We start from the raw sequence: 57671 nt of genomic DNA on the forward strand, positions 1-57671 counted from the left end.
GGGATGTTCTCCAGGAAGCGGGCCGCCTGGTTGGCGGTCATGTCGAGGACCTCGGCGATGTTCTTCCCCTTGTAGCGCACCTCGAGGGTCTCCCGGTTGTAGCGCGAGCCCTTGCACACCTCGCAGGTGACGAAGACGTCGGGGAGGAAGTGCATCTCGATCTTCAAAATGCCGTCGCCCTGGCAGGCTTCGCAGCGCCCCCCCTTGACGTTGAAGGAGAAGCGCCCCGGCTTGAAGCCGCGCACCTTGGCGTCGGGCAGGCCGGCGAAGAGGTCGCGGACGTCGGTGAAGACCCCGGTGTAGGTGGCCGGGTTGGAGCGGGGGGTGCGGCCGATGGGGGACTGGTCGATGTCGATGACCTTGTCGAGCATGTCCAGGCCGAGGATGTCGTCGACCCGGCCGGCCTTATTGCGGGAGCGGTAGAGTCTTTGGGAGAGCGCCTTGTACAGGGTGTCGAGAACGAGGGTGGACTTGCCCGAGCCGGAGACCCCGGTGACGCAGGTCATCACCCCGAGGGGGATCTTCACGTCGATCCCCCGGAGGTTGTTCTCCCGGGCCCCCCGCACCTCCAGGAAGCGTTCGCTGCGGCGCCGCTCCTGCGGGACCTCGATCGACAGCTCTCCGGTGAGGTAGCGGCCGGTGAGGGAGGCGGGGTCTTCCATGATCTGCTTCGGGGTGCCCTGGGCCACCACCCTGCCGCCCTTCAGGCCCGCCCCGGGGCCCATGTCGAGCACGTAGTCCGCCTCGAGGATCGTCTCCTCGTCGTGCTCCACCACGAGCACGGTGTTGCCAATATCCCGCAGCCGCTTCAGGGTCTCCAGCAGGCGCCGGTTGTCCCGCTGGTGCAGGCCGATGGAGGGCTCGTCGAGGATGTACAGCACCCCGACCAGCGAGGAGCCGACCTGGGTGGCGAGGCGGATGCGCTGGCCCTCCCCGCCCGAGAGGGTCCCCGCCGAGCGGCTCAGGCTCAGGTAGTCGAGCCCCACGTGGACGAGGAAAGAGAGGCGCTGGCGGATCTCCTTGAGCACCCGCCGGCCGATCTCCGCCTCCCGCTCGGCCAGCTCGAGGCCGGCGAAGAAGCCCTCGGCCTCGGTCACCGACAGAGCGCAGACCTCGCTGATGCTCTTCTCCCCGACCCGCACGCAGAGGGACTCCCGGCGCAGCCGGGCCCCGTCGCAGCTCGGGCAGGGCATCACGTTCATGAAGCGCTCGAGGTTCTCCCGCACGTTCTCCGAGTCGGTCTCCCGGTAGCGCCGCTCCAGGTTCGGGATCACCCCCTCGAAGGGCTTGGTGTAGAAATGGCGGCGCCCCCCCTGGTCGAACCAGAAGCGCACCGGCTCTTTTCCCGAGCCGTGCAGCAGGACCTTCTGCGCCTTTTCGGGCAGCTCGGCGAAGGGGGTGTTGATGTCGAACTCGTAGTGGTCCGCCAGGATCTCCAGCAGCTGGTGGTAGTAGACCCCGGTGCGCGTCTCCCAGGGGACGACGGCCCCCTCGCGCAGGGAGAGGCCGGGGTTGGGGACGACCTGGTCGGGGTCGAAGTACATGCGGGTCCCGAGCCCGGAGCAGTCCGCGCAGGCGCCGTAGGGGCTGTTGAAGGAAAACATGCGCGGCGCGATCTCCGGGTAGGAGACCCCGCACTCGATGCAGGCGTGCTGCTCTGAAAAGAGCCGGCTCTCGCCGCCGACCTCCTCCACCCGGACGAGGCCCTCGGCCAGGCCCAGGGCGGTCTCCAGGGAGTCGGCGAGGCGGCCCGCGATCCCCTCCTTGACCACGACCCGGTCGACCACCACCTCGACCGTGTGCTTCTTCTTCTTGTCCAGCGCGATCGGCTCGGACAACTCGCGCATCTCGCCGTCGATGCGCACCCGCACATAGCCGTCGGCCTGCAGCTGCTTCAGCTCCTTGCGGTACTCCCCCTTGCGCCCGCGCACGACCGGCGCGAGGATAAGCAGGCGGGTCTTCTCGGGCATCTCCAGGATGCGGTCGGTCATCTGCTCAACGGTCTGGGAGGAGATCTCCTTGCCGCACTTGTGGCAGTGGACCCGGCCGACCCGGGCGAAGAGCAGGCGCAGGTAATCGTAGATTTCGGTGACCGTGCCGACGGTGGAGCGGGGGTTCTTGCTGGTGGTCTTCTGCTCGATGGAGATGGCCGGGGAGAGGCCCTCGATTGAGTCCACGTCGGGCTTTTCCATCTGCGACAGGAACTGGCGGGCGTAGGCGGAGAGGCTCTCCACGTAGCGCCGCTGGCCCTCGGCGTAGATCGTGTCGAAGGCCAGGGTGCTCTTGCCCGAACCGGAGACCCCGGTGATCACCACCAGCTTCTCCCGGGGGATCTCGACGTCGATCCCCTTCAGGTTGTGCTCGCGGGCGCCCTTGATGACGATTTTATCGGCCATTGGCAAATCCGTGACTCGTGAACCGTGATCGGTTATCCGGGGAAAGGAAAAAAAGACTCAAAAGATTCCAAAGGCGCCTCACGCAAAGGCCGCATAGGACGCGAAGGCCCCCCCGTGTCTCCGCGCCCCTGTGGCTAGAGGTTCTCCGCCATCCGCTCCGCGGTGCGGACCGCCGCCACCAGGCTCTTCTCGCTGGCCTCGCCGCTGCCGGCGATGTCGTAGGCGGTGCCGTGGTCGACGGAGGTGCGCACGATGGGCAGGCCGAGGGTGACGTTGACCCCGTCCTCGAAGTGGAGGAGCTTGAGGGGGATCAGCCCCTGGTCGTGGTACATGCAGACGACGGCGTCGTAGGCGCCGGCGGCGGCGAAGTGGAACAGGGTGTCGGCGCTGTGCGGCCCGCCGGCGTCGATCCCCTCGGCCCGGGCGGCCTCGATGGCCGGGACGATGAGGCGCTCCTCCTCGTCGCCAAAGTGCCCCCCCTCGCCGGCGTGGGGATTGAGGGCCAGCACCGCGATGCGCGGCCGTTCCAGGCCGTAGAAGCGCCGGAAAGAGGCGTCGGTGATACGGACCGTCTCCAGGATCTCCGCCGTGCTCAGCGCCTCCGGAACGTCCCGCAGGCCGATGTGGGTCGTCACCAGGCAGACCTTGAGGCGCTCGCCGCCGAGCATCATGACCACCTTCTCCACGCCGCAGCGGGCGGCGAGCAGCTCGGTGTGGCCGGGAAAGTCGCAGCCGGCCGCCTTGACCGCCGCCTTGTTGATCGGCGCGGTGACCATCGCCGCGGCCTCGCCGGAGAGGCAGCGGGCGCAGGCCCACTCGATGTAGTCGAGCATGGCCCGGCCGCAGGCATTATCGGGGCGGCCGTAACGCAGCTCCTGCGCGGGCAGGTCGGACAGAGCCCGCACGGCGAGGGTCCGCCCGCCGTGGTGCAGGCGATGGGTGGCCAGCCCCGCGGCGGGAAAGACCTCCGCGTCCGCCCCGAGAACCGCGGCCGCCCGAACCATCACGCCGACGTCGCCGGCCACCAGCAGCGGCCGGGAGAGGCCGTCCAGCTCACCGGAAAAAAGAGCCTTGAGGATGATCTCGGGGCCGACCCCGGTGGGGTCGCCCATGGTGATGATGAACGGATGATTCACGGTGTCTCCTCCCGAATCACACAATAGTTCAATATAGTTCATCGTGTCCGCCGGAGACAACGGAAAATGAAAGATCCCCCCTTGGCCTCTCGGCAGGGGTGAAAAGGGACGGGAGGTGTCGTGCCGTTCGGTGGAAGGGTGGGCCTAGAAGCGCCGGTCGAAGCCGTCCGCGGCCGCGGCCGCCGGGAGGGGGCGGCTGAAGAGGAAACCCTGGGCCATTGCGCAGCCCCGCTCCTGAAGAAAGCGCTTCTGCTCCTCCGTTTCCACCCCCTCGGCGACGACCTCCAGATTCATGCTCTGGGCCAGGGCGATGACCGAGGCGGCGATGGCGGCATCGTCGGGATCGGTGGTGATGTCGCGCACGAAGGAGCGGTCGATCTTGAGCTTGGAGATGGGAAAGCGCTTCAGGTAGCTGAGGGAGGAGTAGCCGGTGCCGAAGTCGTCGATGGCGAGGTGCACCCCTCGCCCCTTGAGGTCGTTCAGGGTGCCGATGGTCGCCGCGACGTCCTTCATGACAATGCTTTCGGTGATCTCCAGCTCCAGCCAGCGGGGGTCGAGTCCCGTCTCCTCCAGCACCCGGTCGACCAGGGCGACAAAACCGGGCTTTTTGAACTGGCGACCGGAAATGTTGACCGCCATCCGCAGGGGCGGGTTGCCCCCCTTCTGCCAGGCCCTGTTCTGGGTACAGGCCCTTTGCAGGACCCACTGGCCGATGGGGACGATCAGCCCGGTCTCCTCGGCCAGGGGGATGAAGTCGGCGGGAGAGACCATGCCCCGTTCCGGGTGGTGCCAGCGCAGCAGGGCCTCCATGCCGACGATCCGGCCGGTCTCCAGGTCGACCTGGGGCTGGTAGTAGAGTTCGAACTGCTCCTGCTCCAGGGCCCGGCGCAGGTCGCCTTCGAGAAGAAGCAGCTCCTGGGATCGGGCGTTCATGTCGGGCGAGTAGAATTTGAAATTGTCACGCCCCTGATCCTTGGCCTGGTACATGGCGACGTCGGCGCACTTCATGAGGCTTTCCACGTCCTGGCCGTGGTCGGGAAAGAGGCTGATGCCGATGCTGGTGGTGACGTAGAGCTGGTAATTGCCGACCGGGATATCCTGTTCCAGGCTGCGGAGGATTCTCCGGGCCACCGCTGCCACCGGGCAGAGGCCCTCGAACTCCTCCAGGACCACCAGGAACTCGTCCCCCCCCAGCCTGGCCACGGTATCGGTCTCGCGCACGCACTCCTGCAGCCGCCTGGCCACCTGCTGCAGCAACCGGTCGCCGATCTCGTGCCCCAGGGAGTCGTTGATATTCTTGAAGCGGTCGAGGTCGAGAAAGAGGAGCGCCACCTGGTTTGTCGAGCGGCGCGCCTTGGCCATCGCCTGGCCGAGACGGTCCTGGAAGAGGAGGCGGTTGGGGAGGTCGGTCAGGGGATCGTGGTAGGCGAGGTACTCGAGCCGCTTTTCGTTCTCGCTCAGTTTCTCCTCGACCTGGAGCCGATCGGTGATCTCCCGGGAAGCTTCGATGATCCCTTTCAGGGTGCCGTCCTCGTTCCACAGGGGCGAGGCGGAGAGCTCGAAGATGCGTCTTTCGCCGTCGCCGACGTGGTGCTGATGGAGCGCCCTGGCCGGCTCCCCTGTCCTGCGCACTTCGTCGAGGAGGCAGGGATGCTCGGAGCGATGGGAAACCTGGTGGCACTTCAACCCTTCGCCCGGTCCCACCGAGGCGGAAGCCATGGCCCGGGCCGCCCGGTTCATCATCAGGACGTCATGGTCCAGCCCGATGACCATGATCGGGTCGACCACCCCGTCGATGACCGACTGCAGAAAGGCACGCTCCCGGCGGAGTTCCGAAAAGAGCTGGGCGTTCAGCAGCGCCTGGGCCAGGCGCGGAACCATGAGAACCAGGAGCTGGCGGACGTCTTCGGGGATCCCGTCCACCTCCGTGGAACCGCAGTTGAGGGTGCCGAGACACCGGTTCTCGACGTTCAGGGGGAGCAGAAAATCCGATTTCAGCCCCGCCTCGAGCAGCTTGCGGTCAACGGCGAAGATCTTCTCCTCTCTGGCGATATCGGGCCGGTAACGAAGGGCCCGTTCCCGAATCACCTCCCAGAGGACCGTATCCCCTGCCGGGATCAGGTGCCCCTTCGGCATCTCCCCCAGGTCGGAACTGGCGTCGTAAATCCGCAATGCCTGGCGGGTTCCGTCCTGCAGGGCGATGGACACCCTCGGAATCCGCAGCCGCTCGGCAACAAAAACGATGGCCTGAGAGGCAACGCGACCCAGGTCCAGGTGGGAGATCTCGTTTTCAAAGTCGGCCAGGTTCTGCAAAACCCGTGCTTTGCCGCTCAGCTGCCGCTCGGCCTCGTTGCGGGCGGTGACGTCGCGGCTTATGGCGACCGCCCCTTCGGTTTTTCCGTCGGAGCCCTGCAGGGGAGAGTACGTCACCTGGAGATGCCGCTCCCCGAGACCGGGAAAGGCCCGGGCGATCTCGAACTGCACCGTCTCCCCCCCCAGGCACCGTTCGAGCCGGGGCCCGATGTCGGCCGCATAGAGTTCCTCGCCGAGGATTTCCTCAACCGGGCGGCCGAGAACCTCGCTCCGCTTCTGGCCGTAGTATTCGAGATAGGCACTGTTGACGACCTGGTAGGTGTGCCGGGGGCTGACCACCGCGATCAGATCCCGGGAACTCTCGACCGCCTTCTGGTAGTCGCGCAGAAAATCGGTCTTCTCGGCCACCTGCGCCTCGAGCAGGGCGTTGCTGGAGCGCAAGCGGTCCTCGGCCCGCTTGATCCGCAGCATGGTCTTGAGCCGGGCGGCCAGTTCGACGTTGTCGATCGGCCGGGAGATGAAGTCGTCGGCACCCGCCTCGAGCCCCTGGGCCCGGAGCTCGGAGGTGGAGCGGTGGGCGGTGAGGAGGATCACCGGCACCGTGGACGTTTCCGCGCCCCCCTTGAGCCGCCGGCACAGCTCGATGCCGTCCATCTCCGGCATCTGCATGTCGAGCAGGGCGCCGTCGAGGGGATGGCGGCCAGCCAGGCTCAAACCTTCCCGGGCGCCGCTGGCGGTCAACACCCGGCACGCGGGCAGCTCCTGGCCGATCACCTGCTGCAGAACGAACAGGTTGTCCGGGTTGTCATCGACCAGCAGCAGGGTGGGGGAATATTCAGCCGTCATGGTAATTGCCGGTCATGGGGTGGAGAGGCGCATCGAAACGGCGGTTCCCGGCGTCCGGGGCCTCAGGCAGCCTCTCGAGGGGCAGGGAGAAGATCGCCCGGGTTCCCTCCCCCGGCCCGCTCTCCAGCCAGATCCTCCCCCCGTGGGCCTCGACGATGCTCCTGGCGACGGTCAGCCCGAGGCCGAGCCCCCCGACCGCGGTGCTCGAGGCGTCGGCCCGGTAGAACTTGTCAAAGGCCCGATCGGCCTGCTCCGGGCTCATCCCGATCCCCTCGTCCTCGATCGAAACGCGGTACGCATCGCCCGCCGCCGCCCCCACGATCCGGACCTGGCCGGCGCCGGGGGAGTACTTGACCGCGTTGTCCAGGAGACTCTCCAGGACCTGCACCATCTTTTGCCGGTCCACCTCGAGCCTCCGATCCGCCTCCGGAAGGGAGATTTCCAGCTTTTTGCCGCAGAGCTGCGGGCGGAAACCTTCGACCGCTGCGGCAATAGTCTCGCCAATGGAACAGGGGGCCTTCTCGAGTGGGATCTGGCGGCCGGTTTCGATGCGCCCCACGTCGAGAAGTTCATCGACGATCCTCTCCAGGGCCTCGGTCTTCTCGAAAATGACCTCCAGAAATTCCCGCTGCTGTTGAGCGTCGAAGTCTTCGCCGCTCAGCAGCAGCTCGGCAAAGCCCATGACGGCGGTCAGGGGGGTGCGCAGCTCGTGGGCGGCGGTGGAGAGAAACTCTCGCTTGATCCGCTCGATCTCCCGCTCCCGGGTCATGTCCCGGAGGATGGTGATCGTCCCCCCCCGCTCCCCCGGCCCTTCGGCTGAAACAAAGGTCCGCACCTGGATGGTCCGAAGCGTCCCGGAACCGGGATCGGCCCATTCCATGTCCTCGGAGACCCGGCTTTTTGCATCGGCCAGAACGACGGAGAAATGATCCCGAAGGGGCCGAAAAAAGATGGCCTTGTCAACGGGCTGCATGAAGGCCGCCTCCAGGCGCAGGTCGAGGAGATCTTCCGCAAATCGGTTCATGAGGATAATGCGGTTGTCCCCGTCGGTGACGATAATGCCGTCCGCCACCGATTTGAGGAGGGCGTCGATGCGGCCCCTGGCCGCCTCGGTCTCGAGCAGGGCTTTCGTCTTCCCCTCTTCGGCCTCCCTTCGGGCGGTGATGTCCTGGCCGATGGAAACGACGCCCATGGGGCCCCCGGTGTCATCGAGGAGAACCCGGCAGTTCCAGGCGATTATCTTGATCGCCCCGTCTTTGCATCTTATGGGGGTTTCGAACCCTTCCACAGTGCCACCGTTGCGGAGGAGAGCGCCCAGCTTTTCCTGGAGTTCGCTTCGATAGGTCTCATCGGGATAGAGCAGGCCCCAGATGTGGGATCCGCCGACGACCTCCTCCGAGAGGTAACCACTGATATTCTCGGCGGCCTTGTTCCAGATCGCCACATGACCGTCCTCGTCCAGAACGTCCATCCAGATATGGGCATTGTCGACAATACCCTTCTGGAACTGACTCAAGCGATGGATCTTCTTCTCGGCGGCCCGGTGCTCGGTCACGTCCCGGATCACCGCGACGACGCCCTCGACCCGCCCCCCTTCGCCCCGCATGGGGGTGGAACGGACCTGCTGCTGCCTGGTCCCCCGCTGCGGGTAGTCGAGGAGCAGGTCGAACTCGACCGTTTCCCCGGCCAGGGTGCGGTCGAGGCGGGGGCGAAGGGTCGCTTCGAAGGCCTCCGCGCCCAGCACTTCCGAAACCGGCCGCCCCAGGACCTGCTCCCTTTGAAGGCCGTTGTAGTCGAGGGCCGCCTGGTTGAAAAGGAGGAATTCGTAGCGGGGGCTAACAACCGTAACCAGGTCATTGGTGCTCTCGACCGCCTTCTCGTAGAGACGCAGGGCGGCCGTCTTCTCGGCCACCCGCCTCTCCAGGCCGGCATTGGCCCTGCGCAGCTGCTCCTCGGCCCGCCTGACCCGGAGCATGACCTTGATCCGGGCGACCAGTTCGAGGTTGTCGATGGGGCGGGAGATGAAGTCGTCGGCCCCCGCCTCCAGCCCCCTGGCCTTGAGCTCGGAGCTGGCGCGGTTGGCGGTGATGAGGACCACGGGCATGCTCGCCGTCGCCGGCTCGGCCTTGAGCCGGCGACACATCTCGATGCCGTCCATCCCCGGCATCTGCACGTCGAGCAGGGCCCCGTCGAGGGAGACCGATGCGGCCAGGGCCAGCCCCTCGCCGCCGGAAGCGGCCGTGATCACCCGGCAGCCCGGAAGGTGCCGCGCGATCACCTGCTCCAGGACAAAGAGGTTGTCCGGGGTGTCATCCACCACCAGGAGGGTCTGTTCGTCGCCGATGATAGCCATCTACCCTCCTTCCGCCGGCAGGGGCGCCCATCTGTCAAGGATGCTCTCCAGGGCGTCCCGCTCCAGGGGCTTGGAAAGGTAGTCATCACAGCCGGCGGCCAGCAGAGTTTCCCGGTCGCCGCGCATCGCCCGGGCGGTCAACGCAACGACGGGGATTCCCTTCAGGGCCGGGTCGGACTTGATTCTCCGGGTGGCATCGATGCCGTTGAGCCCGGGGAGGTGAATGTCCATGAGGATCAGGGACGGGGCGACCTCCCTCGCCATCTCGAGGGCCCGGGCGCCATCGGGGGTGGAGGTGCAGACCCGGCCCATCTCCCGGAGAATCGCCTCCACGGTCAAGCGGTTGTCCGGGTTGTCCTCCACCACCAGGACCGGTCCCCGCCCCCCTCCTGCGGGCCGGGACGGGTCGACGGCCGGCGGCTCGGCCGGGGTCTGCTCCCTCGATTCTCTCAGGGTCTCCTTCACACGCGCGATGAGCTGCTCCCGGTCGAGGCTTCCCTTCTGGATGAGCTGCTGGACATTGTTGTGACTCAGGCGGGCCCGGTCCTCCGCGGTGAGTTCCTTGGCGGTGAGGACCAGCACCGGCAGGGTGGCGGTCCGCGGGGTGGAGCGGACCCGCTCCAGCACCTCGAACCCGTCCACGCCGGGCATCATCAGGTCGAGGACGATCAGGTCGGGCACGTCCGTGCGGACCAGCGCCAGGCCCTCCTCTCCCCCGGCGGCGGCCTTGACCGCATACCCCGCCTCCTCAAGGACCGAGCGGATCTGCAGGGTCGCCACGGGGTTGTCCTCCACCACAAGGACCAGGGGCTTCTCCCTGCCGGGCCCTGACGGCCCGGGAGAAAGAAGCCCGGCTGCGGGGATCTTTTCCTGTGCAGGGGAGAGCGCCCGGGCCGGTTCCGGGCGGACCGATCCTTCGGACCTGACAGAGGATGCTTCGGGGATCGGAAGCGAGAGAGTGAAGAGGCTCCCCTGCCCCACCTCGCTCCGGACCGCGATGTCCCCCCCGAGCAGCCGGGCCAGCTTGCGGCAGATGGCCAGGCCCAGCCCCGTCCCCTCGTGCCTGCGGGTGGTCGAGCCGTCCACCTGCCGGAACTCGTCGAAGATGTGCTCCAGGTCGGCCGGGGAGATTCCCGTCCCGGTATCCCGCACCAGGAAGGAAACCCGGCCGGCGGCGGCCGAAACCCGGACGCTCACCTCGCCCCGCTCGGTGAACTTCACCGCGTTGGACAACAGGTTCAACAGGATCTGCCGCACCCGGTCCTGGTCCGAGCGAATCAGGGAGAGGTCGCCCGTTTCCAGCGTCAGCTCCAGGCCCTTTTTCGCGCAGAGGGGGCGCACCGTTTCGGCCACATCGAGAACGACCTGGCGGGGTTCGAACTCGGACAGGAGAAGGTCCATCCGGCCGGCTTCGATTTTGGAGAGGTCGAGGATATCGTTGATCAGGTTCAGCAGGTGGCGGCCGTTGCGCTCGATGACCTGCAGGAACTCGGTCTCCTGCTCGGGGGAGGTCCCCACCCCGCGGCTTAGCATCAGCTGCGAGAGGGCCAGGACGCTGTTGAGCGGGGTGCGCAACTCGTGGCTCATGTTGGAGAGGAATTCGGTCTTGAGCCGGTCGGCCTCCTCGACCCGGGCGCGCTGGGCCTCCATTTCGACCGCCTGACTCGTCAGCTCTTCGGCCTGGCCCTGAAGCTCTTCGGCCTGGCTCTGCAACTCCTCGTTCATGGTGGCCAGTTCCTCGTTCTTCTCCTGCAGGTCACTGGCCAGCTTCTCCGTCTCGGCGTGAACAAGGGCGTTGCTGACGGCGGTGGCCAGCTGGGGCCGGGTCATCTCCACGACCTCCAGCTGCTCGGCGGTCACCGGGTAGAGGCTGGCCAGGGCCACCACCCCGATGGACCGGCCCTGGAAAACGAGGGGGATGTTGACGATGCAGTTGGGCAGACCCTCGCCCGCCACGGTGGTGACGGTAAAACGGGTCCCCGGGGGGATCTCCCGCAGCACTTCGACCGTCTGGCGCTGCGCGGCGAGCCCCGGGCCCTGGCCCATGGCGATCTCGGCGGGCAGGCCGGTGCCAGGGGCCAGCCCCTTGGCCTTCGCCAGCCGCAGGGTGTCGGGGGTCCCGGCGTCGCGGAGGTATACGGCCCCGACCTGGCTGCGGGTCGCGTCCATGACCTTGTCCAGCCCCTGTTCCAGAAGCGCGTCGAGGGTGGCGACCGAGGCGAGGACCGAGGCCACAGTCAGGGCGCCCTGCTGCACCCTTTGCCGGGCCTCCAGGGACTCGGCGGCCTCCTGCAGCTGCCCGCTCCGCTGCTCCAGGCCGCCCATGGTCTCCTGAAGGGTGCCGGCCATGGCGTCGAAGGCTTCGGAGAGGACCCCGATCTCGTCCCTGCGTTTCAGTCCGCAGCGGATGGAGAGGTCCCCTTTCGCCAGCCCCCCCGCCGCATTGGCCAGGACCTCGAGAGGCAGAACAAGGTTCCCCGCCATGAAGATGGTGACGATGACGACCAGGATGATGCCGAGCAGGACCAGGGTCATCGAGTGGATGATGTCTTCCTGCAGGGGTGCGAAAAGCTCTTCCCGGTCGATCTTGACGACCATCCCCCAGCCCCAGTCGGTACCGACCGGGATATGGCGGTATGCGGCCAGCACCTCGACTCCCCGGTAGTCCTTGGCCTCGATGACCCCGTCCTCCCCCCGGGCCGCCCGCACCGCCGGCTCGGCATCGATACGATGGGCCAGGGGCCTGGCGGAACTTCCGTCGGGCAGGTGGTACTTGAGAGCGGTGACGACACGGCGCTTCCCGTCGACCAGCAGGGCCTCGCCGCTCTCACCCAGCCCGTCGCCGGTGTGGAGCATGGCGGTCAGGCTGGCGTCGATTTCAGCCTCCAGCACGACCACGGCCCCGGCCGTCCCCCCCGGGGCCGTGACCACGTGGCTGAAACAGAGGTCGGAGCAAAGGTCGTCGCCGCCGGGATCGAGGTGGGGGGCCCCCAGGTAATCGTCCCCGGAGCGAAGGGCCCCGGCAAACTCGGCCGAGGAGGCGATGTTCTCCCCGAGCCGGGCGGGATCGGTGGAGAAAAGAAGGGTTCCGCTTTGCGCGTCGGCGATCTCGATGGAGGCGTAGTCGCCCCGCTCCGTCTTGACGCTCTGCAGATACCTGTCGAGAAACGCGTAGCCCGTCGACCCGGTCGCCTGGCGCCACAGCTCCGCTCCCGTCTCTCCGGCCGCCCGCAGCGCCTTCACCCTTTCCTGCAGACGGGCGACATGCTCTTCGACCAGTTCGTTCTTGGCGATGATGTGCGTGTCGGCCCTGCGCGCCTTGATCCACTGCTGCAGGCGCCCCTTCTTGGTGTCCGCGATCAGCTCGAGCTTTTTGGCGGCTTCGGCCTTGCGGCTGCCCATCCTTCCCTGGTAGTCGGCAAAAGGGATTCCGAAGATCGATGCATACTGGACGCCGCAGAAGATCAGGACAAAAAGGAGGGAAAAGCCGGCGATCATCCTTGTCTGCAGGCTGTGGGCCAGCCCAAGGCTCTCTCCTGCCCTGCGTGGGTCTTTTTTTACCGCCATGAACCGTCTCCCTTTCACCGCTCAGTCCGATCCTTCTGAGGATACCGGCAAACCCCTCAGCCTACCTTGCGCCAGATCCGGTTCGGCCTGTCCACCGGCACGAACCCCTCGGCAAGCTGCCCCGAGAGGTCTTCGGAGGAGCCGAGGACGAGGAAACCGCCCGGGCCGAGGGAGCGGCGCAGCCTGCACAGAATCCCGGCCTGCGGCTCCGGCTGGAAGTAGATCAGCACGTTGCGGCACAGAACCAGGTCGAACGTTCCAAAGATGCTTTCCGAAGGCGCGGTCCTCTCGGCGGAGGTCAAATCATCGCGGCAGAACTGGACCATTTCCCGGACAAAGGGCTTGACCCTGAAGCCCGTCGCCGTCGGGTCGAAATAGCGGTCGAGAACCCCCAGCTTGGTTTCCTCGAACTTCTCCCTCGAAAAGTCCCCCCGCTCGGCCTGCCGCAGGGCTTCCCCGTTCATGTCGGAGGCGAAGATGAAGACCCGCCAGTCGCCCGCCTCCTTCTGCAGGGCCTGGTGGATCAGGATCGCCACCGAATAGGCCTCTTCCCCCGAGGCGCATCCGGCGCTCCACACCCGGATCTCCCTCGGCCCCCCACGCCCCCTGCGTTCGATGAGCCGAGGCAGGACGCTGCCGGCCAGGTTTTCGAATACGATCGCATCCCGGAAAAAATGGCTCACCCTGACCCCGACCGCGTCGACCAGTCGGTCCGGTTCCGCGGGGTCGGTGCGCAGCTTGTGCAGGTAGGCCGCCGAATCCCGAATGCCGAGCTGCCCCATGCGGAAGCTCAGCCGCCGCTGCAGGGTCCCCGGGCGATATCCATGGAAAGCGATGCCCCTTGCCTGCTCAAGCTCGGCAAAGATGTCCTCTAGGTCAGGGTTCATCATAGGGAAACATCAATCAAGGGAACGCCTAAAGCGTGATCAAAGATCACGCAATTCGAATAATTTATGTAATAAATAACCAAATACGTTTTAAGGCCTTGATCTTATATCTGTTTTCCTCAGGAGCCGACAACATACAATCAACGATTTATAGACCAGTGGTTAAATTTATCCACATAATTATTTCTAACTTACCAGTTAGGGTATTGATTTGGCCCAAATGTGCCGGTTGCATATTCCGAATGCCTGCAAACTAAGCAAAAAGCCCTGCCGGCATGCCGGCAGGGCTTTTTGCTTCGATGTCCCATCACTCCCTAGAGCTACAGCCGTCTGTCGATATAAGCCCCCTTCTTGAGCTCCTCCGACCACGCCTGCAGGCGCTCCTGGGTCTTGCGCTCCTTGAGGACGGCGGTGATCTCGTCCTCAACGCTGTCGTAAGGACGGATGCTGCCGGGGCTGCGCTCAGCGACCTGGAGCAGGTGGAAACCCTCGGCGGCTTCAACCACCGGGCTGACGTCCCCCTCCCCCAGCCCCTCGACGGCCCGTTCGAAGGCAGCAGTCAACTCCCCCTCGACAAAGGTCCCCATATCACCGCCGTCCACCCCCGGATCGGAGGCGTAGCCGAGCAGGACCGTGTAGAGGTCCTCCCCGGCAGACAGCCGGGCAGCGGCCTTTTCGGCCTCGGCCCGCAGGGCCTCGACCTGCTCGCCGGAGGCCCGCGGCGGAAGAGCGAAGGTCATGCGGTTGAGGCGCAGAAAGGGCGCCTCCCGGAATTCGTCGATGTGTTCGCGAAAGTAGGCCCGGATCTCCTGGTTGGTCACCTCGACTTTGGCCTGCACCTCCCTGCCGATCAGCTTGTACCTCTCGATCTGCTTGCGCAGATTCTTCCGGTACTCGGCGAAGGACATCCCCTGCAGGCGAAGGGCCTCCTCCAGCTGCTCGCCGGAGAGGTTGTTCTGCTTCAGGATGTCGTCCACCGCCTCGTCGACCTCGCCGTCACTGACCTCGATGCCCAGTTCGGCGACCCGCTGGCGAATCAACACCTGCTCGATAAGCTCGGAGAGGACCGTCTGCCGCCGGGCCTCGACCGCGGCGGAGGAGAGCGTCTCCCCCCGGGCTTCGGTGGCCATGCGCGCGGCGAGCTCGAGGTCGAGCTGACGGGTGGTGATGACCTCCTCGTTGACCACTGCGGCGATCCGGCTGACGACCTCGGCCCCGACCGGGACGGCCCAGAGCAGGGCCAGAACGGCTATCGTCGATAGTAAGCGTTTCATCTTTTCAATCCTTGCCTGCGAAGCTAAAGAAGAGACCAGTCGACCTCGATGGAGGCCCTCCCGCGAAGTTCCTGAAGCCAGTCCCGATGAAGCTGCTCCTCCCGGTCGGCCTCGAGCCGGGAACGGATCTCCTCCCGAACCTCCTCCAGGGGAAGGCGCACCGCCTTCCTCTTCTCCTCCACGAGGAAGATGTGGAAGCCGTAATCGCTCCGGACGAGCTCGCTCAGCCGGCCCACGGGAAGGGAAAAGACCGCTGCGTCGAACTCGGGGGGCATCTCCCCCCGGGAGAAGAAACCAAGGTCGCCGCCCTGCTCCGCGTCGGGGGAGAGGGAGTGCTGGCGGGCCAACCCGCCGAACTCCTCCCCCTGCCGCAACAGGCCGAGGATCTGCTGCCCCTCCTCTTCGGTCGCGACCACGATCTGCCGGGCGCGCACCTGATCGGGGCGGTCGAACTGATCGCGATGTTCCTCGAAATACGCGGAGACCTCTTCCTCCCCCACGTCCACCCGGGAGAGTACGGCCTGCCGCACCACCTTTTCAACGAGGAGCCCCTCGTTCACCCGGCGCTTCCAGCGCTCGGCGGTAAGGCCCCGCTCACCCAGCATCTCCTCGAAGGCTCCGTCCGGATAGTCCCGACGGTAACCCTCCATGGCCGCAGCGAGTTCCGCCGGGGAAACCGCGGCTCCGAGCCGCTCGGCCTCGCCCAGGATCAGCTCCCGGTCGATGACCTGAACCAGGAAGGAGCGCTGCAGCTCCTCCTTCTCCTCATCGGAAAAAACCCGCTCGGAGGGCAGGGTCTCCGCGAAATGCCGATGGAACTGCTCCACGGAAACCGCCCGGCCGTTCACCCGTAGAAGGGCGGGTTCTTCGCCGGGGGCCTTGTCCCGGCAGGCCGGGAGCGCCAGCAGGGAAAGGAGCAGGAGCAGCGGCAGTCGAATTTTGGCGATATGGAAAAACATGGCGGCGGGGCTGACTTTCGGGATTCTGCGCAGGACCAGGCGGCGCCGGGCTTTGCGCTGTCAGTCCGGAAACCTAGCACAGCTAGAGAAAACGGCGCAATTCTTTTTTGGCCGCCGCGAGGACCTCCTCCCCCTCCTGCTTGCCGAGGCGCACCGAGAGCCGGTAGTCGGGGGAGAAGCGGTACGTGCCGCTCCCCTCCTGGAGCAGGGCGAGGATCTTCTCCGGCGGCACGGGGGTGGTGGCGTGAAAGGCGAAAACCAGCTGCCGGCCGTCGTACTCGGCCAGCTCGACCTTGAGCCGTTTCATCATCACCCGCAGCTTCATCACCTCCAGGAGCAATGCGGCCGGCGCAGGGGGCTCGCCGTAGCGGTCGCGCAGTTCGTCGGCCACCGTGTACAGGGCCTGATCGTCGTCCGCCGAGGCCAGCTTTTTGTAAAAGACCAGGCGCTGGTTGGGGTCGGGCAGGTACTTCTCGGGCAGAAAGGCCGAAAGGCCGAGGCGGACCTCCGGGTCGACCTTCTCCTCCCGCTCCAGACCCTGCAGCTCCCGCACCGTCTCCTCAAGCAGTTCGGCGTACATCTCGAAGCCGATGGCTGCGATCTGACCGGCCTGGCGCCCGCCGAGCAGCTCCCCGGCGCCGCGCAGCTCCAGGTCGTGGCTGGCGATGCGGAAGCCGGCCCCCAGCTCGGTGAGCTCCTGCAGCACCCGCAGCCTCTCCCGGGCGTCCCGGGTGAGGGTCCCCTCTCCGGGAATCAGCAGATAGGCGTAGGCCCGCTCCTTGGAGCGCCCGACCCGGCCGCGCAGCTGGTAGAGCTGAGCGAGGCCGAAGCAGTCGGCGCGGTTGACGATGATGGTGTTGGCCCGGGGAATGTCCAGGCCGCTCTCGATGATGGTGCTGCAGACCAGGACGTTGCTGCGCCCCTCGACAAAGCCGAGCATCACCTCCTCGAGGGCCTTCTCCCCCATCTGCCCGTGGCCGACGGCGACCTTCGCCTCGGGCACCAGGGTCCGCAGGAAGCCGGCCATGGCGTCGATGGACTGCACCCTGTTGTGGACGAAGAAGACCTGGCCGCCGCGGCGCAGCTCGCGAAGGACCGCCTCGCGGATCAGGTCGTCGTCGAAGCGGGTCACGTAGGTGCGGATGGCGAGGCGGTCCACCGGCGGGGTGTCGATGACCGAGAGGCTGCGCAGGCCCATCAGCCCCATGTGGAGGGTGCGGGGGATGGGGGTAGCGGTCAGGGTCAGCACGTCCACCTCGGCGCGCAGACTCTTCAGCCGCTCCTTGTGGCTGACCCCGAAGCGCTGCTCCTCGTCGATGATGATCAGGCCCAGGTCGGCGAAGCTCACGTCGCGCTGCAGCAGGCGGTGGGTTCCGATGAGGATGTCGACCTTCCCCTCGCCCGCCTTCGCGAGGACCCTCTTCTGCTCGGCCGGACTGCGGAATCGCGAGACCATTTCGACCTCCACCGGGCAGTCCTTCAAGCGCTCGGTGAAAGTCTCCCAGTGCTGCTGGGCGAGGACCGTGGTCGGCACCAGCACCGCCACCTGGCGGCCGTCGTGGACCGCCTTGAAGGCGGCGCGGACCGCCACCTCGGTCTTGCCGTAGCCGACGTCGCCGCAGATCAGGCGGTCCATGGGGCGCTCGGACTGCATGTCCTCGAGCACCTCGCCGATGGCGGCGAGCTGGTCGGGGGTCTCCTCGTAGGGAAAGGCCGCCTCGAACTCCCGGAACATCCGGTCGGGCGGCGAGTAGCGGAATCCCTCGCTCATGTCGCGCCGGGCGTAGATCTTGAGCAGCTCCCGGGCCAGCTCCTCGACCGCGGCGCGGGCCTTGAAGCGGGCCTTCTCCCAGGCGCTGCCCCCCATCTTGTCGAGGCGCGGAACATGCCCGTCGCCGCCGACGTACTTCTGAACCTTCTCGATGCGGTCGACCGGAAGGTAGAGCTTGTCGGCCCCGGAATACTCCAGGTGGAGGAAATCCCCCTCGACCTGGCCGAGCTCCAGGTGCAGCAGCCCCCGGTAGATGCCGATGCCGTGGTCGGCGTGGACCACGAAATCGCCCTCCTTGAGCTGGGCCAGGGAGGAAAGGAGGACCTTGGCCCGGGCCTCGGCCGGCCCCCGGCGCCGCACCCGCGGACCGAAGATCTCCTCCTCGGTGACCACCGCCAGCTTCTCGTCGAGCAGGCGGAATCCCGCCGAGAGGTCCCCCAGCACCACCCGCTGCTGACCGGGGCGGAGCTGTTTCGGCCCCGCCGACGGGTCGAAGCTCAACTCCAGGCCGTAAGGCTGCAACAGGTCGAGGAGGCGCTCGGCCTGGCCCCGCTGGTGGCAGACCAGGCAGGTCCGCCAGCCGTCGCTGCGCCACTGCTTCAGACGGTCGGCCAGGTTCTTCATCCCGTCGCCGTCCCGGTCGATCCCGGCCCGGATGTCGCCGTTGCCCTCGGCGTTGACCCGGAAGAGCTGACGATCCTCCCGAAGCCGGAAGACCTGAAGGGAGGCGAACTCAACGCGCCGCGGCCCCAGCCCCTGCTCCAGTTCGGCCGAGGTCAGGAAGAGTTCCTCGGGCGCAACGTGGGGCTCGCCCTTGCGGGCGATCCGCTCCCGGCCGTCCTTGACCTCGGCGGCGAAGCGGTCGGCCTCCCCCTCCAACGCCGGCGAGTCGAGAATCACCCGCCGGCACCCGTCGGCGTAATCGAAGACGGTGTCCAGGGCCGGGTAGTTGAGGGGCAGCAGAAAAGCGCGCCCCGGGGCCAGCAGGCCCTCCCGGGCCTCCTCGAGGACGGCCTCGCGCCGGGGGCGGGCGATCTCCAGAAGGTCGCAGCGCTCCTTGAGGCGCTGGGCGAAGGTCTCCAGGTGGGCGCCCGCCAGGACCATCTCCCGGGCCGGCAGCAGCAGCAGCTCCTCCAGCTCCTCCTTCGCAGAGCGCTGGGTGCCGGGATCGAAGGGGCGCATCCGTTCCACGTAGTCGCCGAAGAACTCGATGCGCACGGGGTCCTGGCGGGTGGGAGGATAGAGATCGAGGATGTCCCCCCGGGCCGAGAAGGTGCCCCGGTCCTCGACCATGGGAACGGAACCGTAGCCGAGGGCCACGAGGCGCTCCAGCAGGGCCTTGCGGGGGTACTCCTCCTCCGTCACCAGGCGTTCGCACAGCCCGCCCAGCGCCTGGCGGGGGATGACCCGCTGCATCAGGGCCCGCACCGGCAGGACCACCGCCCGCGCCCGGCCCTCGTAGAGGGCGGCCAGGGCGGCGAGGCGGCCCGCCTCCACCTCGGGGTGGGGGCTCAGGGCCTCGTAGGGGGGGATTTCCCAGTGAGGAAGGAAGAAGACCTCGCCGGGGCGGCCGTGGAAGAAGGCGAGCTCGGCGGCAAAGCGCCTCGCACTCTTCTGGTCGGGAGCCACCACGAGGAGGGTCTAGTCGCTGGCGTCGAGGAGCCCCGCCAGCAGGTGGGCGCCTCCGGAGCCGACCAGGCCGAGGACCTCGGCCCGGCCCGATTCGCCCCGGACCCCTTCGACGAAGGAGCGAACCGTGGCGTGGGCGACCGTCTGTGTGGAGTTCTCCGGATCCATGGGCGCCAATAGAGAGGGGCGTGCCTGGACACGCCCCTGCGGTGGGTTGAGGTTTCCTGGTCTCTCAGTCGCGGGGGACCGCCAGCATCCGGTCGAGGGTCAACTTGGCCCGCTCGCGGACGTCCGCCGGCACGGTGATCTCCGGGCTCATGGTCTGCAGGCTCTTCAGCACGTCCTCCAGGGAGGTGAGCTTCATGTTGGGGCAGATGAGCTTGGAGGTCGGAAGGATGAACTCCTTGTCCGGGCTCTCCTTGCGCAGCCGGTAGAGAATCCCCATCTCGGTGCCGACGATGAACTTGGCGGCCGGGTTCTGACGGGCGAACTCGTACATGCCGCTCGTGGAGCAGATATGGTGGGCCAGCTCCAGGATCGGGGGGGGACATTCGGGGTGGGCCATGAAGAGGGCGTCGGGGTGCTCCTCGAGGGCCCGCTGCACGTCCTCCACCGAAAGCCGGTCATGGGTGGGGCAGTACCCCTCCCAGAGATGGCAGGTCTTGTCGGTGCGGTCGGCGATGTAGCGGCCCAGGTTGCGGTCGGGCACCAGCAGGACCTCGTCGGCCTCCAGGGAGTTGACCACGTTGACCGCGTTGGAGCTGGTGCAGCAGATGTCGCTCTCGGCCTTGACCGCGGCCGTGGAATTGACGTAGGTGACGACCGGCGCCCCGGGATAGCGGGCCTTCATCTCACGCAGCCCCTCGGGGGTGACCATGTCGGCCATGGGACAGCCGGCGTCGGGTCGGGGCAGCAGCACGATCTTGTCCGGGCCGAGAATGGCGGCGCTTTCGGCCATAAAGTGCACCCCGCAGAAGACGATGACTTCCCGGTCGGTGCGAGCGGCCTCCATGGAAAGCGCCAGGGAATCGCCGGTGATGTCGGCGAGTTCCTGAATTTCGTCACGCTGGTAGTTGTGGGCCAGAAGCAGGGCGTTGCGCTCCCGCGCCAGGCGGCGGATTTCCTGTTTGATCTCTTCCTGAGTCATCAGCAAACCTTTCATGCGTCATTTAACACGCAATGCTAGTTCAAAAACCCTTTCATGTCAAACCCTTATCCCGCCCCATCGGTCCTTGACAGAGGGGGGCATTGGAGCTATTCTCGTCACACCCCAATTTCATGCGTTTTTCCCTTCCCGCGAGGTCGCTACATGTTCGGAATCGGCTTGCCCGAAATGCTCCTCATCCTGGCCCTGGCCCTCATCGTCATCGGGCCCAAGAAACTCCCCGACATCGCCAAAGCCCTGGGCCGCGGCCTGGCCGAGTTCCGCCGCGCCACCGACGAGTTGAAAAGCACCCTCCACGAAGAGGCCCGCAGCAGCGAAACCAAGGACCAGCTCCTCAAGGAGGGGAAAATCCGCCCTCCCAAGGCCGTCCCCAAGCCCTTCTCGTCCCTGGCCGAAGAGGGGGAGTCGAGCCCAGCGGAGCAAACCGACGATTCCGGGGAGGACCGGGAAGCGCCCCAGGAACCGAAGGAGCCCCCCCATGGCGGATGAGCCCCTTCCTTTCACCGCCCACCTGGAGGAGCTGCGCAAACGCCTGATAATCGCCTCCGGAGCCTGGCTGGTGGCGTTCCTCGCCTGCTACAGCTTTGCCGAGCGCCTCTTCGGATACATCTCCGAACCGGTTCAGGCCGCCCTGCCCGAAGGCAGCTCTCTGGTCTTCATCAACGCCACCGAACCGTTCTTCACCTACCTGAAGGTCGGCGCCCTGGCCGGCCTGCTGATCGCGATGCCGGTGATCTTCTGGCAGATCTGGACCTTCATCGCCCCCGGCCTCTACGCCCACGAGAAAAAATACGCCATCCCCTTCGTCCTGGCCAGCTGCCTCTGCTTCGGGGCAGGAACCTTCTTCGGCTTCTCCTTCGTCTTTCCGACCATCTTCACCTTTCTCATCAAATTCGGCACCGGCAGCGGCGAGATCAACGCCATGCTCTCCATGGGAAGCTACCTGAGCCTGTCAACCAAGCTGCTTCTGGCCTTCGGCCTCGTCTTCGAACTGCCCATCGTGATCTTCTTCCTGGCCCGAATAGGGATCGTGGACCACAAGTGGCTGGCCAAAAACCGCAAGTTCGCCCTGCTCGCCGCCTTCCTGTTCGGAGCCCTTCTCACCCCGCCCGACGTCTTCTCCCAGGCCGCCATCGCCGTCCCCTTCATCGTCCTCTACGAGGTCGGCATCTGGGTGGCGCGCTTTTTCGGCAAGCGCAAAAAGGACGAGGAGGAGGCGGAAGAGTAGACCGGGACCCGGCCGAGCCGGACCACCGGCTCTTCACCGTCGATAGAACAATACCAAAGGGCCCCGACCTTTACGAAGGTTGGGGCCCTTTTTGCGCGAACGAGCTGAAACGAGGATCGGTCGGAGCCTGCATCGGAGGGGAAAATCCCCGAAGGTCAGGGAGAAAGGGCTCCCCGGGGCTTGGAAGAACTCCTTTCTTCGGACCTGCGCCCAAAACAAAGGCTGCAGGCCTCTCCCCCTTGGGGATCGAGTGAGCGCATGCGGGTTCGAGAGGCCGTTTTTGATTTCTGGCTTTACTCGGCCGGCTTGCGCGGTTTCCAGGCGACCACCGCGATAACGGCAAAGCCGGTCGCGTAGATGAAGGCCATCAGGGCCCAGAAGCCCTCCGTCTCGGCCAAAAGCATCCAGCCGATCTTCCCCCAGGCCGCCATAGCGGCCGCAATCCCAATCCATTGCAAAAACATCCTGACCATCGAATCCCCCTCCCTCAGCCGGCCTGGCCCGGCTCCATGTTCCATCCCCCCCCAAGGGCCTTGATCAGGGAGACGCTCGCCTGCAGCCTCTGGCCGAGAATCTGGACCGCCTGCCGTTCGCTCTGCAGGGAGGTGCGCTGACTGTCCACAACCTCGAGGTAGCTCACGAATCCTGCCTGGTAGCGTTTGTCGGAAATCTCCGCCGCCTCGCGGGCCGCCCCGACCGCTCTTCCCTGGGCATCGGCCTGCGCGGCCAGAACCCGCAGGCCGGAGAGGGCGTCCTCGACCTCGGCGAAGGCGACCAGAACCTGCCGGCGGTAAATGGCCACGGCCTCTTCGTAGGCCGCCCGGGCCCGGTTCAGGTTGGCCCGGTTGCGGCCGGCCTCGAAGATCGGCAGGGAAACCGCCGGGCCGAGGGCCCAGGACCGGCTGTCCCAGTCGAACAGCCCGGAGGCTTCGGTGCTGGCGTAGCCGGCGCTGCCGGTCAGGCGAATCGCGGGGAAGAAGGCGGTCCTTGCGATCCCGATGCGGGCGCTGGCGGCGGCCATCTGGCGCTCGGCCGCCCCGACGTCGGGACGCCGCTCCAGGAGGCTCGAGGGAAGCCCGGGGGCAACTGCCGGAGGGGTCAGGTCGAGGGGCGCAGGGGAGAGGGCGAAGCCTGCGGCCGCCCGGCCGAGGAGCACCGCGAGGGCGTGCTCCAGCTCGGCACGCCGTTTCTGCACGCCGAGGGCCTCGGCCTCGGTGGTGGCCAGCTCGGTCTCGGCCCGGGCCACGTCGAGGCGCCCGACCTGGCCGTGCTCAAAAAGGCTGGCGACCAGTTCCAGGTTCTCCCGGCGCAATCCGACTGTTCTTTCGAGCAGGGCGATATCGGCGTCGAGGGAGCGCAGAGCGAAGTAGTTGCCGGCCACCTCGGCCTGCAGGACCAGCAGCACATTACGGTAGTCGGCCAGACTCGCCCCGGCGTCGGCCCGGGAGGCCTCGGCCGAGCGCCGCACCCGCCCCCAGAGGTCGATCTCGTAGCTCAGGTCGAAGGGGACCGAGTAGCTGTCACCGGTGACTCCCTTGCCTCCGAAGGCGAAATCGCCGGGGGTCCGGGCGCGGCCCGCCGCAGGGTTGAGGTCCACCCGCGGCAGCAGGTCGGCCTCGTCGATGCGGGCGAGCGCCCGGGCCTGGTCGACCCGGGCGGCCGCCGCCCGCAGGTCCTGGTTGGCCGCGGCGGCCTCCTCTTCGAGCCCGTTCAGGACCGGGTCGCCGTAGATCTCCCACCAGCTTCCCTTCGGCGCCCCGTCCATCGTGGCCGCCTCCTTCCAGGGAGCGCCTTCCTTCCAGGCGAGGGGGGTGTCGACCTCGGGGCGGAGATAGTCGGGGCCGAGGGTGCAGCCGGCCAAAAGGAGGCTGAAAAGAGTGAGCGCGATAATGTGACGGACCTGTTTGTACATCGTCAATACCTGTTGTTTAAGGATCAATGTTTGCCACAGAGGCACGGAGGAAAACAAAGGCTGGAGTTTTTCGGGTTTAAACTCTGCGTCTCCGTGTCCCTGTGGCTGATGCCATGGGCCTATGCAGCCTCGGAAACCTCCGGCAGCTCCGCTGCCTCCTCCGCCGCGACCTTCTGCCGCCGCCGGGCAAGGAGCAGGTAGGCCGCCGGGATGACGAAGAGGGTCAGGACGGTGCCGAGGGTCAGGCCCCCGACGATCACCCAGCCGATCTGCGAGCGGCTCTCGGCGCCTGCGCCGCTGGCCAGGGCCAGGGGCACGGTGCCGAGGACCATCGCCCCGGTCGTCATCAGGATCGGCCGCAACCGCAAGGTCGCCGCGTCGAGAATCGCCTCGAGCTTGCTCTTGCCCTGCTCCTGCAGCTGGTTGGCGAACTCGACGATGAGGATGCCGTGCTTGGTGATCAGCCCGACCAGGGTGATCAAGCCGACCTGGCTGTAGATGCTCAGGGTGTTGTCGGGGAAATAGAGGGCCAGCAGGGCTCCGGCCATCGACAGCGGCACGGTGAAGAGGATGATCAGCGGGTCGACGAAGGACTCGAACTGGGCGGCCATCATCAGGTAGATCATGATCAGCGCCAGGGCGAAGGTCAGAAGCAGGCCCGCGCTGCTGTCCTTGAACTCGCGCGACTGCCCCTTGTAATCGATGCGGGCGGTCTCCGGCAGGATGCGCGCCGCGGCTTCCTCCATGTAGGCCAGCGCCTCGCCCTGGGAGTAGCCGGGGGCCAGGTTGGCGCTGATGACGGCGGCGCGGCTGCGGTTGAAGTGGTTGAGCGACTGGGCGGTGACCCCCTCGTTGATGGTCACCAGGCCGGAGAGGGGAATCATCTCGCCGCTGGCAGAGCGCACGTGGATGCGGTTGAGGTCTTCGGGGGTGGCGCGCAATTCGTCCTCGATCTTGACAATGACGTCATACTGCTCGCCGTCCATCTTGAAGCGGGTCACGTCCCGCCCACCCATCATCGTCTCGATGGTGCGGCCGATGGCGGCGACGCCCACGCCGAGGTCGGCCGCCTTGTCCCGGTCGACGGCCAGCCGCAGCTCGGGGGAGTTGAGTTTGAGGTCGCTGCGCGCCGCCACGATCCGGGGGTTCTTGCGCACCTCGGCCATCAGCTTGCCGATCTGGTCGTTGAGCTCCCCGTAGGAGTCGCTGGTCTTGACCACGAACTGCACCGGCTGGTCCATGAAGGGCTGGCCGAGAGAAGGCGGGGTGATGGGGAAGCCGAGGACCCCGGGGATGCCGAAGAGCTGCGGACCCAACTCACCAGCGATCTGCAGAGAGGAACGCTCCCGCACCTCCCAGTCCTTCAGCTCAACGAAACTGAGTCCTTCGGTCACATTACCCCGCATCCCGGCCACCGAGAACACACCCACTTTCTCCGGGATCGGCTGCAGCAGGGCTTCCGCCTGCTTCAGGTAATGATCGGTATATTTGACGTTGGCGCCGTCAGGAGCGATAAGAAAGGTCATGAACACGCCACGGTCCTCCAGCGGCGACATCTCCGACGGCAGTTGAGCGTAGAGATACCAGGTCCCGGTCCCGGCAATCACGGCAATGACCAGGCCGACCAATACCGTCTTCAATGACCAACCAAGAACCCGACGGTAACCATTTTCGATGGCAACGAAGATGTTCTCCATAATGGTGAAAATCTTCATATGGTTTTCCCGGTGACGCAGCATCTTGGCGCACATCATCGGCGTCAGAGTCAGGGCAACGAACCCGGAGACGATAACCGCGCCGGCCAGAGTCAGGGCGAACTCGCTGAACAGCTTGCCGGTACGGCCTTCCATCATCGCCACCGGCACATACACAGCGGCCAGGGTCAGGGTCATCAGGACAACGGCGAAGCCGATCTCCTGCATCCCCTTGATCGCCGCCTTGCCGGGCTTCAGACCATTTTCCACGTGTCGATGAACGTTTTCCAGAACGACGATGGCATCATCGACGACCAGCCCGACCGCCAGCACCATCGCCAGCAGAGTCAGGGTATTGATGGAGAAACCGAGTGCCCACATCAGGGCAAAGGAACCGACCAGCGACACCGGGATCGTGACCAGGGGGATCAGGGTGGAACGAACAGAACGCAGGAAGATGAAGATGATCAGCAGCACCAATCCGACCGCTTCAAAGATCGAGCTGAAGACGTTCTCGATAGAGCGCTCGATAAATATCGAGGAATCGTAAACAATCTTGGTCTTCATCCCTTCCGGGAATGAATCCCGCAGCTCCGGCAGCATTTCGTGCAGCGCCGCAGAGATATCGAGTGGGTTGGCAACCGACTGCTTGACCAGACCTATAGCAACCGCCTGCCCGCCTTCGTAGCGCAGGTTTTCACGCACCGACTCGGGACCGATCTCGGCCCGACCGACATCTTTCAGTCGAATAAAAGTGCTGCCCGACTTGCGGACGATGACATCCTCAAACTGTTCCGGCGAGTTGAGGCTGGTGTCAGAAAGGACGGTGAATTCGCGGGTGCTGCTCTCCAGCCTGCCTCCCGGCACCTCGATGTTCTGCGCACGGATNTCTCAACATCCTGAGGTGTGACCCCCCGCGCTGTAAGCAGTGCCGGGTCGAGCCAGATGCGCATCGAGTACTTTCGACCACCGAGGATCTGAGCTTCGGCAACGCCGTCGATCATCTCCAGCTGGTCGGTCACATAGCGATCGACGTAATCGGTAATCTCTTCGGGGCTGTGCTTATCACTGGAGAAGGACAGATAGAGGATCGGTGAGGCGTCGGCCTCGACCTTGGCGATGACCGGCTCCTCGATATCATAGGGCAGCTCAGCGCGAACCCGTCCGACCCGGTCACGCACCTCGGCAGCCGCGTCATCGGCATTGCGCTCCATCTTGAAGACGATGCTGATCTGACTCTGTTCCTGGCGGCTTTCCGATGTGATCGTTTTGATCCCCTCGATCCCCGAAAGACTGTCTTCGATAATGGTGGTGACTTCGGTCTCAATAATATCGGGGCTGGCCCCTTGGTAAAGAGTGATGACCGACACCGTCGGTTCGTCGATATTGGGATATTCGCGGACCGTCAGACGATCATAGGAAACCAGACCGATCAGCACGATCAGCAGGCTCATGACCGTCGCCAGGACGGGGCGCTTGATGCTTATTTCCGATATTTGCATGGCACGTTGCTTTCATTTGTTGTTCTCGGAGAACCGAGAAACCTATTCATCTCACGCCCGTTCGCTCCGCTCACTCAAGCCGCAAAGGCGCAAAGAAGATCTCTTGGAATCAGGGGCTTGCATTTCTACCCCTTGGCGTCTTTGCGGCTTTGCGTGAGAGCGAATTCGGCTTTTGTTCAATGCTTTTATAGCTTGGCGAAGAGCGCCGGGTCGGCCGGGACCGGGTGGACCGGGCTTCCAGGGCCGATCTTCTGGTGCCCGCCGGTGACGACCACGTCCCCCGCCGCGAGCCCCGAGGTCACTTCGACCCACCCCTTGCGGCGCATCCCCGTCTTCACCGGGGCCATCTGCGCCGTCCCGTCGTCCACCCTGTAGACGAACTGGGAGTTCGGCTGGGTGATCAGCGCCTGCTCGGGGACGAAGAGGACATCGGTCCTCTGCTCCACGGCAAGCGTCACCTTCACGAACTGTCCCGGGCGCAGCAGGCCGTCCCGGTTGTCGAGCTGCCCGCGCAGGACCAGGGAGCGGCTGTTCATTTCCACCTGGGGATCGATGGCGTAAAGCCGGCCAATGAAATCCCGGCCCGGGTAGGCGTCGGACGCCAGTTCAAGGCGCTGCCCGACCTTCACCTGGGCGGAAAACTTCTCGGGAACCCGGAATTCGACCTTGAGCCGGCCCGTATCCTCCAGGTTGACCAGGGGCTGGCCGGGCTGAACGTAGTCGCCGACGCTGACCCTGCGCAGCCCCGTGGTTCCGGCGAAGGGAGCGCGAATCGTCGCCTTGTCGAGCTGGGCCTTGGCCAGGCGCACGCTCGCCTCGTCGAGCTGCCAGAGGGCGTAGGTCTCGTCCCGCTCCCGCTCGGAAATCGCCTTGTCTTTCAGCAGGGCCTCCGCCCGCCGGTAGTTGGCCTCGTGCAGGGCCCGGTTGGCCTCGGCCCGGTCGAGCTCGGCCTCCAGCACCGATGCATCGAGGCGAATCAGGGATTTGCCCTCGGCGGCCCCCTCCCCTTCGGCGAAGTCGATTCCAGCGATCCGGCCGGCGATCTCCGCCGCGATCGTCACCGACTCGTTGGAGTGCAGGGTGCCGACGGCGCCGATGTTCCGGTCGGCAGCGGCCAGGGAGACCTCCGTCACCTCCACCGGCATCGGCGGCCGGGTCGGCGCCTCCTCCTTAGCGCCTTCGGCAAAGGCCGGCGGCTGCAGCAGAAGATAGGCCCCCGCGCAGAGCAGGGTCAGGGCGCTCCAGATCGATACAGTCGCTGCGGTGCGCCGCGAGCGGCCCCCGGTTTTGGTTCCCGGCCCGTTCTGTCCGGATGTGGTCTCTTGTTTCATGATGCTCCTCGTTGCAGGTTCTGGGAGGAATGAACAAGTCACTCCAGGTGGTATTTTGAATAAATGGACTTGCGTCCGATCTGCTCCAAACGGGATGGAGTGAATGGTCACTCCGTTCTCTGCGGTAAAAAAGAGCCGCCGGTTCACGGCGGCTCGGCCCCGTCGGAGGCTCGGTCAATGGTTGGCGGTGAACTTGAGACCGGCCATCCCCGCCACAATGAGAAGGATGCAGACGATCCGTGCCGCCTCCCGGGGCTCGCCGAACAGGGCCATCCCGACCAGGGCGGTGCCGACCGCGCCGATGCCGGTCCAGACCGCGTAGGCCGTCCCCACCGGGAGAGTCTTCAGGGCGGCGCTCAACAGGCCGAAGCTGACCGCCATGGCGGCGAGAGTCAGCACCGAGGGTACGAGGCGGGTGAACCCCTCGGTGTATTTCAGGCCGACCGCCCAGCCGACCTCGAAGAGCCCGGCGACGGTCAGGTAGAACCAGGCCATGGGAAAAGCCTCTCGTCGTTTCGTGGTTTCTGGATGAAAAATTCTGCCCCTATCTTTTGACCGCGTCCCAGGTCGCCTCCACGGAGGTGGCGATCATCTCGTCGTTCAAATCGACGAAGCCGTTCAGGTGGTCCCGGGTCAGGAAGAGGATCGGCCCGAAGGACAGGCTCATCAGGACTTCGCAGGGCAGGTCCTTGATCACCTGCTGCTCCTTGCCCTGCTCGAAGAAGGCAAACAGCGGCTTGTCGCACTCGACCTCCTCGGCCCGCTTCTTGGCGATGCCGTAGGGGGAGTTGTAGTACTGCTCCATGAACCTGATTTCGAAGGGGTTGGCGATGAACAGCCGGGTGAGGGCGGAAAAGATGGCGAGGTAGTTCTCCCGGACCGGCATCGCCGGGTCGTAGTTTTCAGCGAAGGTGCTGGCGAAGAGAGCGTGGTTTTCCTCGTGGATCTCCTCGATCAGCTCGTCCTTGTCCTTGAAATAGCGGTAGATGGTGCCGACGCCGACCCCCGCCCGCTGGGCGATCTGCGAGGTCGGGGTGCCGTGGAACCCCTGCTCGGCGATCAGTTCCATGGTCGACCGAAGGATGGCGCGGCGCTTGTCGGTCTTCTTTTCGTTCATGACGGCTCCCTCGAAAAAGGCGGAGTGAATGTTCACTCCTTCTTTTAGCGCCAACCGCACCGGCGTGTCAAGGGGAATTCTTTTCTCTCTCTGGTTAACTTCAAGGAGATGACGTTTTTCCAGCGCTCCGGTCGGTCCCGGGGACTCGCCCCCCACAACCCTTTCTCCCATCCCCACGAAAGCCTTTGAAAGGAAAGTCCCCGGACCAGTGGCCAGACAGGTCCTATGCGCTAGAATAGGAAACAGGAAACGCCCCCTTTCCATCGACATCCGTTCAAGCACTTGGTATGAATAGGCTCTTTCGTTTCCTCAACGATCCGCCGGGAAGGGTTCTCCGCCATGTCCCCTGCTGAAAAAGAATCCAGGCCGATCCTGGTCGCCGGTGCCACCGGCTACATCGGCGGCCGCCTGGCACCCCGCCTTCTGGAGGCCGGCTACCGGGTGCGGGCCGTTGTCCGCACCCCCTCCAAGCTCGCCGGCCGGCCGTGGGCCGACCACCCCGCCCTGGAGATCGTCCGGGGGGACCTGCTCGACGGCGGTTCGATGACGTCGGCCGCCGAAGGCTGCTGGGCCGCCTTCTACCTGGTCCACTCCATGAACCCCAAGGTGGCCGATTTCGCCGAAACCGACCGCCGCGCCGCCCGCAACATGGCCGAGGCGGCCGAGGCCTGCGGCCTGGAGCGCATAGTCTACCTCAGCGGTCTCGGCGAGGAGAGCGACGAACTCAGCGAACACCTCCTCTCCCGCACCGAGGTGGCCCGCATCCTGGGCGATGGGGCGGTTCCGGTCACGGTGCTGCGCGCGGCCATGATCATCGGCTCGGGAAGCGCCTCCTTCGAGATCCTCCGCTACCTGGTGGACCGCCTGCCGGTCATGGTCACCCCCCGCTGGGTCGACACCCCCTGTCAGCCCATCGGCATCCGCAACGTCCTCGCCTACCTCATCGGCTGCCTCGAGTGCCCGGAAACAGCCGGGGAGACCTTCGACATCGGCCAGCCGGAGGTGGTCACCTACCGGCAGCTGATGCGGATCTACGCCGAGGAGGCGGGGCTGCACCGGCGGCTGATCCTTCCCGTCCCGGTTCTGACCCCGCGCTTGAGCTCCTACTGGATCCACCTCGTCACCCCGGTTCCCTCCGCCCTGGCCCGGCCCCTGGCCGAAGGGCTTCGCAACGCGGTCGTGTGCCGCGACACCCGGATCCGCGAACTGGTCCCCCAGGAGCTGCTCGACTGCCGCCAGGCAATCCGGCTGGCCCTGGAGCGGATCCGCCAGCACCAGGTGGAAAGCTCCTGGCTTGACGCCGGGCTCATCCCCCCCGCCGAGTGGAGCATTCCCGACGACCCGAGCTGGGCCGGCGGAACCCACTACGACGACTCGCGGCGGATCGTCTTCGACGCCGCCCCCGACGAACTGTGGCGGGCCCTGGTCCGCATCGGCGGCACCACCGGCTGGTACTACGCCAACTGGATGTGGGCCGTGCGGGGCCTCTTCGACAGGCTCATGGGAGGAGTCGGGCTGGGGCGCGGACGCCGTTGCCCCATCGACCTGCGCCCCGGCGACGCCATCGATTTCTGGCGGGCCGCCCGGGTCGAGAAGCCCGGCCTGCTGCAGCTGGCGGCCGAGATGAAAGTCCCCGGCGAGGCGGTCCTCGAGTTTCGCCTACGGGAGATCTCACCCGGCCAGACCGAACTGCTGCAGATCGCCCGCTTCCTTCCCAGGGGCCTGCTCGGCCTGGTCTACTGGTGGGCCGTCTACCCCTTTCACAACCTCATCTTCAACGGCATGCTGCGAGGCATCGGTCGGGCCATCGACCGCCCCGTCATCGCCGGGCCCGAGCCGATCACCGATCCCGAAAAGACTCCCCACAGCCCCTGAATACGCCGATCGACTAGGAGCTTGGCTCCCCCCCGCACTTTTGCTATACTCCCCTCCATTAAAGCTTTTTCGTTCCCGCTAATCGGGCGTCGCCCAAACCGATATCCCAAGGAGGTTCCCATGATGCTGCGTTGGATCACCGTTGCCTGCCTGGCTCTTTTCGCCCTGACCGCCTGCGGCCAGGAAGAGAAGGCCGGTATCACCAAAGACACCGTCGAAACCCTCAAGCAGGTAGCCGCAGCCGCCCAGAAGACCGCGAACCAGGCCCAGGAGGCCCTCGAACAGGCCCAAAAAGCCGCACCCGAGGCCGCCGCGGCGGTCGAGGTTGTCAAAAAAGCGGCGCCCAAGGCGACGGCCGCGGTCAAAAATGCGGTCCCCTCCAAATTCGCCCCCTACGTCCGCGACCTTCAGTCCTCCAACCCGAGCGCCAAAAGGGACGCCGCCAAGAGGATATACAAGCACTTCGGGAAGGAGCCGTACCTCCTTGCGGCGGTCAACGGAGAGCTGCTGAAAGGGTTCAACGATCATCCCGACAACAAGCATTACGTCGACGCCATGGCCTGGATGGTCAAGGTCCTGTCCAATTCGGGAGACTCCAAGTACAGAACGACCCTCGAAAAGATCGCCGACGAGGCCTCCAGCAGAAAACTGCAAAAATACGCCAACAAAGGTCTGACACACCTGCTCTGATCCCGACTGTTCGACAGGATCAACGCGAAAAAGGCGGCCCTTGCGGGTCGCCTTTTTCGTTTCCATTTGTTGACCCCGCCTAGTCTTCCGGGCCGATCGGCTTAGGGCTGCAGAGGTTCTCGGCCCGGTTGACCCGTCCGCCGCAGTTGGTGCAGACGAACTTGGGATTTTCAAACAGTTTGTCGATGTCGGCCTTGTGGGGCTTCGCCTTGAGTTCGCAGAGATGCAGTTCGTGCTCTTGCGGCGCCTGGCAATGGGTCTTTTCGGTCATGGCTCTCCCTCCTCTGTTCTTATTAAAATCATAGCCCGACTCTCCCCGATGTCAACGCCGAAGGAAGGTCTGGCCCCCACAGGAAGAGGGAAAATCGACCCGGCCGCACATCAGGATGCTTTCAGGCTCCCCTTGCGTTAAGGAACAACCGGCTTCGGGTCATCTCCCTTGGGGCGATAATTCCAAAAAAAATGGCAGAGCCGTTGCCGGCTCTGCCTAGAAGGAGAGAAAAAGAGCGGTTATTCGGAGGAAAAGTCACCTTTCCCATAGCCCAACTCCGATCCTCAGGAAAGAACCTTTGCAAAAACCGGCCCAACTTTAGACCTTGGCCCTCAAATCCCCCGTCATGCGGAACATCCCGAACACCTCGCCGCAAAAAACAGTGAACCTCTTGGCAAAAAAGCCGCGGTCAAAGTCGTTATTGAGCTTTTCAGCGCCCATTGACAAAACCATTTCTGATTCATTCACTGGGGCAAATCGCCCAACTTGGGGCAAATCCCCAATGCGGCGAAACGGTTTCCTGCCCCACCGAAAGGCGCCTAACCCCGGTGAACCAGTTCGGCCCGAATGACTTCCAGATTCTCAAGGCTCTTCTGCAGTGCATCGGGAAGAACCTTTTTGAGAAAACCGGGCATCCCGTTGTTGAACAGGCCCGGGATTCTTTTCTCGATCAGGACGGGCACCCTCCCCCCGTCCTCGGAAAGCCACATGGTCAGGCTTCCGCGGGCGTAGAAGAGTCCCTCGCTGTCGATCGCCATGTCCGAGCGGACCACGAGGGTATCGACGATTCCGGCGGCGGTCTTCACCTTCTCCCGGCGCAGAACCTTCACCCGCACCCGGTTGGGAGAATCCTTGTCGAGAAGGGTGAGGGCAAACTCCTGCCCGACCTCCAGGGGCCGATGGCGAAGATGATAAAGGCAGGAGACCGGGTCCCAGACCGGCCCCGCCAGGGGATATTCGCTTTGCTCCCCGGTCTCGGGATTCAGCAGGCGGACGAGGCCGGCCCGGCGGTCAACAAGCGCCTCGCGCCTGACCCTGTTCTTTCCCTCGTGCAGGGCCAACCCGTAGGCGACGGGGACGTACCGCGACCCGTCCCGCTCCAGTGTGCTCCTTTCCCTGTCCTCGACAACGTAAAAGGGCAGGGTCCAGGCGGCCGAGTCGACCCGGGAAACAATCTCCAGGCCCTTCTCGCTCGAAACCGATTCGATACTTGAGCGGCCGACCCGGATTCCCGCCCAGGTGATGTCGAACTCCAAAGACTCGGGCGGCTCAGCTGCCTCTCCGCCCCCCGGGAAGAAGACCACCAGCAACAGGAGCAGCAGGATCTTGCGCCGGATGCCGGCCGCCCTCTCCCCCGATCCGCCCCAGTTGTCCGGCGACTGTCCTGCACCCATGAATCGTCCCTCCTCCGCCCGTGGCGGCATCTCTTTCAGAGCAGATCGGCCAAATTCTTCCAATGAACGTCCGGCCATGGATAAAACGTTCCGCTCCGATTGTCAACGGTCAAAACGGCAGCCGGGCTCAACGGCGCCACAGAAGGAAAAGGACGCGGCGCGGAGCGCTTAAGCTTTGCCCCTCGCCGTCCGATATGAGGAATAGTCGGTTTGACAGCTGCCAGGGGAGCGTTCTTCCCCAAAACCGAAAATCGAGAGGACGGCGGTGAAAAAGGTATACGGCGATCTTGAGATCATGCCCCTGGGGGAGCTTCTGGGATGGCTGGGGGACAGGGCGAAATCGGGCTTTCTGCGCGTCGCGCAGGAAAAGGGAGGGAAGGTCAAGGCCTTTTCCCTGCAGCAGGGCCTGATCGATGCCTTTTCCTCCCGCCGGACCGCGGAAGAGCTGGCCGAGGCCCTGCGGTGGCCCGAAGGGCGGTTCGAATTCCGCCCCGACCTGCCTGCCGGGGCCCCCGCCTCCCGGCGCCACCTCCCGTGCGCCGAAAGCCTGCAGGAGGCCGAACAGATCAACCGGGACGCCGAACTGCGCCAGCTGCAGCTCCAGGAGGAGGCGGTGCGCAAAATCAGCCGCCAGATTCTCAAGGGAGAGATCGAACTGCCCCCCATGCCCGCGGTCCTCTCCCGGCTCCACATGTGCCTGGGCGGGATCGGGGGGTCGGCCGGCGAGGCCATGAAAATCGTCATGGCCGACCAGATCCTGACCTCGAAGATCCTCAACGTCGTCAACTCCGCCTACTACAGCCTGGTCAGCCCGGTCACCTCGCTGCAGCACGCCATCGTCATCATGGGCTTCCGCTCCCTGCTGAGCGTGATCACCACCCACGGCCTCGGCCAGGCCTTTTCGAAGAACCGGGCCCAGGTCCAGGAGGTCCTCCGGCACAGCTTCCGGTGCGCCTTCGTGGCCAAGCAGATCGCCGCGGCGGTCGGGTGGGACGAAGAGGAGGCCTTTGTCTGCGGCCTGCTCCACGACATCGGCAAGACCGCCCTGCTCAGCCTCCTCGACGACTCCGAACTTGACGAGCCAGCCCAGGCCTCGCTCCTCGAAGAGTTCCATGCCCAGGCCGGGGTTCTCCTCGCGGCCAAGTGGAACCTGCCGGAGCTGGTCATCGAAACGATCGAATGGCACCACGAGCCCGGACAGGCGGCCAGCGGCCGCAAGGCCGTGGAGATCGTCTTTCTGGCCGACGGCCTGGTGAACGACCCCGGCCGGCTCGAGTCCCTCCTGGCCGACTGCTCCGCCCTGGAGCTCTCCAGGGAGAAGGTGGACGCGATCCTGGAGGAACTCCTCCGCGCCGAAGGGGTGCTCGACCGGGTCGCCTAGGCCGCCCCCCGCCCTTGCGCGGCCCTTCGAGCATGCCCATCCCCCTTGAAACCCCGCCCTGCCCGGAGTATAGTGCCGGGCATGAACCTCGCCCTCGACATCCGCCACCTGGAAAAAAGCTACGCCGGCGTCCCGGCGGTCAGGGACCTTTCCCTCGCCGTGGAGGAGGGGGAGATCTTCGGCCTGCTCGGCCCCAACGGCGCCGGCAAGAGCACCACCATCAACATGGTCGCCGGGGTGACCCGCATCGGCGGGGGCTCGGTGGAGATCTTCGGCCATGACAACCGCAGGGACTACCGCACCACGCGGCGCCTGACGGGGATCATGCACCAGGAGATCGTCATCGACAACTTCTTCACCATCGACCGCGGGCTGAAGATCCACTCGGGCTACTACGGGGTGAAGGACGATCCGGCGTGGCGGCGGATGCTGATCGAGCGGCTCGGCCTCGGCCCCCACCTGCACAAGGTCATGATCAAGCTCTCCGGGGGGCTGAAGCGCCGCTACATGATCGCCAAGGCCCTGATCCACAAGCCCCGGCTCCTCATCCTCGACGAGCCGACGGCCGGGGTCGACGTGGAGCTGCGCCACACCCTGTGGGACTTCGTGCGGGAGATCAACCGGCAGGGGACGACCATCCTGCTCACCACCCACTACCTGGAGGAGGCCGAGCAGATGTGCGGCCGCATCGCCATCATGAACGACGGCGAGCTGGCCGCCCTCGAGCCGACCGCCCAGCTCGTCCGGCGCATGGGGGGACGCACCCTCACCGTCCACCTCGGCCGGCCCCTGGAGACGCTTCCCGCGGAGCTCGCCCCCTACGCCGGGCGGCTCGCGGAGGAGGGCAGGCGCATCGACTTCGCCCTCGCCAGCGGGGCGCCCTCCGGCGAACTGCTCGCCGACCTCTGCCGGCTCGGGGTGGAGATCGCCGACGTCGAGACCCGCCAGCCGAGCCTAGAGGAGGCCTTTCTCAAGCTCACCGGCAACGGCCGCGGCCACGGGGGGCAGACCCGATGAGCGCGCCCCCCTTCAGCCCCTGGCTCCCCTTCCTGACCCTGCTCGAGAAAGAGGTGCGCCGCTTTCTGCGGGTCGCCTCCCAGACCGTGCTCACCCCGATCATCACCGCCTCGCTCTACCTCTTCGTCTTCGGGGCGACCCTCGGCGAGCGGATCAGCGTCCTGCCCGGCTTCTCCTACGCCCAGTTCGTCATCCCGGGGCTGATCCTCATGGGGGTGATCAACAACTCCTTCGCCAACACCTCGAGCTCCCTCTTCATGTCCCGCTACCTCGGCAACATCGTCGACCTGCTCGTCACCCCCGTCACCCCGCCCCAGATCATCCTCGCCTACACCCTGGCGGCGATGATCCGCGGCCTCTGCGTCGGTCTGTCGGTGTGGATCATCTCGACCCTCTTCGCCGACTTGCCCTGGGCCCACCCCCTTGCGGCGGTCGCCATGGCCTGCCTGGCCAGCGTCCTCTTCGCCCAGTTCGGCATGGTGGCGGCGATCTTCGCCAACAACTTCGACTCCCTCTCCATGTTCTCCAACTTCATCATCCTGCCCCTGATCTACCTCGGCGGGGTCTTCTACCCCATCTCCATCCTCCCCGCCCCCTGGGCGGCCCTCTCCCACCTCAACCCCCTCCTCTACCTCATCGACGGCTTCCGCCACGCCATCCTCGGCGTCGGCGACATCCCCCTGGCCACCGCCTTCGCCGTCACCGGCGCCATGGCCCTGGCCCTCTTCGTCTGGGTCGCCGCCCTCATCGGCCGGGGCTACCGGCTGCGGACCTGAACGCCCTACAAATCGATGCCCCTGTAAACCTTTTGCAACTAAAAGACTAGAAAAGTTACAGCCTTAAATATTATTTTATGTTGCTAATTTAATATTTCCCATTATATAGTGCTGCCGCATGATCGGTGATCCTTGGTTGTTGCCGGGTCGGGGTCGGTATTATGCCGCCAGCACCTGCAACGCCCGTATGCTGCCGATCCTGTCAGCAATAAAGATTTGTCCTCACTTCTTTTCTTCTACATCTGCACGCCTGCATGTTCATAGACACAGGAGGAATCACCATGGGAAAGATCGCTAAGGTACTTGTCATCGTCCTGGCCGCCGTCCTCGCCGCCGGGCCCGCCCTGGCCGCCGATCCGGCCCCCCCGGCACCCGACTCGGCCGACAGCGCCATGCACACCGTGCAGGATCTCTACGACCGCCTCGACACCGGGGCCACTGCGGCCAAGCGCAGCGGCGCCTTCACCGAGCCGAGCGCGGCGCCCGGCGCCGGGGCCACGAGCCTCAACGACGTCATGGGCAAGATGCCCGCGGCCGACAACGTCAGCGGCGCCGCCCCCGGTGACGTACTCAATGGCAAGACCTTCTGGGGCCTGCGCACCGACGGCAGTTGGGGGGTTCAGACTGGCACCGTCAGCCAAGTCGACACTAGCAGCGGCGATGCCGTAGCGGCCGAGCTTCTCAGCGGCAAGAAGGCCTGGGTCGATGGGGCCGAGGTGACAGGCGCCATGCCGGACAACGGCGCAGTGGCGATCACCCCCGGTGTGAGCGAGCAGGGGATCCCTGCAGGCTACCACGACGGCAGCGGGACCGTGGCTGGCGACGCCGACCTGGCCTCAGGCAACATCAAGGCCGGCGCGACCATCTTCGGCGTGGCCGGCGACTCCAACGTGGTCGACACCAGCAGCGGGGACGCCACAGCAAGCGACATCGCCAACGGCAAGAAGGCCTGGGTCGACGGCCTTGAAGTGACCGGCAGCGCCGCGCCCGCCCCGGCCTACCCGGGCATGGTGCCCCAGACTGGCCAGACCGCCATCCACGTCTCCGGCGACGACGGTGCCCTCCAGACCGGCGTTGCCTGGACCCCAAGTACTCGTTTCACCGACAACAACGACGGCACCGTGACCGACAACCTGACCGGGCTGGTCTGGTTGAAAAACGCCAATTGTTATGGGACGAGAAATTTAAATGATTCCCTCGCGCTCGCCTCCGGCCTCGCCAACGGGACATGCGGGCTCAGCGACGGCTCAAGCGCCGGAGACTGGCGGGTGCCGAGCCTGCGCGAGCTGCACAGCCTGATCGACTACAGCCAATACGGCCCCGCCCTTCCTGCCGAGCACCCGTTTGACAGCGTGGTGTTATCTGACTACTGGACGTCCACGACCGTCGCGGACAACTTCACCCTCAACTGGTACGTGCAATTCAACATCGGCCTTGCGCTTGGCCACAACAAGGCCACGAGTATTTTCCTCTGGCCGGTGCGAGATGGGCAATAGGCGCTTCGGGAAGCTGGCTGTTTCAGAGGGTAGGGAGGGCGGCGTCTCCCCTGCCGAGTCTTGAGGCCCGGACGATGGACATATACGGGAGCGATTCAATGAAATCAGGCAATGAAAATAACGGAATGCTTCGGGCCCTGTGGGCAGGGATGGTCGCCGTGGCGATTCTCTGCATCGCCGCCGGCGCCGCATGGGCCGCCCCCGCAACGGGCAACGTGAGCGCCACCGACCGCTACGCCTGGAGCGAGACGGCCGGCTGGACCGACTTCCGCCCCGAAAACGGCGGGGTGACGGTGCGCGACGCCTGGCTTTCTGGCTACGCCTGGAACGAGAGCGTCGGCTGGATCAAGCTCGGCGCCGACGGCGGCGGCCCCTACGCCAACGACTCGGCGACCGACTGGGGCGTCAACCGCTCCGGCACCGCGCTCTCCGGCTACGCCTGGAGCGAGGCGGCCGGCTGGATCCACTTCGCCCCCTCAGGGGGCGGGGTGACCGTCGATGCCGGCGGCGGCTTCGACGGCTGGGCCTGGAGCGACGGCATCGGCTGGATCCACTTCGCGAGCCCCGAGGCGGCCCCGATCGCCTACGCGCTGGCCTACGAAAACGGGGCGCCGACCGTCGCCGACATCGCCGACCTGCAGATCGCCGAGGACGGCACCACCGGGGCGATCCCCTTCACCGTCGGCGACCTGGAAACCGCCGCAGGAACCCTGATCGTGACCGCCGCCTCCAACAACACGGCCCTGGTGCCGAGCGGCAACATCGTCGTCGGCGGCGGTGGTGCCGACCGTACCCTGACCGTCATCCCGGCAGCGAACAAGCACGGCAACGCGACGGTCACAGTGACCGTCTCCGACGGGACCCGGCAAGCGCAGCACGCCTTCGTCCTCACCGTCACCAGCGTCCCCGACACCTACACCGTGACCCCCTCGGCAGGCGATCATGGCGCCCTCGACCCCGGCACGGCCCAGGGCGTCACCGAGAGCCAGGCCACCAGCTTCACCGTCACCCCCGATACCGGATACCACATCGATACCGTCACCGGCTGCGACGGAACCCTCTCCGGCAGCACCTACACCACCGGCGCGGTCACCGAGAACTGCACCGTCTCGGCAAGCTTCTCCATCGACACCTTCACCGTCACCCCGGCGGCGGCCGAGCACGGGTCCCTCGCCCCCGATACGGCGCAGACGATCGACTACAACGCCACGACAAGCTTCACCGTCACCCCCGAAACCGGCTACCACGTCGTCACGGTCACCGGATGCGGCGGCACCCTCGACGGCAGCACCTACACCACCGGCCCCGTCACCGAGAGCTGCACCGTCGAGGCCTTCTTCGCCCCCGACACCTTCACCGTCACCCCTGAGGCCGGCGCATACGGCCGCATCGTGCCGGGCGGCCCCCAGAGCGTGGACCACGGCCAGAGCGCCAGCTTCACCGTCGCCCCCCACACCGACTACGCCATCGACAGCGTCACCGGCTGCGGCGGAACCCTCGCCGGCAGCACCTACACCACCGCCGCGATCACCGGCGACTGCACGGTGAGTGCCACATTCGCCTACGACACCCTCCGCCCGGTCGACAGCGGCACCGACGTCAACCTGACCCTGCCGAAGGTGAGCGTGACCTTCGACGAGGTCACCGGCGGCGGCGCCGTCACCGCGACCCCCGTCGAGACCCCGGCGGCCCCGGCCAACTTCCGGCTGCCCTCGGGCGCCTCCTACGAGATCGCCACCACGGCGAGCTTCAGCGGGCCGGTCGAGGTCTGCATCGGCTACGACGAGTGGCAGTTGGCCGACCTCGAGCGGGAGCCGAAGCTGCGCCTGTTCCACCGCACCGACGGGGGCTGGACTGACATCACCACCACCGTGGACACGGAGGCCAACATCGTCTGCGGCGAGACGACGAGCTTCTCGCCCTTCTCCATCGCCGAGCCCACCCCCCCGGCCGACCCGACCCGGGTCCCGGTCATGAACGGCTGGTGGCTGCTCGGCGCCCTCGGCGCAGGGCTCGGCCTGCTGCGCCGGCGCAAAGAGTAAAACCCTTTTCAGCCCCTCGCAGCACCGGGCACCGCAAATGCAAAGCCCCGCCCTCCGATTCCGGAGGGCGGGGCTTTTGTTCGTTTTGGGGAGGAGGCGAAGGCTCAGTATTCCAGGGGGCGGCCCAGCGCCCCGGCCAGGTCCTCCAGGGCCAACGGCCGGCTGAAGAGGAACCCCTGGCCGGTGTGGCAGGCGTGGGCACGCAGGAAGGCCAGCTGCTCCTCGGTCTCCACCCCCTCGGCCATGACCTCCAGCTTCATGTTGCGGGCAAGGCCGATGATCGAGGCGGCGATGGCCGCGTCGTTGGCGTCGGTGGTGATGTCGCGCACGAAGGTCCGGTCGATCTTCAAACGGTTGATGGGAAAGAGCTTCAGGTAGGCGAGGGAAGAGTAGCCGGTGCCGAAGTCGTCGATCGCCAGGTAGATCCCCCGGACCTTGATATCGGTCAGGATCAGAATGGCCTCCTGGAAATTCTCCATGATAACGCTCTCGGTGATTTCCAGCTCCAGCCACTGCGGGTCCAGGCCGGTATCCTCGAGAACCCGGTCGATCATCTCGATGAACCCCGCCTGGCGGAACTGGCGCGCGGAGATGTTGACCGCGACCCGGACCGGCGGATACCCCTGCTGCTGAATGGCCTTGACCTGCTCGCAGGCGGTGCGCAGCACCCACTCGCCGATGGGGACGATCAGCCCGGTCTCTTCGGCCAGGGGAATGAAATCCCCGGGGGGCACCAGCCCCTTCTTCGGGTGATGCCAGCGAAGAAGGGCCTCCAGGCCGATCAACTCTCCGCTGGAGAGATTGTACTGGGGCTGGTAGTGAAGGACCAGCTGTTCGTTCTCCAGGGCCTTGCGCAGGCTTCCTTCGAGAAAGAGCTGCTCGTGGGCGCGCTCGTTAATGTCGGAGGTATAGAACTGGTAGGTGTTGCGCCCCTTGTCCTTGCCCCGGTACATGGCCGTATCGGCCTGTTTCATAAGGGTTTCGGCATCTTTTCCGTCCTCGGGATAGAGGCTGATCCCGACCGTTCCCGTTACGAAAAGCTCCAGTTCGTTGATCACGATCGGCTGCGCCATCATGTGCAGGATCTTCTGGGCCAGGGCGGCCACGTAGGTCGACTCCTTGACGTTTTCCAGAACGATGACGAATTCGTCCCCGCCGAGACGGGCGACGGTATCCGAGGCCCGGACCCAGTAGCGTATCCGTTTGCCCACCTCGCACAGAACCCGGTCCCCCAGTTCGTGCCCCAGGGAGTCGTTGATGTTCTTGAAGCGGTCCAGGTCGAGAAAGAGGATCGCGACCCCGGTGCCGTCGCGCTGCACCTTGGCCAGGGCATGCTGCAGGCGGTCGTGGAACAGGAGGCGGTTGGGCAACCCGGTCAGGGCGTCGTGATGGGCCAGGTGGTGGAGGCGCTTCTCCTTCTCGGTGAGGCTGGCCTCGAAAAGGAGGCGGTCGGTGATGTCCCGGGAGGCCTCGATGACCCCCTTGAGGCTTCCGTCCTCGTTCCAGAGGGGCGAAACGGAGAGTTCGAAAATGCGGGATTCGCCGGTGCCGAGGGTGTGCTGGTGGACGACCGTGGTCGGCTTGCCTGTTTCCCTGACCTCCCGCAGGGGGCAGGGGTGATCCTCTCCGGAGCAAGGGGTGTCGCTGTGATGGGATGCCTCGTGGCAGGTCAGCCCGGTGGCGGCGCCGGCGTCCCCGGGCACGAGCTCTTCAGCCGCCCGGTTCATCAAGAGGATTTTGTAGTCGAGGGCGATGACCATGATCGGGTCCACGACGCCGTCGATGATCGTCTGCAAAAAGGCGTTTTCCCTCTCCACGGCCTGCTCGGCGACCTTCACCTCGGTGATGTCGACGGCGATCTCGAGCCGCACCAGACGCCCGTCGGGCCAGCGGATGGCCCGGTCGATGCACCGGTACCATCGTTCGTTGACGGTGTTCCGGAACTCCCAGACGCAGGGGCTGGAGGGTTCCCCGTCCTCCAGGATCAGGTCGTTGGTGCAGAAGGAGCAGGGACCGTCCTGGCCGACCTGCAGGGCCTCGTAGCACTTGCGCCCCTCCCACTCGCCGCAGATGTGGCTCTGGCCGTAATGGTTGAGGTAGAGCATCTCGTGGGTGGCCATGTCGGCGACGTAGACCACGGCATCCATGGCATCGAAAATGGTGCTGATCTGCTCAAACTGGGTGATCAGGGCGCGCTCGGCCCGTTTGCGCTCCTCGATTTCCCTGCGCAGGAGGCGGTTCTTGGAGGCGATCTCCCGGGTTCGGGCCTTGACCTGACGGCGGATGGCGTAGAGGGAAAAAAGGAGCAGGGCCAGGACCCCGAACAGGGCCGCCACGGCCGGCCCCGTCCAGGCGGGCCAAACCGGTCCCACGCCCTGGCTGAGCCAGCGGGACAGGGCCTGGTGATAAACCGAGGTACGATCGGCCTTCATCTGCCCCAGATGCTTGTCGATGGCCGCCGACAGGAGGCCGCCTTGGCCCTTGGGAAAGCCGAAGCGGATCTCGATGGGGCTGACGAGAACGGGGCTGGTTTCGACCCGGTAATCCTTTTCAAAGCGCTGGCCGAAGAAGCGGTTCACCAGGCCGGCGTCGGCCCGGCCGCTCGCGACGTCCTCAAAAACGCCCCGGTAGTCGTCCCGTTCGAGAAAATCGACGGAAATCTCGAATCGCTCGGCCAGGTGCCGCAGTCCGCTCTCCCCGACGAAAAAGACGCTCTCCTTCATCACCGCGACGGTTTTTCCGTCCAGGTCGAGAATGGACCGGATGTCGGCCGAGGGGTTCCTGTAAACCTGCCCCCAGTTGGACAGGACGGTTTCCCCGGAGAAGTCGAAGCGGCCGCGGCGCTCCTCGGTCAGGGCGATAGAGCTGATGACGTCGATCTCGCCGCGAGCGGCCCTCTGCAGGCACTCGTACCAGGTCCCGGGAACGTATTCGAGCTCCCATCCCTCCAGCCGGGCGATCTCCTCCATCAGTTCGGGGAAAATACCCCGGGCCCCGCCCGCCTCGTCGAAGGCGACCATGGGCAGGTTCTGGTACACCCCGACCCTGACTGCCTGAGCCGCATGGGCCGGCAGGGAGAACTGAACGAAGAACACAATGAAGAGGAGGGGCAGCAGTCGCTTCATGACGTACGATCGATGTCGGCTTGGCCGGAGGCTGAGGCTAGGCGGCGAAATGCCCGGGCACCCCCATCAGGTGCAAGACTCGTTCCGTGCGAGAACCCTCTCCCGACGAACCGGATCGCCCCGCCCCCCCTCCGCGGGAGATCCTTCTGGCAGGAGGCACGAGGAGCGAAGAGAACGGGCGCCAGGCGCTACGAAGGCTCCTTTCGGGCCTGCCGGCCCCGATAGAAATATCGCCTCCTTCAGCCAAAGAACGGCCCCCACCTCGGTTCTTTGCCAGAGGATAGGATGTCCATCGACCGTCAGGATCTGAAGAGCCTGACGAAATGATCGAAAAACTCCCGATCCATGTCGACCAGGATCGTCTCCTTCATCAACTTCAGCGCCTCGTAGGTCGAGCGCCGCTGGTGGTAGGGGCGCTTGGAGGTGAGAGCCTCGTAGACGTCGGCCAGTCGGCAGATGCGCGCAAGGGGATGGATGTCGCCGCCTTTGAGCCCATGGGGATAACCGCTGCCGTCGTCCTTTTCATGGTGCTGGAGGGCGATGATGCGGGCCTCGTCCGTCAGGAAGCCGCTTTCCTCGAGAATCTTCACCCCGTCGCCGGGATGGCGTTTGACCACCTCCCACTCGCCGGGGTCGAGGGGGCCCGGCTTGTTGAGAATCTCGAGGGGGATCCGGCACTTGCCCAGGTCGTGAAGGAAGAATCCGGGCCCGATTCGCTCCAGGTCGCGGTCGGCTTTCTTCCCGAAGATAATCCGGCTGAGGGCCGCCGCGAAAATACCGACGTTGGCCGAGTGGGTATAGGTGGAATGGTCGTAGGCGGTCAGCCGGACGAGGCAGCGGGTCGCCTTGTCGTCGGCGGTGATCAGATCGAGGGTCGGTGCGATGACCTCGTGGGCCTGGCTGACGAAGACCGCCCGGGGCTCCTCGAAAACCTGGCGCATGATATCCTGACAGGCGGCGTGAACGGTGGCCGCCTTGTTCTCAGGGCTGGTGGCGGGGTCGCGGACGACAGAACTAAGGATCTCCCGCACGTAGCGAAAATAGCGGGCGGCATCGGCCTGCCGGATGAAGAGGTGGGACACCCCATGGGCGAAAAGCTTCTGCCGGTCGGTGCGGCTGAAAGAGAGGCCCCTGCGGGCAAAGAGGACGTGCTGGCCGACGCCGAGCCTGCGGTACAGGTCGCAGGGAGCGTACCTCTCCGGGTGCAGGGACTTGAGGGCCACCGGAAGCCACCCCTTCTCTGTCGCCGACCGCTTGCCCCGCCGGGGCGCAGCGACCTTGTCGGCTCTGGTTTTCAGATTGCCCGCCATGTAACCCTTTGCACCTCTTCGTTGACCGGTCCCCGTCCCTCCCAATAGCGCAGAAACGACACCGCGCAGGGAGCTGGGTCTCTCTTCGGACGTCTTGCCCTTTTTGTTTACCCAAAGCTGCACCGGCCCGGCGTGCTTCGTTTGAAAAGACGGCACCAGCGGCCCATTTAACAATTGAATTTTTCTGCCGCCATGCTACATTCCCCGGGCATCCAAAGGGAGAAGATCTTTATGCGGGTCGAAGAACGGGGCCGTTTCAAACGCATCATCATCGAACCGGGGGAGTACTACGTCTCCGACCAGGAGGTGGTCATCTCCACCCTGCTGGGGTCGTGCGTCTCCGCCTGCCTGTACGATCCGCAGAAAAAGATCGTGGGAATTAACCATTTCCTGCTCAGCAACCGCAGGTACGCCCGCAACATGCCGATCACCATTTCCGAGGCAGGGCGCTACGGCACCCACGCCATGGAACTATTGATCAACGAAATGATCAAGCTCGGGGCCCGGCGCGAGAACCTGAAGGCCAAGGCCTTCGGCGGCGGCTCCCTGCTCCACGTCGCCCGCCAGGCGGACAATTTCTGCTGCGTCGGCGAGGTGAATGGCCGCTTTATCCACGAGTTCCTCGACAACGAAGGCATCCCCCTGGTCGCCGCCGACCTCGGCGGAAACAGCGGCCGGGTGATCCACTACTCCGCCAGCGATTTTTCGGTCTACGCCCGCAAGATCCACCGCGAACGGATCGGCGGCCTGGTGAAGCGGGACCGTCAGTTCTGGGAATCGAAGATCAAGGAGCAGGAGACCACAACCGCCCAGCCCGACCTCTGGCTCTGACGCGCCAGCCTCTTCCCCGCTCGAAACCCGCCCCGAATAACCCTGCGGGCCCTCTTTCCCATTCAACAGCCGCAAGAAAACCCCTCCCTGCCTCTTCGCCGACTCCGAAGGGACGTGAAAAAGACGCGGACAGGCGCAAAGGCAAACCCTCCGGCGGCAGGGGGCATTTTGGTAAGAAAGCGGTAAAAAAGGGCAGGGGAGCCCTGTCTCCCGCCGGGAGCGCCGGGAGAGGGCGACGGGAGTCTCTGGGGGGGATCGAAAAACGGGGAAAGACGCAGCCTCAGCAAACCGCCGGAACCGGCGCGTCCTCCTGTTCTATGCAGATGCCGCTGAAGGTGATGTTGGCGCGGTAGGGGCGAACCAGATCGATCCCCAGGCGGCAAAGGAGCTTTTCGACCTCCTGGGGGCGGCGACCGTAGACCTCTTCGAGAGATAAATTGACCCGCATCGTCATTCCACTCCTTTCGATAGAAGGGTGCATGAGATTAGTTTTTATTTATATCATGCCTATGTAGTAATTCAACACCCCCTTTCTCAAGATTGAAACAAAACCGTCCTCAAAACCAGGGGTCATCCGCTCCAGAACGGGCCGAAAACCCTCACCGGCAGTGCCCCTTCGGCACAAAGCAAAGGGCCGGGCGTTGCAGCCCGGCCCCCTGTGGGAACTCTCTCTCCTCGTCCGGCCGCCCCCTCTTACCAGGTGCGGACCCGCCCGGTGTCCACGTGGACAAACTGGTACCGGGGATAGTAGCCGACCCCGCCTCCGTTCAGGCTCATCGCGGCCCGGCGCAGGGCGGCCAGGTTGCGGCCCGGCAGGCGAAGGTCGACGGCCTTGCCGTCCATGTGCAGACTGTACTTGGCCACGCCTCCCCCCCCCTGCCTGCGCAGCTGGTCATTGGTCACCGGGGAGCGGAACCCGGAAATGACGTGGAAGGGCTCGCTGGTCTCCATCTGACGGGACAGGGCGTAGAGCAGGTCGAAAAGCTGGGGGTCCATCGCCGTGGCTTCGTTGGCCCGGTGGTCGCGCAGGAGATGGCTGATACTGGTCAGGGCCTCCGGAAGGTAGCGCCCCTCGGCCCAGTAGACCGCACTGTTCAGGGTCTCGCCGGTGTGGGTGTTGTACAGGGAAAGGGTTTTCTCAACGACCACGGGCCCGGGGAACCGGGCCAGTGCGGGAAGGGGAAGCGCAAGCCCCGCGGCGGTCATCATGCCCAGCCGAAGGAACTTCCGGCGGCTGATACGCTCCGGGGTCGGGATTTTCCCGATTTCGGTAAAACTCATAATCGTTCGCACTCCTGGCGGGTGGGATTTTTTTTGCTTGCCGCCACCCTCTCATTAATGCAAAGCGCATGCCATGCCGGCACGATCCCTCGGGCCCTTTACAAGAGTTCTTTGATATCACAACGAATTTGGAAAGACAACCGGTTTGGGGGCGGCACGAAAAGGCCGGGGGAGGGCGTGTTGCATCACCGCTATTTAGCTAAAACCCTGACTCCTGTGCCCTCTTTTGCAACGAACGGGAAAGGGCGGCGCCCTTCCTCCGAGTGGATTCAGGGATTCGGCGGAACGATACCGCGGCGGCGAAAAGGGAAGGGGGGGGCGGGCGCTACTCGAGCTTACTGGCCAGGGACCGGTCGAGAGACAGGGCGCCTCCCCCCTTGATGACCAGGGCGACGGCGATGGCGACGGCCAGGAGGTGGTATTCGAACCCCTCTCCCTGTTGCCGGCCAAACCAGTTCATGAAAAACCCGTGGGGCAGATGCACCATGAATATCGCCCCCAGCATGACGCAGCCAAGACCGAAAGCGGCCAGACGGGTGAGCAGGCCGGCGATCAGGCCGAGAGCCCCCAGGGACTCGGCGGCGATGACCAGCAGGGCCAGCACGAAGGGGATGCCCATGTTTTCGGTGAAATGATGCAGGGTCCCGGCCAGGCCGTGGCCGCCGAACCAGCCGAAGACCTTCTGCATCCCGTGGGGAAGGAATACCCCCCCCAGCATCACCCGAAGGACCAGGCTGGACATATCGTTGTCGGTAGAGAGAAACCTGCGCAGCATGATCGATCTCCTCTCGGTTGAAAAGCGACGCGATCCCTTTCCTTCACGCTACCACCCCCCCCGCGCCTGTCAACAGGGACCACGGCAACGAGAACGGGGATATCCGGTTGCAATCGAGCCCGGTTTCCGCTTTAATGCTTCTAATCGATCCTTCTTCCGCCCCGTTCGGCCGAGGGGCCTCCACCCGAACTCGATTTCCGCCGGGGTGAGTCGCCGATGCACGATGTCCCGATCCTGACAGCCCTCGCGATCATCCTCTTCGGAGCCCTGGCCGGCGGCCGCCTGGCCGTGGCCTGCCGCATTCCCCGGGTCACCGGCTACCTCCTGGTCGGCCTGTTCTGCGGTCCCTCTTTCACTGGTCTCGTGGGGCTGCCGCCCCTGCTGACGACCGAGGCCCTGCACGGCCTCAACCTCCTCTACGACCTCGCCCTCGCCCTCATCCTGCTCAACATCGGCGGGCTCTTCAAGCTCGAGCACCTGCGCCGCTGGGGCAACCGCATCACCCTCTTCTCATTCAGCGAGATCGGCCTGACCTTCGCCCTGGTGTCCGGCTCGACCTTCCTGCTCAACCTGTTCCTGGTGCAAAAGACGGTCGGAGAGATGGACCTCTTTCAGACCTCCCTGGCCTTCGCCCTGTTCCTCGGGATCATCAGCATCGCCACCGCCCCCGCGGCCACCCTCATGGTCATCCGGGAGTACGAGGCGGAGGGACCGGTGACGGGGACCGTCCTGACCCTGGTCGGATTCAACAACCTGGTGTCGGCCCTCGGCTTCGCGGTCATCGCCCACTTCCTGATCCGGCCGGAGGAGACCCTGGGCCTGCTCCTGCTGCACATGGCCGGGCCGATCGTGCTCGGCGCGGTCCTCGGCTTCGGCCTCTCCATCTGGGGGCAGCGCCTTGAACTGCCAAGCGAACACAAGATCCTGCTCATCGGCGGGGTGGCCTCCACCGTCGGCCTGTGCAGGGTCCTGCACCTGGACCCCATGCTGGCCAGCATGGCCCTCGGCATCTCCCTGGCCAACGCCTCGCCCCGCTGGCACCTGCTGACCCAGTCCCTGCGCCAGGTTGACTACATTCTGTACGTCGCCTTTTTCGTCCTCGCCGGGGCGCACCTGCACATCGAAACCCTGAGCCATATCGGCGTCCTCGGCGTCGCCTACGTGGTCGCCCGCACCGCCGGCAAGTGGCTCGGGGCGCTGGCCGGCGCCCGCATGGGCAGGTTCGGGCAACGGGAGCGGGACTTCGTCGGAATCGCCCTGCTCGCCCAGGCGGGGATGGCCATCGGCCTGGCGGGCACCCTGGCCCGGAGCTGGCCCGAGGGGGGCAAACTGCTCGAAACGGTCATTCTCGGATCGGTGGTGGTCTTCGAACTGATCGGCCCCCTCGCCGTCCGCCACGGCCTGGTTCGGGCCGGTGAGGTACCGATCCTCTCCCTGCTCCAGAAAAGAACCCCCCAGGGCGCCATGGAGGGGCTTCACAGCGTCGTCCAGCACTTCCGCTCCTCCCTGGGGATCCCCGCCGGGCACCGGTTGCGGGATCCGGGAGACATCCTGGTCCGTCACCTCATGCGCCAGAACGTGGAGACCATCCGCAACGACACCCCCTTCAACGAGTTGTTGCACCTCATCTCCCACAGCCGTTACTACCGCTTCCCGGTGGTGGACAGATCCGAAAACTTCGTCGGCATGATCGACTACACCGAGATCCGCAACCTGCTCTTCGAGCCGACCCTGGTCGCCCTTGTCGTGGCCGAAGACCTGGCAACCAGCGCCCTCGCCACGGTGGCCCCGGACATGCCCCTGCGCGAAGCCCTGCAGACAATGCAGAAACACCGCGACATCAGTTTCTTTCCCGTGGTCGACCCCGATGAACCGAAGAGGCTGCTCGGCATCCTCAGCCAGAACGACGCCCTCTCCGCCTTTCGCCGCCTGAATGCCTGACCGGCTGTCCCTTCCCGCCGGCCGGAGCACCCCGATCGATTCAAAGCAAAACCGGCCACTCGCCCCTTCGCTTCGCTCGCTCAAGTTCGAAAATCACAGGAAAAGACGGGGCCTCGCTTTTTTTGAATCAAAAAAAGGGGCGGCCTCTCGGCCGCCCCTTGGCGTTTCCACGAACGGCCAGACAACGCTGGTTATTTCCAGTCGGCCAGACGTTTCTTGGCCTTCTGCGCCTCGGGAGACTGGGGGTAGGTCTGAACCACCTTGTGCAGGATCACCCTGGCGTTTTTCACATCGCCCAGGGCGTGAAAGGCCAACCCCTGCTTGAGGAGGGCGGATGCGGCCTTGGGGTGGGCCCCGTATTTCTGAATAACGTCCTGGAACTGCAGAATGGCGTTCTCGTACTTCTTCTCGCCGTAGTAGGCTTCGCCGACCCAGTACATGGCGTTCACCGCCAGCTCGTTTTCGGGATAGCTTTTCAGGAACTCATTCAGGAGCTCTCTGCCGCGGCCGTAGTTCCGCTTTTTCTGAATCTGCTCCAAGGCGCTTTCGTACAGGACCTCGGGGGTTTGCGGCGCGGAGGGGGGGGCGACCGGGACCTCCTTCTGGGACTGAAGCTTGACCAGCCGATCCTCCAGGGCGGTCACCTTCAGGTTCAGGTCGTTGCGCACCAGGGACAGTTCCTCGCGCAACCGGTTCCCCTCCATAACAAGATCCTCGAAACGGCCGCTCTGGGCCTGGGACTCCACCCTCAGGGAATCGAGTCCCGCCAGCAGGTCGGCCTGGCTGCGGGCCAGAACGTCCAGCCGGGAGCTCAGCTCCCCGGCCTGGTCCTCGCGCAGGGTCACAACGCCGCGCTCGGTCGTGGCCAGGCGCCGCTTCATCTCTTCCAGGTCCCGCTCCAGGATATCCGCGCGCTGCGCCGTAGCACAGCCGCTCAGGGATCCGGCCAGGGCCAGGATCAGCATACCCTTCATCCAGGTTTTCACGGCTGATCTTCCTTTTCAGAAAAACGAAAGGCCGCACCTGCTGGTGCGGCCCCCGCCATCGATTCGCTGCTACTGAATTTCCTTGAACTCGGCCCGACGATTCGCGGCCCAGGCCTCGCTGCTGCGCCGCGGATCGAGAGGAACCTCTTCGCCGAAGGAAATGAAGGAGAGGCGGCTGGCCGCGACGCCCAGGGAATTCAGGTAGTTCTTTGCGGCCAGGGCGCGCCGCTCTCCCAGGGCGAGGTTGTACTCGTCGGAGCCGCGCTCGTCGCAGTGCCCTTCGATGCGCACCTTCGAGCCGGGATTGGCTTTAAGGTAGTCGGCGTTAGCGGCCAGGGTCGCCCGGGCCTCGGCGGAGAGGGTGTACTGGTCGAAATCAAAATAGATCCGCTCAAGTCCGGCAACCTCGACCACGGTCGGGGGGGTCATATCCTCGACGGCCTGCTGGTCCAGTTCCCCGTCCCTGATGCCGCGCACATCCTCGGAAGGCATTTCCGTCACCACGGGGGCGTCTTCCATCGGCAGGGCTGCGGTGGGGGCGGGTTTCTTGGCACAACCGACCGCCAGCAGAGCGGTCAGGGCAACCATCAGCAAAAAGCGCAGAACTTTCATTGGTTTTCCTCTCCTTTCGAGAAAAGGGACTGCAATTACAGGGAGTCATGAAAATGTGGCCAATTATACAGGAAGCGTTTTAAAAAACAAGCTCTTTACCAGGGCCCGGACCAGGCCGGGTGCTGGCTGTTTTCCCCTGTCGGAGAGATGCGCCGGGCCCCGCTGCCGTCGTCGCGCATGAGATAAATCGCCTTGTTGCCGCCGTCGTCCAGAGAGTAGGCCAGAAAGCGGCCGTCGGGACTCCAGCGGGGGTGCTCCTTGCTCCCGGGGCCGAAGGTGAGGCGCCGCTCGCCGCTGCCGTCGGGGCGGATGGTGTAGATTTCGAAGCGCCCCTGCTCCTGGCGGCTGAAAGCGATAAGATCGCCCTTGGGGCTCCATGCCGGGGTGGCGTTGTACTTGCCCGCGGCGGTCAGGCGCCGCACCTCCCCGCTGCGAACCCCGAGGATGAAAACGTGCGGGTTGCCCCGCCGGTCGGAGACGAAAGCGATCTCCCGGCCGTCGGGGCTCCAGCTGGAATCCACGTCGATGGCCCAGTTGTCGGTGAGGCGCTTCTCCAGGGTGCCGTCTTTTTCCAGAAGATAGATCTACGGGTTGCCGTCCTTGGAAAGGGTCGTGGCAATCTCCCGGCCCCCGGGCCGGTAGCGGCCGGCGATGTTCAGGCCCTTGCGCCGGGACAGAAGGGCCTCCTTTCCGCTGTAGATCTCCTTGCGGAAGAGGTCGGGGTTACCCCGCCGGTAAGAGGTGAAGATCAGTTCCTTGCCCACCGGCGAGAAGTCGGGGTTGAGGACGATGGAACGGTGGTCTGTGAGGCGGACCGGGTTGTGGCCGTCCACCTCAGAAAGGTAGAGCTCCTTGTGCCCGGTGCGATCGGAGATATAGGCGATGCGGGTGGCGAAGGGTCCCGGCTCGCCGGTGAGGCTCTCGAGCACCTGGTCGGCGAAGGTGTGGGCCATGCGCCGCAGGTCCTTGAGCTGGCCCACGTAGCGCCGCCCGGTCAGGAGCCGGCGCCGGGCCACGTCGTAGAGGCGGGCCTCCAGCACGAGTTCTTCACCGCGCACCGAATAGGCCCCCTTGATCAGGGACTGGGCCCCCAACAGGCGCCACTGCCCGAAATCGACGTCGATGCTCACCAGCCCGAGGCGCCGGGCGTCGCCGAGAAAGGCGTCCGGGTCGAGCAGGCTGAAAAGGCCTGAGAACTCCAGGTCGTCGGCCAACACCGCGTTCACCTCTTCGGCAACGGCGGGCAGGGCCTTGCCGTCAAGGGGAACGAAAGCGGTCAGGGCCAGGGGGATGACCTGCTGACCGGGGGCCTGGATCTCGATCTGGCCCAGGGCGGCGCCCGGCAGCCAGAACAGCAACAGGATCAGGGACAAAAGAAAGGTACGCATGGCTCTACTCGAGTAGCTCCTTGAGGTTGAACACCACCTCCCGCTCCAGGCGCCGGCCCGGCGCCTTCGGGAGTTGCTTGAGCTGGAGAACCGCCCTTTTGACCGAATCGTCGAAACGGGCCTCGCCCGAATGCTCCAGGAAGCGGTAGTCGAGAAGCTTTCCCTGAGGGTCGAAGACGAGGGCCACGGTGGCCTCCAGGTCACGGCTGGGCACCTGGTACTTGGAGAGGAGCCAGGCCTGCTTCAGGTAGTCGTGGATCCAGGCGTCGTAGGAAGTCCCCGCCTCGGTTCCGCTCCCCTCGGGCATCCCCACCGGCGCGTCGGGAACCGCGGGGGCCTGGCGGGTGTCGGAGGCGGAGAGGGCCGCGAGCTTCTGCTTCAGCTCCTCGATCTCTTTCTTGGCCTGCATCTTCTTGATCGCCGCCAGGGTGTCCTCCTCGTAGCTCTGGGACGGCTTGGCGACCTCGGGCTTCGGTTTCGGCTTGGCCTTCGGCGCCGGTTTTGCCTTGGGAACGGGTTTCGGCTTCGGCTTGGCGACCTTCGGCTTGACCGGCTCGGGCTTGGCCACCTTGACCGGCTCGGGTTTTTTCGGCGGCGGCTTGGGCGGCTCCGGCGGCTTGACCTCGGCCTTCGGGGGTTCGGGCGCCTTGCGGGGCTTCTCGGCCTTCGGCCGGGCGTCGGGGCGGCCGGCCTGGGGGTCGGCCACCGGCAGGTTGACGAGATCGACGTAGTAGGCCCTGGGGGGCTTGGCCAGGCGGGGCTCGAAGACCCCGGTAAAGACCGCGAGCACCGCGAGGTGGACCACCAGGGAAACGATCAGCATCCGCCCCAGTTTGGGCTCCGGGTGCGTTTCGGTGCCCCGTCGTATGAAGCGGTTCTTCGCCAACGGAAAACGCCTCAGGGCTCGGGTTGCTGGGTCAGCATGCCCACCTTCTGCACCCCGGCCTGCCGGATCACGGCCATCACCTGGACCACCTTGCCGTAGGGAACGGCGCGGTCCGCCTCGAGAAGGACTCCCTGCTCGTTGCGCTCCTTCAGCACCTGGCGCAGCACCGGGGCGAGCTTCTTCAGGTCACTGACCCGGTGGCCGCCGACGGCGATGGCGCCGTCTTTCTGCACCGACACCGTGACCGGTTCCTTGCCCTTTTCGAGCGACGGGGCCTGCTCGACCTCGGGGAGACTGACCTCAAGGCCCTGCTCGAGCATCGGCGCGGTCACCATGAAGATGATCAGCAGCACCAGCATGACGTCGACAAAGGGCGTGACGTTGATCTGGGACAGGGCGCGGCGACCGCCGCTTTCCCTTCGGCCCACTTCCATCTAATCCCCCCGCACCATGCGCTCGGCGATGTTGAGAAACTCCTGGCAGAAGTTGTCCATCTCCCCGGTCAGGATGTTGACCTTGTTGACGAAGTGGTTGTAACCGACCACCGCCGGGATGGCGGCCACCAGGCCGATGGCGGTGGCCACCAGGGCCTCGGAGATGCCGGGGGCAACCACGGCGAGCGAGGCGCTGCCGCTCTGGCCGATGCCGCGAAAGGAATCCATGATCCCCCACACGGTGCCGAACAGTCCGATAAAGGGGGCCGTGGAGCCGGTGGTGGCGAGAAAGGTGAGAAACTTCTCCAGGCGCTGGGTCTCCTGGGTGGTGGCGCGGCGCAGGGCCCGCTTGGCGTTCTCCACCCCTCCCAGGTCGGTGGTGAACTCCGATTTCTTGACCGCGGCCTGGCGCAGGGTGCGGGTAATGTCTCCGGCGTCGGCATCCGACCCGAAAGACCCCTCCGGCGGCTCCCGTCTCTGGCGCTGGCCCTTGATCAGCTCCTGGTAGGCCTCGCGAAAGAGGGTGGTAAGGGGGGAATGGTCGTAATCCTTGAGCCCCTGGCCGATGAGGTCGAAGCGCTTCTTGGACCAGAAAAAGTCCAGGAACCGCTCCGAATCCTTGGTGGCCCGGTGAATGACCCGAAACTTGAAAAAGATGATGGCCCAGGAGACCACCGAAAAGTAGACAAGAATCAGCAGGACCAGCTTGACCACCGGCCCGGCGTTGAGTACCAGATCCAAAACCCTGCCTCCCGCGGTTGGAGTTTTAAGAAAAGAGAATTATCGACCATGCCCGAAGACAAAGTCAATCCTATAACGGCGCTTAACGGGGCCCCCGGGACAGGCGGGCGAGGGCCTGCCGGTAGAAGGCGGCCTGAGCCAGTTTCCCCGGGTTCGCCCCCGAGGCGCGGGCGTCGAGCTCCAGCAGGTCCAGGAGAAGGGAAAAACGGGGATCGGCGATGAAGCGCGCCTGCCTGCGGCTAGGTTCGGCGTCCGGCTCCAGCTGCCAGCAGAGGGCGAACATGTGGTGACGCACCAGCCACACCACGTCGTCTCGCGGCCCCTCCTCCATGCCGAGGCGCCGAAGGATCCGGACCGCCAGCTCCGCTCCGGCGAGGTCGTGGCCGAAGGCCCGCAGGCGCCCCCCGATCTCGCGGGTGGTCGAGGCCTTGCCGACGTCGTGGAGCAGAGCTCCCCAGGCCAGGCGCCTGTCGCATCCCGTCTCCAGCAGACGGACCGCCAGCAGGGTGTGGGTCAGGGCGTCACCCTCGGGGTGGTGATCGGGAGGCTGGGGAACGTTCCCGAGCAGGTAGAGCTCGGGAAGGATCTCCCGAAGCCGCGGATCCTTCCGGAAGCGCGCCTCCCGCTCGCCCGGCTCGGCAAGCCCCAGGGCCTGCTCCACGTACTCCAGCTCGGTCACGACAACTCCTTGAGAGGGGGCCCGAGTCGGGAACCGGCATCGTCCACGTCAGCGGCGAGGTTCCCGGCGAAGGTGAAGAACGGGGCCAGGGAGCAAGAATCGTGCGCGAAATGAAAGGAGAAGCTGTGCCGGTGCACACCATGAACGGCAAAGAACCCTAAAGGCGGTCGGCCAGGGAAGAGCGGGCCCAGCGGGCGGTGGCGCAGCCGGGAGAGCGTTCCAGCAGGCGTCGCAGCGAAACGAGATCGTCCACGTCCTCCCACGCGCCCACCTCCCGGTAGGTCGCCCCCAGCCTGCCGGCCCGCCGCCGGGTCGCCCGAAGCACCTCCGCCGTGCTCCAGGGAATCTCCCGGAAAAGGCCGGGATGATGGCGACTCTCCCCCACCAGCACGTAGCCTCCGTCACGGGACGGAACGGTGACCAGGTCGGCCCCGGCCAGGGCTTCGAAGGCCTCCTCCACGAGGGCGGGAGGCAGGTCAGGGCTGTCGCTTCCGATCAGGGCCGCGGCCTCCCAGCCGTCGCCGAGCAGGCCTCCGAGGGCCCTCTCCATGCGCTCCCCCAGGTCCCCCGAACCCTGGGGAACGAGTGAAAGTCCGGGGAAGGCGGAGCGGAAAAAATCCTCGCTCCCTTCGAAGAAGACGACCGGGGTCCAGGCCGGGCCGGACATCGCGGCGACCGTCTCATCCAGGGACACCCGGTAGAGGCGCGCCGCCTCGCCGGGGGACAGGGCAGGGCAGAGCCGGGTTTTGACCCGACCCGCAAGGGGCTCCTTGGCGAAGATGCCCAGGACCGGCCCCGATGGGCTCGGTTTTTTTCCCAAGGATCGCCCCGCCAGGGCCTTATCCACAATTTCCACAGGGTTACCCACACCCTCCTAGCGCGATGCGCCCTCCACCATGGCGTAGGCCGAATGATTGTGGATCGACTCGAAGTTCTAGCACTCCACACGGAACCAGCTGATCTCCGCCACGGCCTGGAGCCGTTCGGTCACCGCCCGCACGATGTCCTCGACGAACATGGGGTTGTCATAGGCCTGCTCGGTGACCGCCTTCTCGTCCTCGCGCTTGAGCAGCGAGTAGACCGGGGCGCTGCCGCAGGCCTCGACCCACTCGATCAGGTCCTCGAGCCAGATGTGCCCGTCGTAGCGGATCTGCACGTTGATGGCGCTGCGCTGGTTGTGGGCCCCGCGCCCGCTGATCTCCCTCGAGCAAGGGCACAGGGAGGTCACCGGCACGGTGACTCCGAGGACGAAATCGGCCTCTTCGCCGATGGCGCCGATCATCTGGCACTGGTACTCCATGAGCCCCTTGGCCCGGGAAACCGGCGCCTCCTTCTCGATGAAGTAGGGAAATTCCAGCTCCACGTGGGCCCTGGAGGCCTCCAGGCGCTCCTTCATCTCCAGCAGGATGGTATCGAGGCTCTCGATGCTGATCTCCCCCCGGTAACGGTTGAGGATCTCGATGAAGCGGCTCATGTGGGTCCCCTTGAAGTGGTGGGGCAGGTCCACGTACATGTTGATGCGGGCCACGGTGTGCTGCCGGACCTTGCTCTTGTCCATGACCACGATGGGGTAGCGGATGTCCTTCACCCCGACCTTGTCGATGGGAATGTTGCGGGTGTCACGCTCTTTCTGCATGTCGGGCATGGTGGGCATGGGAAAACCTCTTGGGTATTCAGCACTCGGGAGACAGGAGGCCAGGAGAAAACCCGTGTCCCTATTCCGGCTTCGACCCGGATGCGTAAGCGACCGGATCCTTCTCGCCCGCCTCGGCGAAGCCCTTGAGGCGCAGCCGGCAGGAGTCGCAGGCCCCGCAGGCCAGCCCGTCGGCGGTGGGGTCGTAGCAGGAGTGGGTCAGGGCGTAGTCGACGCCGAGCTCTCGGCCGCGCCGGATGATCTCGGCCTTGGACAGGTCGATGAGCGGGGTGTGGATGCGGTAGCGTCCGATGCCCTCGACGGCGGCCTTGGTGGCGAGGTTGGCCATCGTCTCGAAGGCGGCGATGTACTCGGGGCGACAGTCGGGATAGCCCGAGTAGTCGAGCGCATTGACGCCGATATAGATGTCGAAGGCGCCGAGCACCTCGGCCCAGCCGAGGGCGAAGGAAAGGAAGATGGTGTTGCGGGCGGGGACGTAGGTGACCGGGATGGTCTCGTCAATGGCGCGCCCCTTGGGAACCTCGAGGTCGGAGGTCAGGGCGCTGCCGCCGATGCGGCGCAGATCGACCTCCACGACCTGGTGTTCCACGGCGCCGACCCTGGGGGCGTACTGCGCGGCCTTCTCCAGCTCCACCGAATGGCGCTGGCCGTAGGCGAAACTCATGGGGTACGGATCGAAGCCTTCGGCCCGCGCGATGGCCATGCAGGTCGTCGAGTCGAGCCCGCCGCTGTAGAGAACAACAGCCTTTTTGCTCATCGGTTCACCTCCTGGTTCACCGGGAGCATAAGACAGTTCCCTCGACCCGTCAAGGCGCAATAAACCGGCTCAAAAGACCTCGTAAAAGGATCCCGTCCCCAGGCGGTGGACCTTGAGCAGGTTGGTGGTTCCGGGAGCCGAGACCGGACTGCCCATGGTGATCACGACCACGTCGCCGCCCCGCAGCGCTCCGGTCGCGAGCACCGCCTCCTCCACGGAGCGGATCTGGGCCTCGGTGTCTCCCTCGAT

Annotated in this window: 46 protein-coding genes and 2 pseudogenes (1 of these 48 running past the window's edge); 11 read left to right on the plus strand and 37 right to left on the minus strand. The window is 65.4% G+C overall.

Translation table 11 applies throughout. The features are described from left to right. The 11 genes from uvrA to nadA form a co-directional block, all read right to left on the minus strand. A partial coding sequence (uvrA, locus tag C0617_RS09525; protein WP_291316789.1) for an excinuclease ABC subunit UvrA occupies positions 1–2396 on the minus strand: 2396 nt, incomplete at its 3' end. 134 nt (positions 2397–2530) lie between these two features. After that, positions 2531–3532: a 4-hydroxythreonine-4-phosphate dehydrogenase PdxA gene (gene pdxA, locus C0617_RS09530; RefSeq protein ID WP_291316790.1), complete on the minus strand. Its 1002-nt coding sequence runs from the start codon at positions 3530–3532 to the stop codon at positions 2531–2533. Positions 3533–3676: 144 nt separating this feature from the next. Then, positions 3677–6691, minus strand: a complete 3015-nt coding sequence (locus C0617_RS09535) for an EAL domain-containing protein (protein WP_291316791.1) — start codon at positions 6689–6691, stop codon at positions 3677–3679. Continuing rightward, positions 6681–9044 carry a PAS domain S-box protein gene (locus tag C0617_RS09540; RefSeq protein ID WP_291316792.1) on the minus strand — a complete coding sequence of 788 codons (2364 nt, stop codon included), beginning with the start codon at positions 9042–9044 and terminating at the stop codon, positions 6681–6683. Before C0617_RS09540 ends, C0617_RS09535 begins: the two co-directional genes overlap by 11 nt. Continuing rightward, positions 9045–12611, minus strand: a complete 3567-nt coding sequence (locus tag C0617_RS09545) for a response regulator (protein WP_291316793.1) — start codon at positions 12609–12611, stop codon at positions 9045–9047. Between the two features lie 56 nt (positions 12612–12667). Then, positions 12668–13498 carry a protein-glutamate O-methyltransferase CheR gene (locus C0617_RS09550; protein WP_291316794.1) on the minus strand — a complete coding sequence of 277 codons (831 nt, stop codon included), beginning with the start codon at positions 13496–13498 and terminating at the stop codon, positions 12668–12670. Positions 13499–13818: 320 nt separating this feature from the next. Further along, positions 13819–14772 carry a SurA N-terminal domain-containing protein gene (locus C0617_RS09555; RefSeq protein ID WP_291316795.1) on the minus strand — a complete coding sequence of 318 codons (954 nt, stop codon included), beginning with the start codon at positions 14770–14772 and terminating at the stop codon, positions 13819–13821. A gap of 23 nt (positions 14773–14795) precedes the next feature. Then, the gene (locus C0617_RS09560) at positions 14796–15731 is read right to left on the minus strand and encodes a peptidyl-prolyl cis-trans isomerase (RefSeq protein WP_291316796.1); all 936 of its coding nucleotides are present in this window, start codon (positions 15729–15731) and stop codon (positions 14796–14798) included. Between the two features lie 82 nt (positions 15732–15813). Then, positions 15814–19134 carry a transcription-repair coupling factor gene (gene mfd / locus C0617_RS09565; RefSeq protein ID WP_291316797.1) on the minus strand — a complete coding sequence of 1107 codons (3321 nt, stop codon included), beginning with the start codon at positions 19132–19134 and terminating at the stop codon, positions 15814–15816. Between the two features lie 9 nt (positions 19135–19143). Further along, positions 19144–19299, minus strand: coding sequence for a hypothetical protein (locus C0617_RS09570; protein ID WP_291316798.1), 156 nt, complete (start codon positions 19297–19299; stop codon positions 19144–19146). A gap of 64 nt (positions 19300–19363) precedes the next feature. Beyond that, on the minus strand, positions 19364–20278 hold the full coding sequence (gene nadA, locus C0617_RS09575) for a quinolinate synthase NadA (protein WP_291316799.1): 915 nt from the start codon (positions 20276–20278) through the stop codon (positions 19364–19366). Positions 20279–20440: 162 nt separating this feature from the next. Between nadA and tatB the strand changes: the two genes are divergently transcribed. Together tatB and tatC are read left to right on the plus strand one after the other, a co-directional pair. Further along, positions 20441–20785 (plus strand): Sec-independent protein translocase protein TatB, encoded by a 345-nt coding sequence (gene tatB, locus C0617_RS09580; protein ID WP_291316800.1) that lies wholly within the window; start codon positions 20441–20443, stop codon positions 20783–20785. Further along, on the plus strand, positions 20775–21524 hold the full coding sequence (gene tatC, locus C0617_RS09585; RefSeq protein ID WP_291316801.1) for a twin-arginine translocase subunit TatC: 750 nt from the start codon (positions 20775–20777) through the stop codon (positions 21522–21524). The genes tatB and tatC overlap by 11 nt, the downstream gene beginning before the upstream one ends. A gap of 293 nt (positions 21525–21817) precedes the next feature. Here the strand turns inward: tatC and C0617_RS09590 are convergent, their stop codons facing one another. From C0617_RS09590 to C0617_RS09615, 7 genes and pseudogenes are all read right to left on the minus strand, one after another. After that, positions 21818–21997 carry a hypothetical protein gene (locus C0617_RS09590; protein ID WP_291316802.1) on the minus strand — a complete coding sequence of 60 codons (180 nt, stop codon included), beginning with the start codon at positions 21995–21997 and terminating at the stop codon, positions 21818–21820. A 14-nt stretch (positions 21998–22011) separates the two neighbouring features. Beyond that, positions 22012–23436: an efflux transporter outer membrane subunit gene (locus C0617_RS09595; RefSeq protein ID WP_291316803.1), complete on the minus strand. Its 1425-nt coding sequence runs from the start codon at positions 23434–23436 to the stop codon at positions 22012–22014. 119 nt (positions 23437–23555) lie between these two features. Continuing rightward, positions 23556–26018: pseudogene (locus C0617_RS09600) on the minus strand (efflux RND transporter permease subunit); the annotation flags it as partial. A gap of 1 nt (position 26019) precedes the next feature. Next, positions 26020–26632 (minus strand): annotated as a pseudogene (locus tag C0617_RS17120) (efflux RND transporter permease subunit); the annotation flags it as partial. A gap of 185 nt (positions 26633–26817) precedes the next feature. Continuing rightward, on the minus strand, positions 26818–27963 hold the full coding sequence (locus C0617_RS09605) for an efflux RND transporter periplasmic adaptor subunit (RefSeq protein ID WP_291316805.1): 1146 nt from the start codon (positions 27961–27963) through the stop codon (positions 26818–26820). 174 nt (positions 27964–28137) lie between these two features. Then, a complete protein-coding gene (gene sugE / locus C0617_RS09610; RefSeq protein WP_291316806.1) occupies positions 28138–28458 on the minus strand; it encodes a quaternary ammonium compound efflux SMR transporter SugE in 321 nt (106 codons plus the stop codon). A 49-nt stretch (positions 28459–28507) separates the two neighbouring features. Further along, positions 28508–29080, minus strand: coding sequence for a TetR/AcrR family transcriptional regulator (locus C0617_RS09615; protein WP_291316807.1), 573 nt, complete (start codon positions 29078–29080; stop codon positions 28508–28510). A 339-nt stretch (positions 29081–29419) separates the two neighbouring features. Here C0617_RS09615 and C0617_RS09620 point away from each other — a divergent pair, with 339 nt between their 5' ends. Beyond that, the gene (locus C0617_RS09620) at positions 29420–30955 is read left to right on the plus strand and encodes an SDR family oxidoreductase (RefSeq protein WP_291316808.1); all 1536 of its coding nucleotides are present in this window, start codon (positions 29420–29422) and stop codon (positions 30953–30955) included. 120 nt (positions 30956–31075) lie between these two features. Continuing rightward, complete coding sequence (locus tag C0617_RS09625) at positions 31076–31645, plus strand: hypothetical protein (RefSeq protein ID WP_291316809.1); 570 nt, start codon at positions 31076–31078, stop codon at positions 31643–31645. Between the two features lie 79 nt (positions 31646–31724). Here the strand turns inward: C0617_RS09625 and C0617_RS09630 are convergent, their stop codons facing one another. Together C0617_RS09630 and C0617_RS09635 are read right to left on the minus strand one after the other, a co-directional pair. Continuing rightward, entirely contained in the window at positions 31725–31916 is a 192-nt protein-coding gene (locus tag C0617_RS09630; RefSeq protein WP_291316810.1) for a hypothetical protein, read from the minus strand. Positions 31917–32455: 539 nt separating this feature from the next. Then, positions 32456–33310: a DUF3108 domain-containing protein gene (locus C0617_RS09635; protein ID WP_291316811.1), complete on the minus strand. Its 855-nt coding sequence runs from the start codon at positions 33308–33310 to the stop codon at positions 32456–32458. A gap of 265 nt (positions 33311–33575) precedes the next feature. Here C0617_RS09635 and C0617_RS09640 point away from each other — a divergent pair, with 265 nt between their 5' ends. The 5 genes from C0617_RS09640 (at position 33576) to C0617_RS09660 (ending at position 40022) form a co-directional block, all read left to right on the plus strand. Continuing rightward, on the plus strand, positions 33576–34691 hold the full coding sequence (locus tag C0617_RS09640; protein WP_291316812.1) for an HDOD domain-containing protein: 1116 nt from the start codon (positions 33576–33578) through the stop codon (positions 34689–34691). Positions 34692–34772: 81 nt separating this feature from the next. Beyond that, positions 34773–35708 (plus strand): ABC transporter ATP-binding protein, encoded by a 936-nt coding sequence (locus tag C0617_RS09645; RefSeq protein WP_291316813.1) that lies wholly within the window; start codon positions 34773–34775, stop codon positions 35706–35708. Further along, entirely contained in the window at positions 35705–36484 is a 780-nt protein-coding gene (locus tag C0617_RS09650; protein ID WP_291316814.1) for an ABC transporter permease, read from the plus strand. Before C0617_RS09645 ends, C0617_RS09650 begins: the two co-directional genes overlap by 4 nt. A 281-nt stretch (positions 36485–36765) precedes the next feature. Then, the gene (locus C0617_RS09655; RefSeq protein ID WP_291316815.1) at positions 36766–37980 is read left to right on the plus strand and encodes a DUF1566 domain-containing protein; all 1215 of its coding nucleotides are present in this window, start codon (positions 36766–36768) and stop codon (positions 37978–37980) included. Positions 37981–38078: 98 nt separating this feature from the next. After that, complete coding sequence (locus tag C0617_RS09660; protein WP_291316816.1) at positions 38079–40022, plus strand: hypothetical protein; 1944 nt, start codon at positions 38079–38081, stop codon at positions 40020–40022. A 104-nt stretch (positions 40023–40126) separates the two neighbouring features. Here C0617_RS09660 and C0617_RS09665 read toward each other — a convergent pair whose 3' ends face one another. Further along, entirely contained in the window at positions 40127–43147 is a 3021-nt protein-coding gene (locus C0617_RS09665) for an EAL domain-containing protein (RefSeq protein ID WP_291316817.1), read from the minus strand. A gap of 299 nt (positions 43148–43446) precedes the next feature. Then, entirely contained in the window at positions 43447–44457 is a 1011-nt protein-coding gene (locus C0617_RS09670) for an HD domain-containing phosphohydrolase (RefSeq protein WP_291316818.1), read from the minus strand. 231 nt (positions 44458–44688) lie between these two features. Between C0617_RS09670 and C0617_RS09675 the strand changes: the two genes are divergently transcribed. Beyond that, positions 44689–45288, plus strand: coding sequence for a chemotaxis protein CheD (locus C0617_RS09675; RefSeq protein ID WP_291316819.1), 600 nt, complete (start codon positions 44689–44691; stop codon positions 45286–45288). A 280-nt stretch (positions 45289–45568) separates the two neighbouring features. Here the strand turns inward: C0617_RS09675 and C0617_RS09680 are convergent, their stop codons facing one another. The 3 genes from C0617_RS09680 to C0617_RS09690 all read right to left on the minus strand — a co-directional run bounded on the left by C0617_RS09680 (position 45569) and on the right by C0617_RS09690 (position 47344). Next, positions 45569–45736, minus strand: coding sequence for a hypothetical protein (locus C0617_RS09680; protein WP_291316820.1), 168 nt, complete (start codon positions 45734–45736; stop codon positions 45569–45571). A gap of 245 nt (positions 45737–45981) precedes the next feature. Beyond that, on the minus strand, positions 45982–46569 hold the full coding sequence (locus C0617_RS09685; protein ID WP_291316821.1) for a DUF882 domain-containing protein: 588 nt from the start codon (positions 46567–46569) through the stop codon (positions 45982–45984). Between the two features lie 325 nt (positions 46570–46894). After that, entirely contained in the window at positions 46895–47344 is a 450-nt protein-coding gene (locus tag C0617_RS09690; protein WP_291316822.1) for a DoxX family protein, read from the minus strand. Positions 47345–47560: 216 nt separating this feature from the next. On the opposite strand from C0617_RS09690, the gene C0617_RS09695 reads away from it, so the two are divergent. After that, positions 47561–49285 (plus strand): CBS domain-containing protein, encoded by a 1725-nt coding sequence (locus C0617_RS09695; protein WP_291316823.1) that lies wholly within the window; start codon positions 47561–47563, stop codon positions 49283–49285. 191 nt (positions 49286–49476) lie between these two features. Here the strand turns inward: C0617_RS09695 and ybgF are convergent, their stop codons facing one another. The 12 genes from ybgF to pyk all read right to left on the minus strand — a co-directional run. Beyond that, entirely contained in the window at positions 49477–50271 is a 795-nt protein-coding gene (gene ybgF / locus C0617_RS09700; protein ID WP_291316824.1) for a tol-pal system protein YbgF, read from the minus strand. 69 nt (positions 50272–50340) lie between these two features. Next, positions 50341–50883, minus strand: a complete 543-nt coding sequence (pal, locus tag C0617_RS09705; protein WP_291316825.1) for a peptidoglycan-associated lipoprotein Pal — start codon at positions 50881–50883, stop codon at positions 50341–50343. Between the two features lie 95 nt (positions 50884–50978). Beyond that, complete coding sequence (locus tag C0617_RS09710; RefSeq protein WP_291316826.1) at positions 50979–51404, minus strand: hypothetical protein; 426 nt, start codon at positions 51402–51404, stop codon at positions 50979–50981. Between the two features lie 63 nt (positions 51405–51467). Further along, positions 51468–52271, minus strand: coding sequence for a hypothetical protein (locus C0617_RS09715; RefSeq protein ID WP_291316827.1), 804 nt, complete (start codon positions 52269–52271; stop codon positions 51468–51470). A 4-nt stretch (positions 52272–52275) separates the two neighbouring features. Then, entirely contained in the window at positions 52276–53157 is an 882-nt protein-coding gene (locus tag C0617_RS09720; protein WP_291316828.1) for a TonB C-terminal domain-containing protein, read from the minus strand. 11 nt (positions 53158–53168) lie between these two features. Continuing rightward, a complete protein-coding gene (tolR, locus tag C0617_RS09725) occupies positions 53169–53591 on the minus strand; it encodes a protein TolR (protein WP_291316829.1) in 423 nt (140 codons plus the stop codon). Next, positions 53592–54332, minus strand: a complete 741-nt coding sequence (locus tag C0617_RS09730) for a MotA/TolQ/ExbB proton channel family protein (RefSeq protein ID WP_291316830.1) — start codon at positions 54330–54332, stop codon at positions 53592–53594. An 82-nt stretch (positions 54333–54414) separates the two neighbouring features. Beyond that, positions 54415–55011 carry an HD domain-containing protein gene (locus tag C0617_RS09735; protein ID WP_291316831.1) on the minus strand — a complete coding sequence of 199 codons (597 nt, stop codon included), beginning with the start codon at positions 55009–55011 and terminating at the stop codon, positions 54415–54417. Positions 55012–55168: 157 nt separating this feature from the next. Further along, positions 55169–55867, minus strand: coding sequence for a TIGR04282 family arsenosugar biosynthesis glycosyltransferase (locus C0617_RS09740; RefSeq protein ID WP_291316832.1), 699 nt, complete (start codon positions 55865–55867; stop codon positions 55169–55171). 78 nt (positions 55868–55945) lie between these two features. Further along, the gene (gene folE2, locus C0617_RS09745) at positions 55946–56665 is read right to left on the minus strand and encodes a GTP cyclohydrolase FolE2 (protein WP_291316833.1); all 720 of its coding nucleotides are present in this window, start codon (positions 56663–56665) and stop codon (positions 55946–55948) included. Between the two features lie 61 nt (positions 56666–56726). Then, on the minus strand, positions 56727–57422 hold the full coding sequence (gene queC, locus C0617_RS09750) for a 7-cyano-7-deazaguanine synthase QueC (RefSeq protein WP_291316834.1): 696 nt from the start codon (positions 57420–57422) through the stop codon (positions 56727–56729). Positions 57423–57491: 69 nt separating this feature from the next. Beyond that, positions 57492–57671, minus strand: the end of a protein-coding gene (gene pyk, locus C0617_RS09755; RefSeq protein ID WP_291316835.1) for a pyruvate kinase. It continues 1269 nt past the right edge of the window; 180 of the gene's 1449 nt are visible here — the last part of the coding sequence; the start codon falls outside the window, past its right edge — the gene reads right to left on this strand; it ends in the stop codon at positions 57492–57494.

This window comes from Desulfuromonas sp. (genome assembly GCF_002868845.1).
Taxonomy (GTDB): Bacteria; Desulfobacterota; Desulfuromonadia; order Desulfuromonadales; family BM501; genus BM501.

Coding starts and splice junctions, on each gene's coding strand:
- sugE (WP_291316806.1), bottom strand. CDS start 28,458: ATGGCCTGGTTCTACCTGACCGTCGCCGGGCTCTTCGAGGTCGGCTGG.
- folE2 (WP_291316833.1), bottom strand. CDS start 56,665: ATGCCCACCATGCCCGACATGCAGAAAGAGCGTGACACCCGCAACATT.
- nadA (WP_291316799.1), bottom strand. CDS start 20,278: ATGACTCAGGAAGAGATCAAACAGGAAATCCGCCGCCTGGCGCGGGAG.
- C0617_RS09555 (WP_291316795.1), bottom strand. CDS start 14,772: ATGAAACGCTTACTATCGACGATAGCCGTTCTGGCCCTGCTCTGGGCC.
- C0617_RS09570 (WP_291316798.1), bottom strand. CDS start 19,299: ATGGATCCGGAGAACTCCACACAGACGGTCGCCCACGCCACGGTTCGC.
- pal (WP_291316825.1), bottom strand. CDS start 50,883: ATGAAAGTTCTGCGCTTTTTGCTGATGGTTGCCCTGACCGCTCTGCTG.
- C0617_RS09545 (WP_291316793.1), bottom strand. CDS start 12,611: ATGGCGGTAAAAAAAGACCCACGCAGGGCAGGAGAGAGCCTTGGGCTG.
- C0617_RS09615 (WP_291316807.1), bottom strand. CDS start 29,080: ATGAACGAAAAGAAGACCGACAAGCGCCGCGCCATCCTTCGGTCGACC.
- C0617_RS09550 (WP_291316794.1), bottom strand. CDS start 13,498: ATGAACCCTGACCTAGAGGACATCTTTGCCGAGCTTGAGCAGGCAAGG.
- C0617_RS09595 (WP_291316803.1), bottom strand. CDS start 23,436: ATGTACAAACAGGTCCGTCACATTATCGCGCTCACTCTTTTCAGCCTC.
- C0617_RS09590 (WP_291316802.1), bottom strand. CDS start 21,997: ATGGTCAGGATGTTTTTGCAATGGATTGGGATTGCGGCCGCTATGGCG.
- C0617_RS09535 (WP_291316791.1), bottom strand. CDS start 6,691: ATGACGGCTGAATATTCCCCCACCCTGCTGCTGGTCGATGACAACCCG.
- C0617_RS09715 (WP_291316827.1), bottom strand. CDS start 52,271: ATGCGTACCTTTCTTTTGTCCCTGATCCTGTTGCTGTTCTGGCTGCCG.
- C0617_RS09695 (WP_291316823.1), top strand. CDS start 47,561: ATGCACGATGTCCCGATCCTGACAGCCCTCGCGATCATCCTCTTCGGA.
- C0617_RS09690 (WP_291316822.1), bottom strand. CDS start 47,344: ATGCTGCGCAGGTTTCTCTCTACCGACAACGATATGTCCAGCCTGGTC.
- C0617_RS09620 (WP_291316808.1), top strand. CDS start 29,420: ATGTCCCCTGCTGAAAAAGAATCCAGGCCGATCCTGGTCGCCGGTGCC.
- C0617_RS09670 (WP_291316818.1), bottom strand. CDS start 44,457: ATGGCGGGCAATCTGAAAACCAGAGCCGACAAGGTCGCTGCGCCCCGG.
- C0617_RS09645 (WP_291316813.1), top strand. CDS start 34,773: ATGAACCTCGCCCTCGACATCCGCCACCTGGAAAAAAGCTACGCCGGC.
- C0617_RS09660 (WP_291316816.1), top strand. CDS start 38,079: ATGAAATCAGGCAATGAAAATAACGGAATGCTTCGGGCCCTGTGGGCA.
- C0617_RS09685 (WP_291316821.1), bottom strand. CDS start 46,569: ATGAGTTTTACCGAAATCGGGAAAATCCCGACCCCGGAGCGTATCAGC.
- C0617_RS09655 (WP_291316815.1), top strand. CDS start 36,766: ATGGGAAAGATCGCTAAGGTACTTGTCATCGTCCTGGCCGCCGTCCTC.
- queC (WP_291316834.1), bottom strand. CDS start 57,422: ATGAGCAAAAAGGCTGTTGTTCTCTACAGCGGCGGGCTCGACTCGACG.
- C0617_RS09675 (WP_291316819.1), top strand. CDS start 44,689: ATGCGGGTCGAAGAACGGGGCCGTTTCAAACGCATCATCATCGAACCG.
- tatC (WP_291316801.1), top strand. CDS start 20,775: ATGGCGGATGAGCCCCTTCCTTTCACCGCCCACCTGGAGGAGCTGCGC.
- C0617_RS09540 (WP_291316792.1), bottom strand. CDS start 9,044: ATGGCTATCATCGGCGACGAACAGACCCTCCTGGTGGTGGATGACACC.
- tatB (WP_291316800.1), top strand. CDS start 20,441: ATGTTCGGAATCGGCTTGCCCGAAATGCTCCTCATCCTGGCCCTGGCC.
- C0617_RS09605 (WP_291316805.1), bottom strand. CDS start 27,963: ATGAAACAAGAGACCACATCCGGACAGAACGGGCCGGGAACCAAAACC.
- tolR (WP_291316829.1), bottom strand. CDS start 53,591: ATGGAAGTGGGCCGAAGGGAAAGCGGCGGTCGCCGCGCCCTGTCCCAG.
- C0617_RS09650 (WP_291316814.1), top strand. CDS start 35,705: ATGAGCGCGCCCCCCTTCAGCCCCTGGCTCCCCTTCCTGACCCTGCTC.
- C0617_RS09680 (WP_291316820.1), bottom strand. CDS start 45,736: ATGCGGGTCAATTTATCTCTCGAAGAGGTCTACGGTCGCCGCCCCCAG.
- C0617_RS09560 (WP_291316796.1), bottom strand. CDS start 15,731: ATGTTTTTCCATATCGCCAAAATTCGACTGCCGCTGCTCCTGCTCCTT.
- C0617_RS09635 (WP_291316811.1), bottom strand. CDS start 33,310: ATGGGTGCAGGACAGTCGCCGGACAACTGGGGCGGATCGGGGGAGAGG.
- C0617_RS09630 (WP_291316810.1), bottom strand. CDS start 31,916: ATGACCGAAAAGACCCATTGCCAGGCGCCGCAAGAGCACGAACTGCAT.
- C0617_RS09665 (WP_291316817.1), bottom strand. CDS start 43,147: ATGAAGCGACTGCTGCCCCTCCTCTTCATTGTGTTCTTCGTTCAGTTC.
- C0617_RS09625 (WP_291316809.1), top strand. CDS start 31,076: ATGATGCTGCGTTGGATCACCGTTGCCTGCCTGGCTCTTTTCGCCCTG.